Below are 57,059 nucleotides of genomic sequence, written 5' to 3'. Positions count from 1 at the left end.
ACCACCTGTCGCCAATATGTCCTCGACGAGCGTAGAGAAGTAGTGCGCCTTCCAGGTAGCTTGCTTGTCTTCCGTGCCGACTATCCAGATTCGCGGGTCATCGAGCTCTCTGAGCTTCGTCACCGTCTCATTGGCGAAAGGGTCGACGAATGCGACAAGTCGGAAGGTGGGGATCGTAAGAGCTTGGAAGATGATGTTGTTCACATGTTCATCTCCGAAGCTGTATCCCACGGTGACGAGGACGCTTTGGTCTCGGACGACTCGGGTTTGGAACTCACGGAACAGATCCGAGTACGGTGCGGCAAAGCTGGCGTTCTGTTTCGCTGGACTGGGATAGATGAGTAGTTGCTCACTCGATATCAGAGAGGGTGCCGTCTCGACGACCGGAAATAATCCGTCGCCACGAGACTCCCAGCTCACCGAACCGTGGAGCTTGGCAAAGTACATCAGGCTGTCGACGGAACTCCACTTCCGATTGCTGATGTCGAGTTGCTCGGAAAGGGCGTATCTGAACACCGACGGGTTGAAACGACGCTCGATTGATCCCAGGAAGCCGTTGATGTACGGGATGCCGAGCCGATCCATTGCGGTCTCGTTGAAGAGGTCGTAGTTCGTTGTGAAGACCCAAGGGCGCGGGAGTGCCCGGTCTCTCTGTGCCAGGCGACGATAAAACTGCATGTAGGTTCTGAGGACGGTTTCATCACCGCGAGAAAACTCACCGTCCGTGCAGGCGGAACGAACATACGCAGTCACTGAGCGAATGACTCGCTGAACGACGGCATGCACCTTTTGCATCGCCGGCCGCGTGCTCGCCCGAAGGGCAATTTCTTGCGCGAACAAGACTTCCAAGAGGCGCTCAAGATTGTTCCCGTAGTCCTTGTCATCGAGATTCAGTCCCAGGCTCGATTTCAGCCGCTGCCGATCCGTTGCTGTGATTCGATGCTTGCCTGTGGTGGCGTTCATGAACTTCTTTGCCATTGGTCCCATTGTGGGAATGCCAAGCTCTCGGCCGTCCTGCTGGAACGACGAACACCCTGACCCAAGCAGGAAAGCAAGATTCTTTGAGTTGAGCGCGTCCGCAATATCGCGACGTACAGTTGCGATGGTCTCGGATGACTCCGAGTCAACCGTGTTGGTCTTCCCCTTGTAGAACGCAACTGAGCGCTGGGGATCGTTCGTCGTCATCCTGTTTAGTCCCTCAGCCCTTGGACGAGCGTGGGTCGTTCCCACGAGGGATCGTGTCCTGCTCGCGGATAGTGCCCTTGAGTGAGCGCACCTGCAGTTCGCCCCCGCCGTCGTTGCGGAGGATGTCACGAGCTCGATTGATGCCCTCAGCCTGTGTGGGGGTGACGGCGCTCGCTCGGTCGGAGCCGGGTTTGCGTACTTCCCAGTTCCCGTCGTCTCGGCGCTGGACGACGCGCTTGTTCGGTTCAGTCATGGGTCTCTCCTTGTGTGAGTTGGGAGTCTTGTGCATCGTTCTCGTTCTCGTTCTCGGCGCGCGCGCTCAGTCGCGGCAGCAGAGATACAACTTTCTTGCTCTCGGGTAGCGAGTGGTCAGCATCAGCCTGATCCGGTTCTGGGGCATGAGGGGTGCGTGCTGTGACGAGGCGGAAGAGTTCTGCCGGTACACGGCATTGCTCGATGAGGCTGAGTTCTTCGATGCCTTCGTTTTCAAGTAGCTCGATCGCTCGTGGCAGCAGGGATGGCTGTTCGATAGCCGTGATGAGGCCGGGTTCGTTGCGTCGCCAGCCTCGCGTGGACAGGGTGACCATCGCATTGCGATAGGAGACGTCGCCGAGTCGTCCGAGGCGCCGTGCCCGGTAGAGGAGCGCCTGGATGCTCACTCCCCACTGTTCTTTGAGTTTGGCGAGGGTGACCCAAGCGCTCCGGTTCATTGCCGTTGGTAACAGGTCGGCTATCTCGGCTTCTGGCATCAGCAGCTCTGAGGCGAACCTGTGAGCCTGTTCCTCAACGATTCGTCCGCCGGGTTCTGCGTCGCTGTGCATAATGAGGTGGCCCAGCTCGTGGGCGACGTCGAAACGCTGTCGGTAGTAGTCGCGCTTCACGGGGTTGAGGATCACTACCGGACGCAGGTGGCTGTCGAAGGAGTAGGCGTCTACTGAGGCAGTCTGGTTCGGGCTGAAGACAACGAGGACTCCGTGGTTCTCCAAGGCGCGCACCAGGTGCCCGGCTGGTCCTGTACCGAGCGCCCATGCATCGCGTAGCTCCTGCGCGGCCCGCTCGGGACCGTCGCCTTCAAGGTCATCCAGTTCGACAGGCATGGATGGCAGGTCGACGTCTGGTAGCTCGACGTGACGCTCTAGGGATTCGGCGATGTCGAGGGCGATCTGTCCGTAGGCGAAGGCTTGGTCGCGTGCGAGCTGGCTCGTTGATCGCAGCGACCGGAAGTGTGGGAGGGCGCTGGCCTTGGCGACATCATTCGGGCGTGCGGCGAAGAACCCTGGATCGACTGAGAGTCCAAGAGCGAGCTGGGCGACGGTGGAGGGAGTCGGCGTTTTTGCGCCTGTCTCCCATGCCGATACTGCGGTTGGGCTTTTCTTGATCAGTGCCGCAAGATCGCTCTTGCGAAGCCCTGCCAGGTGACGCGCCATGGTCAGGCGCGCACCGTCGAAGAAGGCTGCTGCGGTCGCTGTCCGGTCGGTTCTGTTCACTGACCAACCTGTCCGTGGTTTGGCTGCTCAGCCGCCGGACGGCGGAGCTTGACCGGGGCGTCAGGCGTCGTGTCGGGACTGACAGGCATGGGCGCGCTCGGACGCAGGCGTCCACCATCCGCCGGAGGTGTCTGCAGAAGGTCGTGCTTCCAGTACCAGGCGGAGCCACCCCCGGAGTTCAGGCGAGGCTGGCCGATAACAAGTTCGCGACCGCCGCGCTCGGCATCCAGGGAGTGCCCTACGACCAGGGTGTGCAGGTCGAGCTTCGAGCCAGCCATCAGGGTTGCCAGGCCAGCCTGTTCGTCGCTTGTGAAGTGGTCGAACAACGTCGGCGGGTCAGGTTCGTCCGTCGGCTGCTGCGCGACGCGCTGCTTCGTGGTGCTCTTTTGCGGCCACGGCACCTCATCAAGTTTGCCGAACGCAGACGAGGCGAGGAGCCAACGAGTTCCCTCGTGCGACCAACCAGGACTTCCGCTGAGATCAGCGCGCCCAACGAGCTCAGGATCAAGTGCGGGAAGGGTCGTGATGTCGCGCTCGGTCAGTTCCGCGTGGAGAAGGTCGAGGCTCGTCTGCCCGTCCGTTCCTTCCGCGACGGCGTAGCGGCGGCATGAAAACACGCGATCGAGGCGATCGCGGAAGAGAGTGAACCGAGTCACGCCGACCCACGTCGCGTCGTGGCCCGCGGCCTCCGAATAGTCTTCCAGCACACGGTCCGCAGCCGACAGGAAGGCCCAGCGGATGCCCGCCAGCACACCAGCACGATCCAGCGCGCCTACCAGGTCATCTCGTTCACTCATATGACGAGAGTACACCCGGAGGTAGTAAATTACGCATCAAAGCAAACCGCGTGTCGTGCCGAGTGCCCAAAACTGTTCACCTTTGCCTTCTCCCCACACCATCCTGGGGCGACGAGCCGCTCGTCTTCCCTGTGGGCGGGCCGAACGCCACCTCTTCCAGGCCGCCTCGGGTACACTTATTGCGACTGCTTCGATTGTTTCGATTAGGAGGATGGGCTGATGAGCGACATCGCGACGCTGGTTCCTGAGCCGGCCGACACTGAGCTGGCGGTATCTGCTCTGCGCGGGCTCGACGCAGTGCTCGGCGCTGAGGGTCCGGTGCGATTGCATCTGGCTGGGCAGGTCGGCGATGTGGAGGTGCCCCGGTCTGCGCTGGCCGCACTGGCGCAGGTACTCGACAGCTTTGCGCACGGCGAGGGCGTGACCGTTCTTCCCTCGCAGGCAGAGCTGACGACCCAGCAAGCTGCCGATGCGCTGCGTGTATCGCGACCGTTCCTGATTGGGCTGCTCGACGACGGACAGATCGAGTACCGCACGGTAGGTACGCACCGTCGTGTCAAGGCGGCGTCGCTGATCCGCTACCTGCGTGAAGACGACGAGCGCCGCCAGTCTGCTGCTGACGCGCTGACCGCGGAGACCCGCGAGCTCGGATTCGCCTGATGCAGGTCGTCGTCTACGACGCCAACGTGCTCTACCCCTCCACCCTGCGGGATGTACTGATCCGGGCAGGGCTCGCAGGCCTGGTGCGGCCGAAGTGGACGGAGCAGATTCTCGATGAGGTGTTCCGAAACCTGCGCGTGAACCGCTCTGACCTCGACCCCACGCGACTGGATCGCACTCGCCGCCTGATGAATGAGGCGATCCGTGACGTAACGGTCACCGGCTACGAGCACCTGATCGACCAGCTCGATCTTCCCGATGCCGACGACCGGCATGTCCTGGCCGCTGCAATCCACGCTGGCGCTCAAGTGATCGTCACCCACAACCTCCGCGACTTCCCCGCCGACCGGTTGAGCTCGTGGGATGTGGAAGCGCAGCATCCCGACGGCTTCCTCACCGGTCTGTTTCAGGACCACCCGGACGCCCTCGGCAGGATCGTCGCCGCTATCACAGCGGTGTGGGGCGGCGAGACCAACTACGGGGATGTCCTTGACAGTCTCTCCATCGATGCGCCGGGCACCGCTGATCTCTTGCGCGAAACGTTTGGTGATCGCGGGTAGATCCCGGCCCGCCAGCGTCAATACCTTCACGCGACGCGAAGGTATTGACCGCTCCCAAAGAAGACAATCCTCGGTTCCGAGCAGGGGGCTGACGGCTGCGAGCGCACGGTCACGAGTGGAACTCGACGGATTCATGCGTCTCCACACGATCGATCTGAGACCCGCTCCGTCGGGCGGCAGCCTCTTGGATGCGGGCACGGATCAGGAGGATCAGGCTGACCGGCCCAATGATGGTCAGCTTCATCGCGTTCCAGATGAACAGGATGACCAGGAGGTGGAGCCATCCGGGGCCACCGTCTTCGATGAGTTCGCGGCACACGGCTGCGGCGAGGAGGTATGGGATGGCGAGGAGCATCGCAGGGATGCCCCACTTGAGGCCGCGCCGGGTGCGGATCGCGTCGAGGAGCCGGCTGGTTGGCATGTAGCGGCGCAAGTAGGTGCGGGTATGGACGCTGAGGGTCCAGAGGAGTCGGAGCATGGCGGAGTCCTGTCGTGGTCTCGGCGACAAGAACCTTGAAGGACTCACCCGCGAAGGTGGAGCCATACTGTCGCGACGAGCGACAGCGCATATTTAGAGGCCGCCTCGCCTTCCACTCTACGACGGACCCCGGACAGCCGGAAGGCCCCGCCGATCAGAGCGTGCGGCCTGTGCTCTCGCGCTCGGTCGTCCGACGCCCACGTTCCGGCTTCGGCTTTGTGATGCATTGTGCCTGCGCGAGTGCAGCTTGTGCACGCGCCTGGTCGATCCTCTGCGCCACCGACTCAGCAGAGACTGTGCCGAGTGGTGTCGCAGTGGTGATGGCGTATCGGTCGCGGTAGGCGGCAACCACTCTGGCCTGCTGCCTCCACACTCTCTCAGCGCGTGGATCTTTCGGGATCGGCCCGAGCGCTCGCACCCACGGCTGTCTGCCGTGGAAGGCAGCGTCGAGAATCGCATCTGCTCTGGTCTCGATGAGATCGCGTCGCTCGTCGAGGGCCTGCCGCATCTCCGGAGCCATCTGACCGTTTGCTTCGGGGATGAGGCCGGCGATCAACCGTGGAGCCTTACGGACTCGGCCAGACCCAGCAGGCCGCGCGCTGGCTCGTTCGATCCGGTGGTGGAGGACGGATGCGAGGTCATCGGCGTCGCCGAGCGGCCTGGCGTTGACGAGGCGCGGAAGCAGAGCGTCAACGTCGTGGTGGTTGGCTTCGGCGCGGCGAAGTTCAGCGGAGAGCGCACCGTAAGCGTCGGAGTTCACGATGTCGTCGACCTGCTCGTCGCTGAGGCCGGATGTGCGCATGAGCCTCGCCCAGCGGTCGTGTTGTGCTGCTTGGGCGATGGTTTCGTACTCGGCTGCGAGCTGCGCGATCGACCCCCACCGCTCCTGCTCGGCGGTGATGGCTTCGTGGGCGGAGGGTTCGGCTCCGACGTGTTGCAGGACTCCGTAGAGCACGGACCTCGCGGTGGCGTCGGTGTTGTCGCTGGGGTGCGGGTGGTGATGGTCGTGGTCGGGCTGGTCGGTGACGACGTAGGCGTGGTTGGCGTGGCGTCCGCGGGTCATGGCGACGTAGAAGTTCTCCCGCGTCGTCGTCACCGTCACCACGGTGTGGGCGGTGTCGGTGGTGACGCCTTGCGCCCTATGAGCGGTGACAGCGTAACCAAGATCAACGAATTCTGAGACGTAGGCGGCGGGCAGGATGATCGCTCCGCCGAACCGCTTACCGTGGGGTCGGATGGTGATGGAGCCGTCGTCACGGACGTTGGTGATCTGCCACCGGTCGCCGTTGCGAACCCAAGTGTGCCGGTTCCGCAGGCGCCGGTCATTGCGGCGGGTGATGATCGTGTCTCCGGCTGAGGCAGTGCTGCCGTCGTGCAGCTCGATCTCCTTTATCGGGGTGATGGTGCCGTCGATGATGAGGTCGGCGCGAGCCCGGTTGTTCAGGGCAGTGACATTCTCGTTCGTCTCTGCGATCAGGATCGACGCACGGCCTGCCTGGGTGTCGGCACGCCACGCGGCATAGGCGGCATCGGTCGAGGTGTCGGTGTCTCCGTCGTGGATGCGCTGGTGGGTGAGGTAGGTGTCGATGATCTCGGTGCGGCCGTGACGCAAGGACAGCGAGGCGGTCTTCTCCCACTCGTTCGTGAACCGGTGAATATCGACCAACTCGGGCGCATCGTCACGATCAGAGACCAGGAGGCTGAACGCGCCACCGGCATCAACGGATTGGAGCTGCGCGTAATCGCCGACCAGCAGCACCTTCGCCCCCGCCTGATCCGCGGCGTGCGTGATGCGATCGAGGGAGATCGTTCCGGCGAGTGAGGCTTCGTCCACGATGACGAGCTGCCCGGCGGTGAAGGTGGTGCCGTGGAGGGTGTGGTTGCTCCACCACTTCGCCGTGTTCTCCGTTGTGATCCCGAGGTCTTCGGCCAGCACCGCAGCAGCGACAGCGGAGGGTGCGAGGCCGACGACAGAACCCCTGCCGTGTTCGGCCTCCCATGCTTGCCGTAGCGCGGACATGGCGGTGGTCTTCCCCGCCCCAGCAGCGCCGACGAGAACGTCAATCTGGCGGCCGGAGACGGCGACAGCGGTGAGCGCCGCGGCCTGGTCATCGCTGAGCATCCTCCCCTGCCGATCAGGCCGGTTGGTGATCTTCTCCACCGTCTCCAACGCCACAGTCGGTGCAGTGGTGGCGCGGGAGCGTTCCAAGAGGCGGTCTTCTGCTTCGAGGATAGTTTTTGATGAGTAAACGTTGGCGTGCGCTGGCCTAAACCTGCTCGACCCATCCGCCCGCCGAAACAGCACCGGACTCGACGCCAGATCCAGCGGCGACAACCGCAGAGAAGCTTGTTCAGCGGCGTCGGCGACCATGCCGGTGATCGCCTCCCGATCCTGCATCGAGGCGAACCGCCACCCCATCAACTGCCGAGACGCCTCCGCGTGCAGATTCCACCGCTGCCACGTCGAACGCTTCTCACCGACCGTCTCCATCACCGCCTGCCCGATCTCGCCGATCAGATCGAGCGGTACATCGTCGGCACGCAGCACCAGCACGGGCGGATTCGCGGTGAGAGCACGAGCCCAGGCGGTTGCATCCTGTCCGAGGACCCGCCCCGCGCGGTCACGCCAATCGGCGGTGAGCTCGGCCAGAGAGTGGATCTCTTTCTCGGGGCGAGTGGCAAGAGTTGCTTGGGCTCGGAGCTTCAGGACGGTCCTGGCGGTGGGTTGCTTGCCGTGCTGGGCGACGTACTCGGCGATGAGGCGTTCCTTCTCCGCCTCAATGTGTCGGGTTCGGGTGGAGAACTCGTCCATCAGCTCTTGCGGAACTCCTGTGATCTCCCACCCGGGGCTCCGGTCGCGTCCGCGGTCTCGGGCTTCCCAGGTCAGGCCGAGGACGCGGGTGAGCTGGTCGGCGAGGACCGCGTTGTACATCTCCGAGATCGCCACCACCGCCTGATGCATCGGCCGCCCTGCCAGCGTCCGCCACTTCCCGTCCTGCACAGTGAAGACCTTGTTGCTCACCACGACATGGGTATGCAACTGCGGATCACCAGCCCGCGAGTCGTAGTGATCAAACGCTGCGGCGGCGACGCCTGCGACATCGACGTGTGCAACCGCTCCGTCGGGTCCGGTTGCGCCCACCCTGGTCGATGCAACCTCACGCTCCATAAACGCAACCAACTCCGCAACCGCCGCGTGATGAGCGTCTGCGATCAGCGCCTGCGTGCCCGCATCGGCGACAGCCCAGAGCGTTGAGACGGACTTCGGCACGCTGAACGTGTAATCAAACCCCGCCACCGCACGCCGCGTGCCACGCTCGGCCTCTTCGGCTTCGATCTGGACGATCTGCTCCGCCCGTGTGGACGGCCCCAGATCAGTAGGCAAGGCGTTGGTTCGGGCTTCGATGCGCTCGGTGACCGACGCGAACTGCTGATACGCCCGCCCCAACGGAGCCTTCGTGATGGGGTCGTGGCCCATCCCGATCAGAAGCTGAAGCTGCGCCTCACTCACCTGGGCACCGTCGGTGAGCTCCCCGTTCCCAAGCGTCGAGAGTCCGGCGCCGAGCCAGTGACCGGGCGGGTTCCCGGCCTCAGCGTAATACCGCGTCAACGGCGTCGAGAGGGAACGATCGCCATCACCGGCAGCGACGGATCGCAGGAGGTATTTGTAACCGTCGCCGGCGGACATGACACGCATCGAGACCGTCACCCGGCACCTCCTTCTGGACAAGAGGTGAGCGTCCGATGACCGCCAGCGATCGCGGCGCTCGCGGGGCGGCGCGCCTCTTCTGAAAGACGTGTGGCAGCTCAAAACGAGGGTCGGAAGCAGGAGTCCGAATCGTGGCTCTCGGGAGGTGATCCGCGCCAGCGGAGGCGGCGGCGTGAGCGCACCTGGCAGGTGACCTGAACGGCGACAGAACTCCGACGTGGAGCCCGGCCAAGGTCATCGACCAGGCGGAGCCACGCTGCACGAGGAGCAGGCGACCAACCCGGACCGGCTGATGCGTGTCGGTTCGCTGTTCTCCGGGTACGGGGGTCTCGATCTCGCGGTCGAACACGTCTTTGGTGCTGAGACGGTCTGGTTTTCCGAGATCAATGAACCCGTCGCCCGCGTCTTCGCCCACCACTGGACAGACGCCCCCAACCTCGGCGACATCACATCGATCAACTGGCATGACGTGCCATCGGTGGACATTCTCTGCGGAGGTTTTCCTTGTCAGGACGTGAGCACGGTAGGCAAGCGTGCTGGCCTCGCACCTGGCACTCGCTCCGGCTTGTGGGCGCAGATGGCGACAGCGATCGAGATCCTGCAACCACAGTTCGTCGTGATCGAGAATGTCCGCGGCCTGCTCTCTACCAAAGCGATCCGCCCCACCCAGCAAGGAGCATCCCCCGATGCACGCAACCCCAACGACGCAACCGGCACCGATGCCACCGCAGCCCTTCGCGACCTCGAACCCGACCCGTGGGGTCTGGGAGACCAGCCAGCCCGACCTCTACGGGCGCTTGGTGCCGTACTCGGAGACCTGGCCGACCTCCGGTATGACGCGCGGTGGCTCGGCATACCCGCTTCCCTCGTCGGCGCGCCGCATCCACGGTTTCGCATCTTCGTCCTCGCGCGACGCGCTGTTCCGAACCCCTCTGGCCTCGGACTCGGCCAGGGGTGGGGAGACGCTAGATCAGGTGAAAGCGCGCCGCGGGACGATCGCTCTCAGCCATCAGGTGATCGACCTGATGACCCGGCGTGGTCGGCACCCGATATCGGACACAACGTTCGCGCTGATCGAGGAGTTCTTCGACGCTGGGGACGTTACGCCCCCGCCATTTCCCGATGGGAACGCATCATCGGACGGCCAGCGCCATCCCCGGCGATTCTGAACCAAGCTGGCGTCTGGCGTCCTGCACCCGATTTCGTGGAATGGCTTATGGGGCTACCCGATGGATGGGTCACCGCTCCGCACCTCGGCCTGACCAGTGCACAGCAGCTTGCTGCGCTTGGCAACGGCGTAGCACCGCGACAGGCGTCGATAGCTCTTCAAACCCTGCTTCGCTGTGAGGGGCAGCCGAGCGTGCACTGCCATTCGGGGACGTCGGCGAACTGAGCGATTGGACGGCGCGATACAGGCGGGATCCGACCGCGTGCGACCCGCGAGATACCAGCCATTACAGGAGAGAGATCTGCCTGAACTGAGCACTGTCGGTTCCCAAGGCCCGCGCTCCTACTCAGCGGTGAGGGATGCGAGCAGGTCAAGTTTCTCGGCGTCTGCGCTGTGCTCAGCCGGGTAGTAGACGACAAGGACAAGGTCGTCGATCGGCATCTTCTCGCGGTGGAGGCGCAGCGCGCCGAGACTCGGATGATTGACAACCGCGGTGCCACCCGCGAGCTGCCGGATATCATGCCGAGCCCACAGTGTGCGGAAACGTGCGCTGGCGAGCGAGAGCTCGCCGACGAGTTCGATGGCGCGCGGGTCATCGGTCTCGTCGCCGAGAGAACGACGGAAAGCAGCGATGAAATCGTCGACGGCCGTCTCCCAGTCCTCGTGGAAGTCGCGCTCGGCGGGGTCCAGCATCAACGAGCGCAGTCGGTTGTTCCCTGGCTCCAGGCGGGGGTTGAAGGCGATCGCGAACGGATTGGCAGCGAGGACGTCGAAGTAGCGGTTCTCGATGAACGCGGGCATGTTCAGCGCTGCGAGCATGTCGCGCAGCCGGGCAGGCACCCGCTCAGCGCGCCCGGAGGCTTTCGCGCGGCGGACACGGGGGCGCGGGCCGCCGAGGCTCATCAGGTGGTCGGCTTCGATCTCGTCGAGGCGCAGCACCCGGGCGAGCGATTCCAGTACCTGGCGCGAGGGGTTCTTGTCGCGGCCACGTTCGAGCCTGAAGTAGTAGTCAGCGCTAATACCGGCGAGGAGCGCAACCTCCTCACGCCGAAGACCGGGGACTCTGCGCCCCGATCCAGCAGGGATGCCCGCCTGCTCGGGAGTGACCAGCGCACGGCGTGCGCTCAGGTACTCCCCGAGCCGGTTGTCGTTGTTGCCGTCCATGCGATCAACGGTAGCCATTCCCCACCGATCGAAAGGTGCCCTGTCAGGACGCGGATCAGCGGGGTCCTTCCTCGGCTTCGACCATCGGCCGAGCATGGATGCATGCCGGCGATCGAGCCGGGGAGACCATCCGGCCCATAGTCGGAGACGGACAAGTGAGGAAGCACATGGATATCAGCGGACGTACCGTCCTGATCGTCGGAGGTACCACGGGAATCGGACGTGCCCTCGCCCAGCGATTCGTTGACGCGGGCAGCACGGTCGTTGTCGGCGGGCGCAACATCGAGCAGGTCGACGGCGTCGAGACGGTGCGCATCGACGTCACCGATGCGGCGTCGGTCGCTCAGGCGCGCGATGAGGTGCTGGCGAAGCACCCCGAGCTCGACGTCGTCGTGACGATGTCGGGGGTCATGCTCACTGAGGACCTGCGCGACCCGGACCACATCGCCCAGGCCGAGACCACGATCTCGGTGAACCTGCTCGGCACGATCCGCGTGATCGATGCGTTCACCCCGCACCTGCTCGGCCGTGGCGCCGGTGACATCATCACCGTTTCCTCGGGCATCGGCTTCCTGCCGTTCCCGCTCATGGCGACGTACGGCGCCTCGAAGGCGGCCGTGCACTCGTACACCGAATCGCTACGCGCGCACCTCGCTGGAACTGGTATCGCTGTGACCGAGCTGATCCCGCCGGCCGTCGCTAACGCCGGCCAGGAGAAGCTCAACCCGAATGCTCTGCCTATGGGCGACTTCCTCGACGAGATCATCGGGCTGCTCACCCAGAACCCGACTCCGAAGGAGATCGTCGTCGAGCGCGCCAAGCCCCTCCGCTGGGCTGAGCACGACGACACCTACGAGGAGCTCCTCGCCGCTCGGTCCCAGTCGCTCAGTAATCTCTCCGGACGCTGAGCCGGAGCAGCAGCGTCCCGGGTCATCCGGGGCCGTCGCTTGTGGCGGCGAGGAGCGCAGTGATGGCGTCGCTGATCGGCGTGTGGATGTCGTGTCTGCGCGCGAGACGCGAGATGACGCCGTTGCGGATACCCCATTCGAGCGGCCGGCCGGCTTCTCGGTCGGTGAGGATCGACGTGCTCATATCAGCCGGGAAGGCCTGGAAGCGGGCCAGGATGGCAGCGGGCACGTCATCGCTCAGGGTTACTCCTTCCGCATGCGAAACGGCCAGGCACTCTTTCAGATAGTCGAGAGTGAGATCCGCGAAGTCAGGGCGGGTGAACACGCCGGCACGCCGACCGGTGAGCGCCATCAGCCCGGCAGCGGCATTCTGGAGAAGCTTGCGCCAGGCGAGAGCGGTGAAGTCGCCCGCGAGTTCGACCTGGCAGCGCGTGTCGCGCAGGACATCCGCGATGCGCTCCGCCTCCGGTGATGCGGGAAGCGTCAGCCAGGGCTCGCCCCGCAGGAGGATGGTGCCGTCTTCCTGCGACTGCGCCGGGAACCAGACGACCGCGGGGACGACCTCTACTCCCTCAGGAACATGGGGTCGAACGGCAGCGATCTGCTCGACGCCGTTCTGCAACACGCAGACCACGGTCCCGGGGGCGCACAAAGCACGCAGCCAGGGGGCTGCCGCCGCGGTCTGGGTGGCCTTGACCGCCAAGAAGAGCACATCCGCCTTCTCAGGCTGCGCAGCAGGATCGGTGCGCACGGGGCCGGGAACGACGATCCGGCGGTCGCCGTCGATCAGGGTGAGCTCTGTTCGCGGCGTGCGACCGTAGAGCGTCGGTGTGTTGCCTGCCTCATGGAGCAGTGCGGACACCGTCGTCCCTATGGCTCCCGGGCCCACGACTCCAACGCGCTTGCGCTCCCTGAAAGAACTCGGTTGCTGCTCTGTCACCATGCCCCAATGTTACGCTATTACCTATGGCAAGATCATCAAGTAACTCCGTTTCTGCCGCCGAGGATCCGCTGCGCCGCTGGCTCGGAACGGTTCAGGCGCGGAGTGCGGGGCTGGTGGCAAGCGAGGCAAAGGTTGTCGACCTCGTGCTGGAGGACCCGTTGTTCGTGGGAAGGAGCACGACGGCGCAAGTCGCCGAGCGAGCAGGGGTCTCGGCGCCGAGCGTGGTCCGTGCCGCCCGCGCAATCGGTTTCTCAGGCTTCGCCGAACTGAAGCTGGAGATCGCCCGCGCTCGCGGAACAGCGGAGTTCTTCGCCCCGCCACACACGCTCACGAGCACCGATTCGACACGCACGATCATCGACACGACAGCGCGCACAGGGATCGACGCGCTCACCGCCCTCAGCGGCGCGATCGACCCGGACGCTCTCGACCAAGCGGTCTCCGCGATTTGTGGCGCGGGGCAGCTCCTCGCCTATGGTGCGGGCCCATCGGCGACGGTCGCGGCCGATGTCGTGTTCCGGCTGCGGTCGCTGGGCGTGCGGACATCGGGCGTCGTCGATCACGAGTCCGCGATGATCGCGGCACGCCTGCTCGACCCCGGCGACGTCGTCGTCGCCGTCAGCTCGACCGGTCGCACCGACATGACCGTCGCGATCGCCGACGCCGCCGCGACCGCCGACGCGACCGTCATCGCCATCACCAACCAGTACGGCACACCACTCACCGATGTCTCCGCCGTCGCACTCGTCGTGGGCGGCGCGCCGCTGACGACGCAGATGGCTGCTGCCGGGAGCCGTCTGGCGCAGCTTGTCGTCGTCGACGCTCTCGCGGCAGCACTGGCACTGCGCGATCCCGACCGTGTCTCGCGCGCCGAGCGGGCCGGGATCGACCTGCCCGACATCACCTGATGCCACCAGTCACCGTTGCGATCGTCCTCATCGCCGCAGTCGCCCACGCTGGCTGGAACCTCGTATCGAAGTACAAGAAGGGCGACACGCTGCTGTTCGTGGGCGCCTACACGACCGCTTCCGCGATCCTGTGTCTCCCTCTCGCGATCGGTGCCGCCGCCACCGGTTCGCAACCGATCACCTGGACCCTGGTCGCCGCTGCGGCCGTGTCCGCCGCCCTGCACCTGACGTACTCGCTCACCCTGCAGGCGGGCTACGACCGAGCCGACCTCGGAGTCGTCTACCCGATCGCTCGCGGCGTCGGACCGCTGCTCACCATCGTGATCGCTATCTTCCTGCTCGGAGAACGCCCCACGGCACTGGCGATCATCGGAGCGCTCGTCATCCTCGCAGGCATCCTCGTCGTCACGGGCAACCCCTTCCAGAGAACGGGCAACCGCCCCCTCCGCGGCATCGCATGGGGTACTACCACCGGAGCCACGATCGCCGCCTACACGCTGTGGGACGCGTTCGCGATCGGCTCCATCGGGCTCGCACCCGTCAGCTACTACGCCGGCACGCTCGTCGTCCAGGTCGCATTCCTGGCCCCAGCCATCATCAGACGCCGCACAGCGTTCGCGAACACCCTCCGCGTCAATCGCGCGCCTATCGCCGCGGTCGCCGTGCTGTCCCCGCTCGCGTACATCCTTGTGCTGACCGCAATGCAAACCTCACCCGTGGCACTCGTCGCGCCACTGCGGGAGGCATCCATCGTGATCGGCGCGCTCCTCGCCTGGCGTCTCTTCGGCGAAGGACACCTCGCCCGGCGTCTGATCGGCGCCGTGATCGTACTTGCCGGCATTGCCGGCATCAGCCTGTAGTCGCAATGCCAGACCAGGTACGACTCAGCGACTTTCTCCGCGTTTGATCGCCTTTTCGCCGCTCTCAGCACCCGGTGCTGCGGCCTGAGCTCCAACGTCGCGTCTCCAGCCTATGAGCGTGATTCGCGCGCGCTGCCGGATGTCGCCGTTCTGGTTCAGAGTTTGGTAGCCCACGGTGATCGATCCGCGACCGGGCCGGCTCTTCGACGGCGTGATCGTGTCGATTCGGGCAACAACCCCGAGTTCGTCATTCGGTCGTGTCGGGCTTGGCCACTCGATCTCCACGCCTTTGCCGATGATTCCTGTAGCCAAGGGCAAAGCCTGCGCGAGCAGTTTCATCGACAACGCAGCAGTATGCCATCCGCTCGCAGCGAGTCCTGCGAAGAAGCTGTCTCGGGCCGCCGTGACAGAGAGATGGAATGTCTGCGGGTCAAACTGTTCGGCGAAGGCAATGATGTCTTCCTCGCGCAGGAGCACAACTGGCGAATGGAACCGCATTCCGACTGCGAGGTCGTCAAGCCAGAAGCCGTCCGGATTCGCAACATGCAAGCCGGGTGAAGTCATCTTCCCAATTCCTTGATCGAGCGATCGTCCGTCACGTCAACGTCGGCGGTGTGCTCTCTCGGTTGGCGCGAACGTGCGCGGTGCGCGGCGGCTTTCGCTCGGTTACCGCACTGGCTCATTGAGCACCAGCGACGCTCTCTCGAACCGGACGGGAGCACGTAGATCATGCGGCATTCCTCGCTCGCGCACTCCCGGAGTCGATGACGCACGTCAGGGCTTGCGAGGATGTCCAGCAGGTCCCGAGCCGCGCGGGCGCACATCGCGCTTTGGCTGAGTGCCACCATCCGAGCTTGCGGTCCATGCAATGTGTTCGCCAAGCGGGGCGGGGGAACATCGGCGCTGGCCCACCGCTCTATCCGCTGCACGGCGAACGATGACACGGGTCGCTCGTGTACGACCCCAGACAGCACTTCCCAGGCATCCTCGCGAAGCTCACGCAACTCCGTCAGCAGCGCTCCCCGATCCACGCTCGCATCGACCTCGATACCTACACCGACGAGCCACTGTTCCAGGGCCCCCTCGCCGTCGAGGCGCTCGACGCGATGCTCTTCGCCAGCGCCCCGCCGCCCGACGGTTGCGGTGAGATTGAGAACGAGGGAACCACCGTCGAAACGAAGCTTCCGCAGTGCCGTGCTGGTTCGAAGGTCGGTAGCCATGCAACTATAGTAACCGATAGAACGGTTACTTAGGAGAGTACATGGGAACTCGATTGCCTGGTTGGGCACGCGTCGCGACCGGTATCACCGTCGTGGGGTGGGGAGCGAACCAGTTCGCTGCTCTGCTACCGGTGTACCGGGAGACCGCCGGCCTGCCGGACTCGTTCATCGCCCTCGCGTTCGCTACCTACATCGTGGGTCTCATCCCGGTGCTCTTCGTCGCCGCCGAGATCGCGGACCGAGTTGACCGACGGTGGCCGGTCCGGGTTGCGGTCATCCTGTCCGCTGTCGCCTCTATCGTGCTGTGCCTCGGCTCGCAGGAGGCCTGGCTTCTCCTTCTGGGCAGGTTCTTCTCCGGTGCGGCCGCTGGCGCGGTTCTCGGTCCAGGCACGGCATGGGTAACCGACCTGTCTGCGGATGACCGCTCCGCTGCTCCGAAGCGGGTGGCGGTCGCGCTCTCCGTCGGATTTGGTGGCGGCCCGCTCGCAGCAGGACTCGTCGCGCAATGGGCACCCCTGCCGGAAGTCCTGCCCTACGCCCTCCATCTGCTCATCTCGGCCATCGCGGCTGCGCTGCTGTGGCGGGCCCCAGATACTTCCCTCGACAACGAAGAACTCGTCGAGCAGGCTGAGGTCTCCGCCACAGAACTCGTATCGAGACGCCGAGCGAGTTTCTGGAGCGCGATCACGACACGGCCCTTCCTCTGGACCATTCCGCTCACGGCACCGTGGGTCTTTAGCGCTGCGACGATGAGCTTCGCCGTGATCCCGTCGGTCATCCATGTCCAAGGATTCGAGGCCGCCACAGCGGGGATCATCACGGGACTCACCATGGGCACCGGAGCACTCATCCAGCCTTTGGCGCAACGCATCGAGCGTGGGAGGGCCGGACGAGCCTTCCCTCTAGGAATGGGAATCGCCGCTCTAGGGATGCTCCTGGCCGCAGGAACCTTCGCGGCTCGGCTCACCGTCCTGATGCTCCCCAGCGCTATCGCCCTCGGCGCCGCATACGGCTTAGTGCTCGTCGCAGGTCTTCGTCGCATGGAGGAGATCGGTCACCCGAAAGATCGCGCACGGCTCAACGCCGCGTTCTACTCGCTCTCCTATATCGGCTTCGCCCAGCCACTCGTCTTTGCACTCGTCGCAGTGACGCCGAACGCCCAAACTCTCTCCGCGGTCCTCGGTGCCATCGTGGCCACGGTAACCACGATCGGCATCGCGATCAGATCCAGAGAGTCCCATGCATAGTGGCGACCACACCATATGTGTTCGACGTCGAGCAGGCCGATATCACCTTTGCTCGCGCATCGACCTGCTCTGTGAACCGGCAGCCTCTCGGTCGTCGGATCATGGACATACGCGCAATCTCCTTCTCGCTGTTACAACGAGTCCGGCCAGCCCACGCCACCAATTGGGCTGAGGAAGCGGATGGGACGTGTCCGCCGAACCGGCCGGCGAGAGCAGACTTCGTGAGGCGAGCGACCCTGCGATAGACGCGTCGCCCGGAGAACAGTTCGGGCTCATGTCAGCGATCGAGATACTGCGCTGCGTCCCGACGCAGGAGTTGACGTTTCCGGTCGTCACGCTCATCCACGTACTGTCCGGAAAGATCGATCTTTGTACGGATGTGGCGATACAGCGCTTGGCGCCCGGGTCAGCGGTGGCGCTCGGCTCGCACAAGCGGCATCAACTGTTGCCACTGTCGCCATCACGGTTGTGGGTGATCTATGCGGACGAACCCTTCATTAGGGCGCAGATGCGCTGGCTCTTGCGGTCACGGCAGCGCGTTCGTCGAGGCGTGCATCCTGATGACTGGGACGGCAACTCCCTTGTACTTACCCCAGGAATCGAGTCCTTTCGGCGGCTGGAACCGATCTGGCGACAGCTGAGCATGCTTCCAGATACGTGTTCATCGCCCGAAGAGACATCGATTCGCACAATCGAGCTTCTAGCGAGGTGGGTTGGCACAGTCGCACCGGTCTTCCTTACCGAAGACAGCCGCTCTCTCCACGTGCCCACCCGGAATCAAGTGCCGGCTTCGAGGCGGCAGGCAGATCCGGCAATGATTGGGCACGTCGGGCGGGCTGCGCGGCTGCTTCGGGAGCGCATGGGCGAGCCGTGGACTGTTACTTCACTGGCCCAAGAACTCGCGCTGTCTCGTACGCACTTAACACGGCTGTTCTCGACGCACATGGGGGCCAGCCCAATGCGATTTCTTACCGAAGTTCGCTTGACCGAGTTCAGCCGCCTGATTGATGAGACTGATCTCTCAGTTCATCAAGCGTCACAAGCCGTCGGCTGGGCCGATCCGCGTGTCGCCTCCGCATGGTTCTCACGACGATTCGGAGTAACGCCGACACGCTACCGACATCGTCTGCCCGCGACCCGCAGCGAAACTGCGTAGCGGCGAGTTCCCTCGCGCTCGACGGGCGTGAGGCCCACTCGAACTCGTCGTATGAACCGCGTTACTCATCACGTGACCCGGACAGGCCCCAAAGGCTCGACATCGCTGCGAGCCAGGAGATAGACCAGATCGAACTCGTCGGGTCTGGTCAGATCCCTGGCGGTCACGCACCTCGTTTCGTTCCTGCCAGTGCTCGCGCACGTCCCGGCGCACCTCATGGTCGCAAGGGCTCTCGGCTGTCATGTCATGGGCCTCGCCGAAAGGAGGTCCGATGATGGCGACGAAAGAGGAAATCCGAGCGGCACGGGATGCGAAGCTCGACGAACTCCACGAGCGCCTGACCGGTGCCGTCGAGACGCTGGTCTCCGGTAAGGACTGGGGGCGCGCTCTAGCGTTCGCGGCCAGGTTCAGGTCACGGAGCTTCAACAACACGCTGCTGATCTGGTTCCAACACGAAGCGAACTACTCGGCGGGGCGGGTGCCTGAGCCGTTTCCGTCGTTGGTGGCTGGGTATCGGCAGTGGCAGCAGCTCGGCCGCCAAGTTCAGAAGGGCCAGCCGGGGTTGCAGATTTTCGCCCCTGTCACGGGCCGGTTCGCTTCGGCGACGCCGGCAGTTGCGGATTCGTGGCGGCGGTTGGAGCGGGGTGAGAAGCCTCGTCCGGGTGAGGTGGTGCGATCCCGGATGATCGCCGCCCGCCCTGCGTACGTCTGGGATGCCTCCCAAACCGATGGCGATCCGATACCGGAACCTCCGGCACCGAAACTCCTCGAAGGTGAAGCACCAACCGGGCTCTGGGAGGGCCTGTCGGCGCAGGTCGTCGCTGCGGGGTTCCGTGTGCTGCGGGTGCCGCATGAGGGTATGATCCACGGCGCCAACGGCATGACCGACTGGGATGCCAAGTCGGTGGCGGTGCGGGAGAACATGGACCCCGCTGCCCAAGTAAAAACCCTCGCGCACGAACTCGGGCACGTGCTGCTGCACAACCCCGATGACGAGGACGCTCGGCACCATCGCGGGATCGGTGAGGTCGAGGCGGAATCCGTCGCCCTCATGGTGGGTGCGGCGCACGGGATGGACACCAGCGGGTACACGATCCCGTACGTCTCGACCTGGGCCGCCCGTGTCGATGGGAAGGAGCCTGTTGAGGTGGTGAAGGCCACCGGCGAACGCGTCCGCAAGGCCGCGCTCGGGATTCTCGATCAGCTCGACACAGTGGTGGTCGCCGACGGCACCCCACCAGGTCTGGAACGCGACGCTGCGCAGCAGGAGAAGCCGCAACGTGCGGCGGCCCGGCCGGTGAAGCCAGTGTCGGAGCGTAGTGAGCCCGTGCGGGCTGCGGCAACGGTGGGGCGGGGGCTGTGATGGCTACTCACGATGCGTTCTCGGAGGTGTTGTTGCGGCTGAATGGGCGCTGGCCGGTCTCGGCTGCTGCTCGCGAGTTCGCCACGGCCGGGGTGCCGGTGTTTCCGTGTGTGTCGGGGGCGAAGCGTCCGCTGACCGAGCACGGCTTCTACGACGCCAGCACCGACCCGGCCTTGGTGGATGCGTGGTGGCGGCAGCATCCAGGAGCGAACGTCGGCCTCCCCACCGGCGCCTCTTCCGGGGTCGTGGTCGTCGATGTCGATGTTCACGGCTCGGTCAACGGATTCGAAGCGATGAACCGCGCACACCGTGCCGGGCTCATCGATGGGTGGATGTTCACCGTCACGAGCCCGTCGGGTGGCCTGCACGCCTACTACCCAGCCACACCGGACACGGCGCAACCTTCGTGGCAGGCGGCTCGGGCGGGGATCGACTTCCGCGGTGACGGCGGGTACATCATCATCCCGCCCTCCTCCGTCGTCATCCACGGAGCCTCTGTGCCGTATGCGCTGCGACAGATCAACACCGGCCCCGCATCCACCATCGACTCGGGCGGGCTGCGTGACTTCCTCGACCCCAGACCAACATCGCGGCCGGTGTCGCGTGGGATCTCCCCATCGGGTGCGGTACGTGATCGGGATGTGTCGCGCATCGCAGCGTGGGTCGCCACCCGCGGCGAAGGCGAACGCAACCGCGGCCTGTTCTGGGCCGCCTGCCGCCTCGCTGAAAACGGGGTCGCACCGTCTGATGCGCTCGACGTGCTCACCGCGGCCGCCGGACACGCCGGGCTGAGCGAGCGGGAAGTCACCACGACCGTGCGGTCGGCCTACCGCGCCGTCCACCCACCGCCGAGAACATCCAGCACGTCACGGTCTGATGGTTTCGCCCGCCCGAGGCATGCAGCCTCACGTCCAGCGGGTCGGGGGTTGTCGTGAATACGCGGCGGTGGGCGGTGCGCACCGCGGTGGCAGGAACGGTGTTCATCGCGTCCGGCGCGTTCTGGCTGTCTTACACCGCCCTCGCTGACCTCGCCCGTCGCTCCGGGATCGGGGTCGGGCAGGCGTGGGCATGGCCTCTGATCGTGGACGGCATCATCGTCGTCGCGACCGTCGCCGTCGTCGCCCTCGCGGGGCTCCGGGCTGCGTGGTATCCGTGGGCGCTGCTGATTGGTGGTGCGGCGGTGTCGGTGACGGCGAATGCGATCCACGCGATCCTAACCGCGGACACCGACGTGCCCCCAATACTTGCTGCGTCTGTGGCTGCGGTGCCGCCGGTGGTGCTGCTGGCGATCACGCATCTGACCGTGATCCTCACCCGCTCCCCGCAATCCGAACCGGCAATCGAAGCCGATCAGGCCGAGCCGGAACCGTCGAACAGTCCCGACGCTGTTCCTCTCTCCTTCTCCGTGATCGAGCCCGCCCCGGAGATGCCTGATCGTCGTGAGTATGCGGCGGAGCTGCGGTTGTCGGGGTGGTCGAACAAGCGCATCGCTCGGCAGCTCGGGGTGCATCCCTCAACCGTGGGCCGCTGGTTCACCCACCCAGAACGTAAAGACGAGCAAGAACCCCCAGAAGAAGAAACCGAAAACGATTCGCCCGTGTGGGTGGAGGAAGAGAGAACACGATGAACAACGAGAACCCCTGGAACGACGACCGCTCGATGACCACCGAGCACACGTCGGCCATCAAGCGAAACGAGCCGACCAAGAACCCCGCCGAGGATCTGACCCCGGATGCGATCGAGGCCGAAGCAACCCGTCAGCAGGCCATGCAGCTCGCGCAGGAGCAGCATCGGGCACGAGGAGTCGATTGGGTACGCCCCACCGATCTCATGGCCCGCCACTCAGCCACCGTGGCCCGGCGCGGCATCGACTTCCACGCCAACCTCGCCCGCCAAACCCGCACAGGGATCGCAAACGCCTCAACCAAGATCGGAAAGCGAATCGGTCAACTGCCGCCGCTGTCCGCGTTCGGCCGCCGCAGCTCGTCGCGTGAGCCGGTCACTCGTGGTTCGGTCGGGAAGAGCTAGGCCGGTGAGAAGCGATGGACACGAAGGCACTGACACCAGCTCCACTAGGTACAGGTTGTGCACCTGACTGCGGAAGAGGAGGTGTCCGACCATGACCACCAGAACAGCGACCGCGATGCCGGATCGGCCCGAGGACTTCCGCACCGGCGAAGGCCTCCGCACCCTCCTCGTCCGACTCCATGAAGCAGGCCCTGGTGCGTGGGAGCACGATCCGGTCGTTGCGGAACTCATGGCGTATGCCGCCGAGAAGTATGCACCCCTCGCCAGTAAGCACGGCCTGGACCCGTGGGAAGCGGCATCGGCGGCGTTCGATGTCATGCGCACCAGGGCGGCACGCACGGCGGAGAATCCGTGGGGTGTGATCACGCATGCGGTGCGGATCACCTGCATCTTCGAAGAACGCGCCCAAGGACTCCTCTGCTCCGTCCACCAAGCCCGCCGCCCCCACATCTCTTCCTTCCACGATCCCGAGCGGTTCAGCGATCGGGAGAACCCGCTGACGGACTACCATCCGGCGTTTCGGATCATCGACAGCATCGAACTCGGCAAGTACGCCCCAACCGGCGAAGAGGAATCGGACAGTGCGACGCAGTTGGCGATGTCGGCTGCGGAAGACGCAATCGCGTTCCTCGCCATGCTCGGCTGGACACCAGAGACCGCGCGCTCTGGGGTCGAGCACGTGTGCGGGGCTCTCATCAAAGCCGGCTCACGTGCGACAGCGTTCGAAGCATTGCGCCGTGACAAGCAAGTTCGCGTGCTGCTGGATATCCCGTCCGGGTCGTGGCATGCGTTGCTGCGGGCGATGCTCGGCAACCCCGACACCGATCACGCCACGACGGGCGCTGGCCGCGGTGTGCTGCTGCGGCTGCTGATCGGCGAGACGATCCCGCTGCTGCTGCGCGATGACGACCTCGTCCTCGCACTCTCTCTGGCGGCTCCCGGAGCCAGGGAGTGATGGGTGATGAGCGAGCAACCAGTGGGGAGTGTGCAGGTCGAGCGGACCGTCGCCTCGATCCGTGTCGGCAACCGGCACCGTGCTGAACTCGGCGACATCGACGTCCTTGCCGCGTCGATCAAGCGTGACGGGCTGCTGCAACCCATCACCGTGACCCCGGACGGGTTTCTCGTTTGCGGGGCTCGACGTTTGGCGGCGTTGAAGATGCTCGGCATCAAGACCGTGAACGTGTGGGTGCGATCCGGGCTGTCGGATCGGCTCGGGCAGCTGCTCGCGGAGCAGGACGACAACGTGCTCCACAAGCCCCTCACCGCGCTGGAAGCGGCAGCGTTGTATCGGGAGCTCAAGGCGATCATGAGCGAGGAAGCCGCGCTGCGGGAGCAATCCACGCAGTTCCAGAAAGGCCATGCGCCCGGTGAGCATGGGGGTGGACATCTTCCACCCCCACCCGGTCAAGCCGGGAAGACGCGCGAGCAGGCTGCGGCAATGATTCCGGGTGGGGCGTCGTATCGGACCTACGACAAGATCGGCTACGTCGAACAGGTCGCCACCGACCGCAAATACCCCGAGCATGTCCGAGTCGCTGCACAGGCGGCGTTGGATCAGATCCAGGACGGCGGCCCCGTCGACCCGGAATACACGCGCGTCCGCGCCCTCGCCACCAGCATGACCGAGCAAGCCCGCGCGGCCCGGGATGCGGAACTACATCAGATGGCCGAAGAAGCCGTGGCCCGCGTCCAAGCCGAAGCAAAAGCCAAGAAGAAAGAACAGGCGCGGAAGACCCGCCCGGTGTCGCCGGTCGAAGAGGGGATCACGCTGCTGGGGGTGCGGGCATTTGTGCTCACGTGGACCGATCTCGATTCCTGGTGGATCAAGTACGACCTCACCCGGCTCGCCACCGACCTCACCGACGAACAAGCCGACGCCTTTTATACCGTCGTCGAAGGCACGGTGACGTTCGCTGAAGACCTCCGCACCGCCCGCACCGCCACTCGGTCAGCGGCTGAGGACGTAGCACTGGCACCTCTCCGCTAACTGCCCCGCGCGTTGGTGAAGCTGGGGCGCACCTGGGGGTTATGAGAACTCTCGATGTGTCCGACCCTCGCATCCGTCGCCGCCTGATCGCCGCCGCTGCGAGCGGGGTGGTGTTCCTGATCCTCGCCGGGATCGGCATCTACGGCCTCATCACCGGCCCCCGCAACGCCACCGGCACGGATTACCCGACCGGTTCGGAACCGTCATCGATCGCACCCGAAACTCCGGGGCCGACCACTTCGCCGCGGTTGCCGGTGGTGTCGAGGTCGGATGATCCGGAGACCTTCGCCCGGAACGTCGCCGAAGCCCTCTTCACCTGGGATACCGCGTCGGGCTTCTTCCCGTTGGACTACACATCAGTGATCCTCGATGTCGGCGATCCCTACGGTGCTGAGCAGGCGGGCCTCGCGGCCGATGTTGCCGCCTATCTACCAGCGAGAGAGGCGTGGCTCGAGTTGCGGAAGTACCTCACCACCCAGCACCTCACCATCGACAACGCTTATGTGCCGGAGGCGTGGGATACGGCCGTCGAGCAGGCACAGCCGGGCCAGCTCGCAGAGGGAACAACGGCGTACACGATCGACGGCACCCGGCACCGCTCCGGTGTCTGGAACGAGGACCCTGTCGCCAGTGAGCATGCGGTGTCGTTCACGGTGTTCATCGTCTGCCCGCCTGACGGCGACGACTGCCACCTGTTGCGGCTCTCCCAACTCGACACCCCCCTGAAGTAGCAGGGGGTGGATCGTGTTCAAGAAACTCGCCATCGCAGGGATCGCCCTGCTGTTCCTCGCACCCTCGATCATGCTCGTCTCGATCGGGGCGCTCATCAACCCCGCACAGGCCGCGAACGCCACCTGCCTGTCCACCGGCCTGACCGTCGGCACGATCCCGGACGAACTCGACGTGACGGATGCTTCCGGGTACTCGTTCACGCTGAACCATCAGCAGCTCACCCACGCCGCGACGATCATCACCACCGGCTCCGCGATCGAGGGTGTGAATCGTGACGGTGTGCAGATCGCGCTCATGGCCGCGCTGACGGAGTCGACGTTGCGGATGCTGTCGAACACCAGCCACTACCCGGACTCGGCGGACTACCCGAACGACGGCAACGGGTCCGACAACGACAGCCTGGGCTTGTTCCAGATGCGCCCACAATCCGGGTGGGGCACGGTCGCTGATCTCATGGACCCGAACTACCAAGTCCGCGCCTTCTTCGGCGGACCCGCTGGGCCGAACTATCCGTCGCCGCGGGGATTGCTGGATATTGCGGGGCGGGAGTCGATGGACAAGGGCGAGGCCGCCCAATCCGTCGAAGTCTCCGCCTACCCCGACCGGTATCGGAACTATGAGTCGGTCGCAGAGCAGATCCTCCAAGCCCTCACCACCAACACCACAGCACAGCCCGCTGGTGGTGGTGCGGTGTTGGGGCCGGTGCCGGAGACCTCCCGTGTGGTATTCCCGATGCCGGAGGGCACCTGGGTGATGACCAGCCCTTACGGGATGCGCGAACATCCCATCACCGGGGAATACAAGCTCCACTCCGGCACTGACTTCGCCGGCCCCGACGGCACCCCGATCCTCGCCGCCGCTGATGGTGTTGTCACCGTTGCCGAATACTCCGGCGGCTACGGCGGCCTGGTCGTCATTGAGCACACCGTGGACGGGAAGACGGTCGCGACGGCGTATGCGCACTCTTGGGAGACCGGCATCCGCGTCACGGCGGGTGATCGTGTGACCGCGGGGCAGCACATCGCTGATGTCGGCTCCTCGGGCAACAGCACTGGCCCGCACCTGCATTTCGAGGTCAGGATCGGCGGCACCAACGGCGAATACACCGACCCCGCCGTCTGGCTGGAACAGCACGGTGCCGCAGACCTCGACGCTGGCGAGATCACCGATCCGGGCGGCTGCACCACCAGTGAAGGGAACGAGTCATGAATGTGTTCCCGGATTTCGATGGTCTCGGTGGTATCGGTGACCTCAAAGAAGTCATCGGCGCCCTGCTCACCTTTGTCCTCGTCATCGCGGTGCTCATGTTGATCGTGTCCGCGATCGTCTGGGCCGTCGCCTCCGCGCACGGCAACCACGCCACCGCATCGAAATCCCGCACCGGCCTCCTCGTCGCCCTCGGCACCGCCGCGCTTGCTGGCGGTGGGGTGGCGTGGATGAACTGGCTCATCGCGGTCGGTGACCAGCTCTGAGGTTCACGTCAGCTCGTGGACGGCTGCGGTAGCGCTATCTGGCGGGCACGATGCCTGCGAGGGCGAGGTAGTCCAGCAGGCTCGTCGTCAGTGGTACCTGAGTGAGCTCGTCCGGGGTGAACCAGCGTGCGTCGTCGGCATCGTCGCCCGGCGTGAGGTTTCCTGCGGTGACGGTGGCTGCAAAGTCATGGATCTCGAACACGCGCCCGTCGCCGGTCGGCACATCTACCGTCCACAGCTCCTGACCGATCTCGACATGTAGGCCGGTCTCTTCCCATGCCTCCCGGCGGGCGGTCTGCGCGGGGGTTTCACCGGGTTCAGCAGACCCTCCGGGCACCGACCAGCATCCCTTCTCGGGCTCCTCGCCCCGTAGCACGAGCAGCACGCGGCCCGCGTCGTCGGTGATGACCGCGCTGGCGGCGAGAACACGCTCCACGCCTCCCACGCTAGTCGCCTTCTCCGCGGTGGTTGTCCTGGCGCACCTGAGGTCAGAACCCTTCCGCTGCCCACGCTTGTGGGCCTTGTTCGTGTCAGGAGACCCCACCGTGTTCGACCTCATCACCACCGCTGTATCCGTGATCCCGGCGCTCGTGCCGATGGACATCGACATCAACCCCAACGACTCCGGCCTGCCCGGTATCGCGCAGCTGCGCACGATCGTGGGCGCGGTCATGACCGTCGGCCTCATCCTCTCCGTTCTCGCCTTGATCATCTCGGCGATCGTGTGGGGCTTCGGTGCGAACAGCAGCAACCCGCACCTGGCGGGCAGGGGAAAGATCGGCGTCCTGGTCTCCTGCGGCGCCGCGGTCATCTGTGGTGCTGCGGTCACGTTGATCAATTTCTTCTGGAACGTCGGCCAGCAGGTCTAACCCCATCCCCCGCTCGATCTGAGGAGGTTTGTGATGGGGGTTTGCGATGTTCCTGTCATCTCCACCGTCTGCGATGTCGCAGGCGACGCCGCCGGAGCCTTGATCTCCGCCCCGTTCGATTGGCTCGCCCAGGCAATGGGTGCGGCCGCGGGCTGGTTGTTCGAGGCCGTCTGGAACGTGTTCGACACCACCACGCTCGTCGACGTCACATCCGACGGGTACGTCAGCGTCTACAACCTGGTGTTCGGGATCGCCGTGTTCATCATGCTGATCTTCTTCTGTCTCCAACTCATCACCGGCCTGATCAAACGAGACCCCGGCGCCCTTTCCAGGGCCGCGCTCGGCCTCGCGAAGAGCGTGCTTGGCAGTTTCGTGGTGATCACGTTGACCGGGCTGGCGTTGGAGATCGTGGATCAGCTCTGCACCGGCATCATCCAAGCCGGCGGGGAGACCACGGAGACGATGGGTGACAAGATCACCCTCCTCGTCGCAGGCCTCACCGGCATCAGCATCGCCGCGCCCGGCGTCGGGGCGATCATCACCATTTTCCTCGCCGGGCTCGCGATCACCTCCGCCGCAATCGTGTGGCTGTCGCTCCTGGTGCGGAAGGCGTTGCTGTTGGTGGCGATCGTGATGGCGCCCCTCGCGTTCTCCGGTTCGTCGTGGGATGCGTCACGGAGTTGGGTGTCGAAGTGGGCCATGTTCGTCATCGCGCTGATCGCGTCGAAGTTGGTGCTGGTGGTGATGTTCCTCGTCGCCGTCACCCAGGTCAGCGCACCCATCGAGGCCGACCTCGCCTCCGTGTCTGACCCGATCGCGGGTGTGGTGCTGATGGCGATGGCCGGATTCGCCCCATACCTGACCTACAAGTTCATCTCGTTCGTGGGATTCGATATGTATCACGCGATCGGCTCCGAACAGGACGCCAAGCAGTCGTTGAACCGGCCGATGCCGGTGCCGTCCAAGCCGCAGGGTGGTGACCCACAGAAGGTCCTCGACGGCACCGGCAGCGGCGGAGGCAAATCGGGCGGTGGGTCGGCTGCGGCCGCACCGAAACCGACCCCCGCCGCATCCAGTGGTGGCGCAGGCGCCGGAGCCGGCGCAGGTGCCGGTGCGGGTGCGGGGGCTGGCGGATCCGGTGCGGCTGCCGGTGGTGCGGCCGTTGCGGCACCGATCGCAGCGGGCCTGATTGCGGCGAAGATCGCCAAGGACTCCTTCGAGGCCGGACCGAAGGCCGCAGGTCACCTCGCCAACGAGGCAGACGCCGCTGCGGACGGTGCGGGCCAGCCCGGAAACGCGGGCGCTCCGGCAGCGCCGTCTACGCCGGTGCCGAAGAACCCGATCCCGCCGTCTGACCTGCCGCCGTCGAATCCGAAGCCACCTGCCCCGAAGCCCGGCAAGGAGTAACCGATGAACAACACGAACACAACCAGCGGCGGCGAGTTGGTGCCGGTGAAGTTCTCCCGCCTCGCACGCCGCGGCATCCTCCTCGGCCTCTCCCTCTCACAGCTCGTCACCCTGGCCATCGGCATCCTCGCCTTCGTCGGAGCCCTCTACGCAGGCGGCGGCATACTCATGGCGTACACCGCACCCATCTGGGCCATGTCGATTGCGTTGACGTGGATACCGGTCGCGGGGCGGCCGATGGTCGAATGGCTCCCCGTCGCCTGCTGGTGGCTCTACCGCACCACCATCGGACAACTGCTCTACCGCCGCCGGGTGGTGGTTCCGCGCCCGGTCGGCACCCTCGCCCTGCCCGGTGACATGGCGCGGCTGCGGGAGTACACCGACCCGGAGACTGAGGCGGGGATGATCCACGACCCCCACGCCTCGACACTGACGGTCGTGGTGGAGGTGACGCATCCCGCGTTCGTGCTCCTCGATCCGGGAGAGCAGGAACGCCGCGTTACCTCCTGGGGCCGTGTGCTCGCCACTGTCTGCCGATCCGGACGGGTCGCGACCCTCCAAGTCCTTGAACGCACCCTTCCAGATTCGGGTACGGGGTTGGCAGAGTGGTGGGCCTCGCATGGCACCCACGACGACTCCTGGGCATCCACCACTTACGCGGAGCTGATCGACCGGGCGGGGCCTGCCGGGGAACGGCACGCGACCACGCTCTCGCTCGCACTGGACATGCGAGCAGCAGCCCGGCAGATCCGCACCGCCGGCGGCGGCATCCGCGGAGCCGCCGCCGTGTTGCGACAGGAGATGGCAACCCTGGTAGCGGCGCTGCGTTCCGCCGACCTCAATCCCGGCGGGTGGCTGACCGCGGGGCAGATCGCTGTCATCCTCCGTAGCGCTTACGACCCGGCGATCGCCGCGACCTTGGAGCGTCAAGGCCAGATCGGACAATCGCTTGCTACGGCGGGGCCGTTGGCGGTGAACGAGTCGTGGTCGCGGATTCGTACCGACTCCGCCCACCACGCCACCCTGTGGATCAGTGAGTGGCCGCGGTCGATGGTGTTCCCCGGATTCCTCTCACCCGTCCTGCTCTCCACCGGGATACAGCGCTCGTTCTCCCTGATCTGCACCCCGATGCGATCGGACCAGGCGGCACGGGATATCAGGAAGAAGAAGGTCGAGCACATCAGTGATGCGGCGCAACGGCAACGGATCGGGCAGATCGAAGACGCCTCCCAGACGGCGGAGTACCAGGACGTGTTGCAGCAGGAGGCAGACCTGACTGCCGGGCACGGCATCCTCCGCTACACCGGCCTCATCACCATCACCGCACCCACCGTGAACGAGCTCGATGCCGCGGTCGCCGCGATCGAACAGGCCGCGATCCAAGCCTCGTGCGAGACCCGGTTGCTGGTCGGGCAGCAGGCGGCGGCGTTCACGGCGGCGGCATTGCCGCTGTGCCGGAAGGTGTAGTCGTCAGCCGACGTGGAACTCGCGTTCCTTCTGTTCGTCGTCCTCGCTCCAGCGGATGCGAATGATGTCGGGATCGCCGCCACCCATGTGATGAAGCACATGCAGGCGGCGAGTCTGGCCGGCATGGATGACGGTGGGTTCATCGCCGCTAGTCAGGATCATGCTGGAGTTTTCTCCGACGACCTCGAATCGCACATCAGTGGCGTCTTGGTCACCCGTGTTGGTGATGTCGATCCAGTGCCGAGTGGAGTAGCGAGGCTTTCCCTTGCTGTCGTATGACGTCAGTTCTCGTTCTTGCTGAGGCTGAGCCGCGAACCGCACACCAGATTTAGTTGCAGGGAGTTGCGGGGCTGACAGTTCTAACGAAGCGATGTCGTACTCGATGGCCTTCCAGACCTCGTGGCCGAGCTGGCCAGTGTTGGCGAACTCGCCAAGCAAACCTCGCTCGCTGATTGCAGCACGAAATTCCCGGAGACCGTCGAGCTGCTGGGTGTCCACGTCGTGAGGAAGCGGTGCAGTTGAGAAATAGAGGTGAACAGGCTTTCCGCTATCCACGGCGCGTTCGATCTCTTCAACGGTGCCGGATACCGCGTCGGGCGTTGGGGAGCCAAGCCGGCTGCCAAACAGAGCGAAGACGATGTCGCATTGGTCAACGCCTTGCGAGTTGATCAGTGACTGCGGATGACCTCCGAGGACAGGAACGGACGAGGTCTCCCATCTCCACGGCAGTAGCGCTACCTGCTTGGTTGCAGCGTTGGCGTTGTTCCAGTCATTGATCGCGGCTTCTACTGCATCGCGAGCATCGGGAATGTCTGACGGGGAAGCGATCATCACCCGAAGCACGGAAGCGGAAAAACTCATGCTTCAAGGGTATCCGGAGCGTCTGACACGCATGGAATAGCTGACGCACCTGGCTGGCGACATCCATCGTCAGGGAGGACTCTCATGCCCACTTTCACCGATCCGAGAACCGATGCTGCCGAAGCATCCGAAGCGCTGCGGGGTCTTGCGCACGCGACAATCCGTATTGACCAGCCGGCGCAGATGTATCCGGTGCTCGGGGATCTCCTCGCAGGTGTCCGGTCGCTGCGGCAGGTACTCGACCAGCTCGCCGCCGCTCATGTCACCGGCCAACCCCGCGCGTTCGACGACCAAGGTGACGCCGCGATTGGTGCGAAGGATGCGCTGGCTGCGGCGGATGAGCTGCATCAGGCCGCGACCCTGATCGATGCCGCACATGACCGGCTCGATGCGGCCATGAACGCAGCGGGCCGGATCGCCTGGCGCCCCGACCCCGAAACCGCGCGGCGGTGGGTCAGCGTTGTGTTCTTCGATGGTGAGGAAGCTGACCGGGTACTCGATCTCATTCAGCGTGACGGCACGACCGCCGGGATCGAGCACCTGAGTCAGTGGGATTACGGGGAAGAGACCACCGATGCTGCCCTTACCAACGGGTACGTCTACGACACCCCACCGGTCGGGAACCTCGACCGCACCACCACCGAGGGCAACTACACGTTGACCTACAATCCATTCCTCAGCCACGTCTCCCTACTCCGCGCTTACGATGCTCCGGCCGATTTCGCTCTCGCCGAGCCCGCGCCCGCACCGGCGGTTGCTGCGGTCGGCCTGGGTGAAGGAGCCGGCAGAGCCGCCCCCAGCACGGATACCGTCGCCTCCGCCACTACCCGGAAGACACCCGCGGTTGCGGGTAAGGACTGGTTCGCGGCTACGCCTCGCCCGGCGCAGCATGCGGGGCGGGGGCTCGGACGATGAACTCTGAGCCCGAGCGCCTGCACACCTCCGTCCTCGTCGCACCCGCATCCGAACGCCGCAAGCTCCGCAAACAGCGCAGGCAGGCCGCCGCGCGGATCACCGCCGAACAACGCAAGACGGAGAAGGCGGTCGCGGTCGCGAAAGCAGAAGCCGAGCGCGCGGAACGTCGCGCGACCACCTACCTGCCCGCTGCCGGAGAACCAGGGGCCGCAACCTTGCGGACGCCGGGCAGGTTCAAGTTGCCCCGCCACCAAGACACGTCCGCGACCCTCGCCGGGGCGTATCCGTTTGTCGCCGAAGGCGGGCTCGGCTCTGACGGTGTCTTCGTCGGCCAGGACCTCTACTCCGGCGGGAGCTTCGTTTACGACCCCTGGGTGCTCTACGCACGCGGGGTCATCACCGCCCCGAACGTCGTCCTCGCCGGCATAGTCGGTAGCGGGAAATCGAGCCTGGCGAAGTCGCTCTACACGCGATCGCTTCCGTTCGGGCGGCGAGTCTACGTTCCCGGTGATCCGAAGGGCGAGCACACGGCCGTCGCTGAGGCGGTCGGTGGGCGGGCGATTGTCCTTGGCCACGGCCTCAACACCCGCCTCAATCCCCTCGATGAAGGGCACCGACCATCAGGGCTGTCGGATGAGCAATGGGCCGCGACCGTCGCATCGCGCCGCCGGGATCTCATCGGCGCTCTCGCGGAGACGGTGCTCGCGCGTGGGCTGACGCCGTTGGAGCACACTGCGATCGATCTGGCGTTGACGGCTGCGGTGCGGGAGAACGATGTGCCGATCCTGCCGATGGTCGTCGACCACGTCCTGAACCCCACCGACGACACCGACAGACGCCTCGCCGAAGACGGCCGACTGGTCGGGCACGCACTGCGGCGCCTCGTGGCCGGCGACCTCGCCGGACTCTTCGACGGACCATCCACCGTCAGGTTTGATCCGTCACTGCCGATGATCTCCCTTGACCTCTCCCGCGTCACCGAAAACAGCACCCTGATCTCGGTGCTGATGACGTGCTCCAGCGCGTGGATGGAATCCGCCTTGCTCGACCCGAACGGTGGGCAGCGGTGGGTGATCTACGACGAAGCATGGCGCCTCATGAGCCACCCCGCACTCTTGAAGCGGATGGATGCGCATTGGCGTCTCGCGAGGCATTACGGGATCGCGAACATGCTGATCTTTCACAAGTTGACCGACCTGGACAACGTCGGCGACCAAGGCTCCGCCATGCGATCCCTCGCCAACTCCCTGCTCGCGAACGCGGAAACCCGGATCGTCTACCGGCAAGAATCCGACCAGCTCGGAGCCACCGCATCCGCACTCGGGCTCACTGGCACCGAGCAGAAACTCCTACCCGGATTAGGTGTCGGGCAGGGGCTGTGGCGGATCAAAGACCGGTCTTTCGTCACTCAACACCAACTGCACCCTGCTGAATATTCGCTCTTCGACACAAGCTTGCGGCTCAAGCAGAACGTCTAGAAGTTCGCGTGAATATTGACGGTTCTCGCGGGAACTTCCCGGTCCATGACGCCTACGGTTCGACGCCGGTTTCGGTGTTGGTGTTCATCTCGGCGATGAGCGAGGCGACCTGAGGGGCCGCGTAGCCGGGTGCCAAGCCCGCGGTGACGTGCCTGCGGATGCGTGAGCGCGCCAAGCGAGCCTCGCTCAGATCCGTCACGTCACGGATCGCGGTGGCGAAAGCTGCGAACGATCTCAGATCCCCGGCCAGCTCCTCCACCCTGGACTCCGGATCGGCGCTCCGCCGGAACCGGTAGGCGCCATCACGGGTGAAGGTTGATCCCCAAGCCCGCAGCGGAGCCATCAGCGTCGCCGCGTCCGGGTGCCGTTGCCCGTCCTCATGCAGCCGCTGCTCCACCTGATCGAGATAGATCGCCCCGTAAGCCTGAACATCCACGCCATCACGGACGTTCCTCGGCGTCATCTCCGACAACAGAACCGCCGCCCGCACGGTCGGTGATGTCGGCTTCACCCATTCCCACCTGCGCTCACCAGAAGACGCCTGCTGGCTGAATCCCTCGTCCTCGGCAGTAGCGGCGATACGCGGCATGGACTCCTCGGCGAAGCGCCGCCGGTCATCCGCCCGTGAACCCATGTCACCAGTTTCCCATCGGCGTCGCGGCGCACCTAGCGCGCATGAGAGCCCGCCCCGCAGCAAAGACGATCGCCGAAGACATACAGGCTGTCCTCCCGCACGTCCGCGTCGCAGTCACCGAAACCGGTGTGCTCGACGTGACCGTCGACGGCGCCGAGTACCCGCCACCAGCCAGGGGTGAGTGGACGCGCGGCACCTTCGCCGACCTGCTCGATGCGGTCACCGAGAACCGCAGCATCGGGGTTCGGATCGAAGTCCGAGAAGTCGACGGATCGGTATTCACCGACCTCATCCAACCCCGCACCCGCACCCGTCCTGCCGAGCCCGAACCAGCCCAAGAACCCGCACGGCCTGCCCGAAAGAAGAAGGGGCCGGCGCTGGTCGAGGTCACCGCTGACGGGTTCCTTGCCGGTGAGGACGTGGCCGTGGCGATCATCGTCTCCCACACCGACGCCACCAACGGGCGAGCCCGTGCGTTGCTGGATCTCAACCAGCTCCCACCCGCACACGGTGGGCGGCGCGATGTGCTGCTGCTGGGTCGGATCTCGGGCACCACCCATATCGAGGCGTTGTCGTGAACGAGCGGCAGTCCGGCTCGATGGGTGACGAACTCACCAACGCCGCCCTCATCGCCCTCATCAGTGTCTTCGCCCTCGGCCTCGTCCTCCGCGGTGCCGGGTCGGTCGCCGCGTTCCTCACCGGCACGGCTCAACCCACCTCGGGGCCGGCCGGTGGGCTGGGTGTGCTGTTCAGCCCCGGCGACCCCGGTACAGCGCTCGGAGCCGAGGGGCTGAACCCGGTCGTCTATTGGATCGTCACAACCTTGCTCCTCGCGTTGGTGACGGTCGGGTTGGGGTGGTGCTGGATGAAATGGCGCCGCCACAGCCACAAGGTCGAGACCGACCCGCGCCACCTGGCCGGGGTCGCCACCACGCACGAAGTCACCCAGGCAGCCTCACCGAAGGCGCTGCTGCGGCGGGCAGCCTCGTTGCGCCCGTCACTGGATGCCCCGTCACCGGAGGATGTGGGTTATCTACTCGGAACCTCACGCGGCAAACAGGTGTGGGCGTCAGTTGAAGACTCCATCCTGCTCATTGGGCCGCCCCGCTCCGGCAAAGGCCTGCACGTCGTGATCAACGCCGTCTTGGACGCGCCCGGCGCGGTGGTCACCACGAGCACGCGGCCGGACAACCTCACTGCGACGTTGCGTGCCCGCCGACGTGACGGTCGTCCGGTTGCGGTGTTCGATCCGCAGCATCTCGCCGAAGGACTCCCTGCGGGGTTGCGGTGGTCGCCGGTTCGGGGGTGTGAAGACCCGCTGACGGCGATGATCCGCGCGACCGGTCTCGCCTCCGCCACCGGGCTCTCCGCTGGTGGGGTCGAATCCGGTGGGTTCTGGGAAGGCAAAACCAGAACAGCACTCCAAGCTCTGCTCCACGCGGCAGCGTTGGATCATCGGCAGCCTGCCGAGCTGTTCCGTTGGACGCTTGATCCGTCGGCGGCTGCGGATGCGGCCGCGATCCTGACGAATCATCCGAATGCGGCTGCGGGGTGGGCGGATTCGTTGGGGGCGATGATCGACTCCGACCCTCGTACCCGTGACTCCATCTGGCAGGGCGTCGCCCTCGCGCTGGGGGCGCTTGCCGATCCGAGGGTGCTTGATGCCGTCTCACCCGCCGAGGGTGAGTCGTTCGATCCGGAGGCGTTCATCCGGAACCGTGGAACGCTCTACCTCCTTGCCACCGGCGCGGGCGCAGGGGCGTCGGCTGCGTTGGTGGCGGCGTTCGTGGAAGACCTCGTCGAAACCGCCCGTCGCATCGCCGCGCGCTCACCCGGCGCACGCCTCGACCCACCCCTGCTGCTCGCACTGGACGAGATCGGCAACCTGGCCCCCTTGCCGTCTCTGCCGACGCTCATGGCGGAGGGAGGCGGTACGGGGATCACGACGATGCCGGTGTTGCAGTCGCTTGCGCAGGCGCGGGATAAGTGGTCGGAGAATCAGGCTGGGGCGATCTGGGATGCCTCGATCGTGAAGATCATTCTCGGCGGGGCGTCGAACTCGAAAGACCTCCAAGACCTCTCCACCCTGATCGGCGAACGCGACGAGTACACCGATTCGGTGACTCTCGGCGACCACGGCACCAGGTCAAACCAGCGCTCGGTGCGGCGGGTGCCGATCCTGCCACCCGACCGGATCAGAACCCTGCCGTTCGGCACCGGCGTCACTCTACTGCGCGCCGCACCACCGATCGTCACCGACCTGCGCGCCTGGCCAAACCGTAGCGATGCCGGGCAGTTGAAGACCGACCGCACCGAACTCGAAGCCCTCTTGCAACGCCCCGCCGACTCGTGAGGGTTGCTGTGTCGTTGTAGTGCACCTGACTTTCACGGATGACCCCGCAGCGGGGTCTGGTGATCGTGAAGGAGCAGTGCAATGGATATTCATACCCAGCAGTCGATTTCGGGGTTCATCGCCTCGACCCCGCAGCTCGGTTTCAACGACAAGGGGCAGGCGAGGTTCTATGCCCGGTTCGGGCAGGAACACTTCGACCGGAACCTCGATGGCAGCTTCACGCAGTTGGAGTCCACGTTCCACGACCTGGTGATGTTCCGGGCCACCGCGGCGCGGGCGCACGAGCGGTTCAGGAAGGGCGACAACTTCATCGCCGAGGGGTACGTGCGTGAGTACGAGGCCACTCGTGACGGTGAGCAGGTACAGACCGAGCAGTTCGTCGCGAAGAAGATCGGCCACGATCTCGCCCGCACCCGCTACGACGTCGACCGCACGCCTCGCAACACGCCTTCCCTCGACCAGGACGGCCCTGCACGGGAGGCACCGACAAGGCCGGCCCCAGAGTTCCAGGCACCGGACCGGCCCAGCACGCAGGCACCTCCCGTACCTGGACTGTGAGGAGGGAAAGCCATGAGCACCATCGTTGCTGAGGACGCCCCGGAGTTCGACGAACCCGAGCCCGAACCCGCACTCCACGACGCGGAGGAGACGGGGAAGCGGCCGGCGTTGTCTGATCCGGACTCACTGCCGGGGCCACCGCATCCGGTGAACTGGAACCTACTCACCGCAGATGAGGCCGGGGCCGAGTGGCTCGAACTCGACCGGTGGGTGAACTGGCTCCGACGCACATACGGCCTGCCCGCGAGTGTGGTGCCGCCGTTCTGGTACCGACACCCCGAGCTGTTGTGGGAACTGTCCGCGCTGCACCTGCACTGGCTGTGCGCCTACGACCCCGATCAGAACGGATCCGCACCCAACGGGTGGCATCGCGACTTCGCCGACACCCGGCAGCGACTCCGCGACTGGGTCGCCGCGAGCAGCACCCGACTGGATCGCGACCGCCCCACCCGGCAGACCACCTGGCCCGGCGAAGCCCCTGCACCGACGGTAGATGACATCGTGATCGCCGATCGGGCCGAAGACTTCGATGCCTTCGTTGAAGCCGATCTTGCCCAACGGCAGGCGGCCGAAGACGCCTTCTACGCGAGTCTCGACGATGAACGCCCCGACCGTCGTTGACCACGGTGCGGGTCCGGTCGAGACGTTGTGGTGTGCGCGGGATGTCGCGGAGTTCTTGAACGTCTCCCAAGCCACCCTCTCGCGCTGGCGACGGGAAAAGATCGGGCCGCCGTTCCTGCGCGTCGGCGGCGTCTCTCGCTACACCCCAGCCACAGTGCGCGCCTGGGTCACCGAGCAGGAGAACGATCATGGCTGACCCTCGCAACAGGCGGATGCCGCCAGTCGGGGTGAAGCTCACCACCGATGTCGAACGCCGCACCGACGGATTCCGTGCCCGCGTGCGATGGACCGACCCTTCCACGCATAAGCGCGTCGGCCGCGTCGCCCACGTCCGCAGCCACGAGGAGGTCGAGGAGTTCTACGATCAGATGCGGGCAGCGACCGAAACCGGTGCGGACACCACCATCACCCTCACCGACTACGCCACTTCCATCGGGGATCGGTGGCAGCGAGGCCTGGACCCGACCTCCACCGCCGAGCTCTACGACACCGGACTGCGACTGCGGGTGTTGCCAGCGCTCGGGCACGTTCGGGTTGCGAAGATCACCGCGGGGATGATCGACCGCACCATCGACACGTGGGAGGCCGAGCACTCGGCCTCGACGATCAAGAACTCCATCGCCCCACTCGTCCGGGTGCTTGATGAAGCGGTGCGCGACGACATCATCTCCATCAACCCCGCCAAGCACCGCGCACGCCGTAACCTCGGCAAACACGTCACCCAGACCACCGGCGCGCTACGACAGTACGCGCTTCCGGATTTGGCGACGCTGCGGAAGCTCGCGACTGAGTGCGGGGAGGTGCATCAGTCGTATTCCGATCACGTCATGCTCGCCGCGCTCCTGGCCGCCAGGGGTTCAGAGGTCGCAGGGCTGCGGGTCGGGGATGTGGACTGGGAGAACCACATCGTGTGGATCAGACGCCAGCACTATCCCGGCAAAGGCGGCCTCGTCATCAAACAGACCAAAGGCCGGCGCGATCGCCCGGTGCCGATGCTCGACGCACTCGAACCCGTCCTCGAACGCCTCACCACCGACAAGAAAGACGACGACCCGCTCTTACGCGGGCCACGCGGAGGCGTCCTCACCACCGCCACCGTCAGAGACGCCACCCGCTGGGATGACCTCGTCGCGGGCCTCAACCTCACCGGCCTCACCCGGCATGGGCTCCGGCACACCGGAGCGACCTGGATGGCCGACGCCGGCATCGCCCTGCATGTCCTCCAAGAGATCCTCGGGCATCAGTCGATCGAGACGACCAAGGGGTATCTGCACCCCGACCACCGCCACCTCGCCGAAGCTGCCAGGCAGGCCAACCAGTTCCTCTCCAAGACCCCCACGAGGAAGGATGCGAGCCGCCGCGACGGACCCCGTCTGTGACCACGAATGGAACCACGCTCCGACCCTCCCAGAAGGGGGCCGGAGCACCGTCGCGCCCGCGATTTGGTGCACCTCTCGGGCACCTTTTGGTGCACTCCACAGCCGAAGTCACTGAATGGAAGTGGACCAATGCGCGAACGAGCAGCACAGGCAAATGAGGGAAGTGGACCAGCCAGTGACCACCCTCAGAAACGACGAAGCCCTGGTGAAAATTGCTTCTCACCAGGGCTTTTTGTCGGGATGACAGGATTTGAACCTGCGACCCCTTGACCCCCAGTCAAGTGCGCTACCAAGCTGCGCCACATCCCGTTGTTTAGCTTTCGGACAGTCCCGCCGCTCTAACTCACCTGACCCCCAGTCAAGTGCGCTACCAAGCTGCGCCACAGCCCGTCCCACGCCCTTGTTTCGGGCGCTTGGAAAGATTACATCAGGGACGGGCCGAAGTACCAATCGGCTGGTCAGAGCCGTTTCAGTACCGAATTGGACGCAGAATCAGCGGCCCTTACGGTCACGCTTCTCGCGCACTCGGACGGATACGCGGATCGGGCTGCCGTCGAAGTTGAACTCTTCACGCAGACGCCGCTCGATGAAGCGGCGGTAGCCGGCCTCGAGGAAGCCCGTGGTGAAGAGAACGAATGTCGGCGGGCGTGTGCTTGCCTGCGTCGCGAACATGATGCGAGGAAGGCGACCACCACGCATCGGAGGCGGCGTTGCTGCCACAACTTCCTTGAGCCAGGTGTTCAGGCGACCCGTGGGGATGCGCTTGTCCCAGGACTCCAGAGCCGTGTCGAGAGCCGGCACGAGCTTCGCCACGGCGCGACCGGTGTGGGCGGAGATGTTGACTCGCTGAGCCCACGGAACGCGGACCAGATCGCGGTCCACTTCCTTGTCCAGCATGAGTCGACGGTCCTCGTCCACGAGGTCCCACTTGTTGAATGCGATCACCAATGCACGTCCCGTGTCGGCCACCATGCTCAGAACACGCAGGTCCTGCTCGGTGATCGGCTCGTGTGCGTCGATGAGCAGGATCGCGACCTCAGCGGCCTCGATCGCGCTCTTCGTACGCAGCGACGCATAGAACTCGGCACCGCTGGCATGGCTGACACGCTTGCGCAGACCAGCCGTGTCGACGAAACGCCAAGGGCGCCCGCCGAGTTCGACGATGGAGTCGACGGGGTCGACGGTGGTGCCGGCAACATTGTGCACGACGGACCGCTCGTCACCGGACAGCTTGTTGAGCAAGCTGGACTTTCCGACATTCGGCTTTCCGACGAGAGCAACACGACGCGGACCGCCGCCGGGGATACCTTCACGCGGGGTTTCCGGCAGCTTCTCGAGAACCTCGTCGAGCAGGTCGCCGGTGCCGCGGCCGTGGGTCGCACTCACGGAGTACGGCTGACCGAGGCCCAACGACCACAGCGCTGCAACCTCGGACTCGGTGCGTCCGTCGTCTACCTTGTTGGCAACGAGGATGACCGGAGTCTTCGAGCGGCGAAGCACGCGAGCCACAGCTTCGTCCGTCGCCGTAGCGCCGACAACAGCGTCGACGACCAGGAGAATGGCATCAGCCGTTCCCATGGCCAACTCGGCCTGCCGGGCAACGGCCTGCTGAAGACCCTTTGCGTCGGGCTCCCATCCGCCGGTGTCCTGGACGAGGAAGCGTCGTCCGGCCCAGTTCGCCTCGTACGAGACACGGTCACGGGTAACGCCGGGGATGTCCTCGACTACCGCTTCACGACGGCCGATGATGCGGTTGACGAGCGTCGACTTGCCGACGTTCGGTCGACCGACAACAGCCAAGGTCGGGACGGCAATGTGCGCTTCGCCTTCGCCGTCCGCTTCGAGATCGGCGTAATCCCACTCCGATTCCTCGGACCAAGTTCCGTCACCGGCATATTCGGTTACCAGATCGTCGCTCACTGCACTGCTCCAGTTCTGTCGCTGACCACCAACAGCAACTTGGCGATCACATCTTCAATTCCCAATTCGCTCGTATCCACCAGAATGGAGTCGTCGGCAGGGCGCAACGGCGACACTGCCCGAGTCGAATCGAGATGGTCACGGCGCTGCACATCAGCCAGCACCGCTTCGTAATTGTCTTCACGGCCTTGGCCGATGTTCTGCGTATTGCGCCGTGCCGCACGGGTTTCCGCCGATGCGGTCAAGAAGATCTTGACGTCTGCATCGGGGAGTACGACGGTTCCGATGTCGCGACCTTCCACGACGATCCGCTCCGCACCCGCCGCCAGCTCACGCTGAGTGGCGACCAGCAGGTCGCGAACCTCGGGCACAGCCGAGACCGCGGAGACAGCCTTGGTGACCGCGTCGCCGCGGATCTCCTCACTGACGTCCGCGCCGTCGAGATGCACCTGCTCGCTGCTCGGATCGGTACCGATGGACCACGGCAACGCCGCAACGGCGGCCGTGATCGCGGCGGAATCCGCCAGATCGATTCCCTGACGCAGCACGTGCAGGGTCGCGATCCGGTAGATGGCTCCGGTGTCGAGGTAGCGAGCGCCCAAACGCTGCGCCAACGCGCGAGAGACGCTGGACTTGCCGGTTCCGGACGGTCCGTCCATAGCGACTACCAGCGGCATGGACGAATCGGTCACAGGCCGACCGCCTCGTACAGTCCACCGACCTCGCTACGTCCGAGGACGCGCTGCGTTCCCGGACGCTGATCGCCGAGGGCGACAACTCCGACGTTGGTGCGAACCAGACGGACAACGGGGTGACCGACGGCATCGAGGAGGCGACGCACGATGTGCTTGCGGCCCTCGTGCAGAACGAGCTTGACGAGCGTCTTGCCCTCGTTGATCTCGAGCACGGTGAACGCGTCCACCTTGGCCGGACCGTCGTCGAGGGTGACGCCGTCGCGCAACTGCTTGCCGGTGCTGCGCTCGACAACGCCGTGAACCGTGGCGAGGTACGTCTTCGGAACCTCGAACGACGGGTGCATCAGGCGGTGAGCCAGATCGCCGTCGTTGGTGAAGAGAAGCAAGCCTTCGGTGTCGGCGTCGAGACGGCCGACGTGGAAGAGCCGCTGGCCCGACTGAACGCGCTCGGAGACGATGTCGCCGACGCACGGACGACCGAGATCGTCGGACATGGTGCACTGCCAGCCACGCGGCTTGTTCATCGCGAGGTAGACGAGGTCCTTCTGCACGACGACGCGGACGCCGTCGACACGAACCACTGCGTTCTCGGGGTCGACACGCAGACCCTGTTCGACCACGATGCGGCCGTCGACCTCGACGCGACCCTGGTCGATCAGCTCTTCAGCTGCACGGCGTGATGCGACGCCGGCCTGAGCCAGCACCTTCTGCAAGCGGACGCCGTCGCCCTTCGGCGGGCCGTCGTGCTTGGTGATCTCGGCATGCTGGTGACGCGCCGGCTTGGCGTTGGAGACCAACGGGTTCTGAGAGACGACACGCTGCGGCTTCTCGGTCTTCGGCTTGCCACGCTTGTTGGTCGCCGGCGGTGTGGGAGCTGCCGGGCGCTTGCGCGGAGGTCCGTCGAACTTGGATCCACGAGGTGCGTTCGACCATGCGCCGCCACGAGGAGCGTCGGGGCGTGCGCCGCGCTGATCGTCACTACGACGGTCAGCGCCGCCACGCGGTGCGCGACGGGCGTCGACGTGGGGGGTACGGCGGTCATCGCTGCGGGGTCCGCGGCGATCGTCCGTGCGCGGGCCGCGCCGATCGTCGTTGTAGCCACTACGACGGTCGTCCGTACGTGCGGGGCGACGGTCGTCGCTGCGCGGCGGGCGACGGTCATCGTTGAATCCACCGCGACGGTCGTCCGTGCGGGGACGGTCGGATCCGGCGTTGCGGTCGTATCCAGAGGTACTGCGGGAAGTGTTGCTGCGTCCACCACGGGGCGCTTCGCTACGTGCGCCGCGGGGGGCGTCGCTGCGACCACCACGGGGGGCATCGCTGCGTGCGCCGCGGTTGTCGCGGGAGTTGTTACGGTCCGGTGTGCCATCTCGGCGAGCGGGATTGTTCACTTTTTTCCTGTCAGTTTTCTACTGTTTCCCGAGCGTGGTCGGGTCTTTCTCGGTGCTGACGAGCGCCGGAATTCCGGTCAGTCGTCGACTTCGGTGTCCACTACGTCAGCGGGCACGTCTGCCTTGTTCATTCTCGCAAATCGCGGATCGGATTCCAGGCTTTCGCTGATGTCGTCGATGAGATCGACATCAGGCAAGAGCGGGGCCAACTCCGGGAGCTCGCTGAGCGAGGCCAGGCCGAGCCGTTCGAGGAACAGTTCGGTCGTGGAGTACCGTGTCGCGTTGGTGTCCGGGTCAGGCCCGGCTTCCGCGATCAGTCCGCGGGCAAGGAGGGTGCGTACCACCCCGTCCACGTTGACGCCTCGTACCGCACTGATCCGCGCACGAGTCAACGGTTGACGGTATGCGACTACGGCCAAAGTTTCCAATGCCGCCCTGGTCAATTTGGTGCGTGCGCCGTCCAATAGCAGCTTTTCCACGTACGGGGCAAACTCTTGTCGCGTGTACAGACGCCATCCGTCGCCCGCGTAGCGAAGGTCCATTCCGCTGCCGCGAGCGGTCAATGCGGCTGACATCGACGTCAGGCGTTCTTCGACTCGTTCCGGCGCGGTTCCGGTGACAGATGCGAGTTGGTTCACTTCGGCCGGCGAATCCACGACAAGCAGAAGCGACTCCAGCACTGCGTCGAGTTGATCGTCGTCGAGTTCGAAATCGGGGGCGGAATCTTCGGACTCCGAGGCGTGTTCGGTAGGCTCGATCATCTCGTCTAGCTGCGAAGACTCTGGTTCCGTCAGCTCGGCGTTCATCCGTAGTCCTCCTCTGTGACCGGCGCGGCCGGGTCGTCTCCGGTCCAACTCACCATCAGCGGTCCGAGTGCTTCGGGTTGCTCGAACACAATGACCTGCCGGCGATACAACTCGAGCAACGCGAGAAATCTTGCGACTATCTCGACGGTGATCTCACACTCGGCAACGAGGTCCCCGAAGGGTGTCCACTCCCCTATGCCTCGCTCGCGCAGCAACTCGAGAATTCGCTCGGCCTGCTCGGGTATCGAGATATTGGACACATGGAGGTGATCGAGGCCCACCGTCGGCACCGGACGTGGTGTGAACACAGTCGCCGCGATCTCCGCAAAACGCTGAGGGTCGACGCCCAACAACACCTCGGGCAGGAGTTCGGTGAACTGATCCTCGACGGCAACCGAGCGCGGATAGCGCCGCAGCGCTGCTTCCTCCAACTCACCGAACAGCGCCGCAACTTGTTTGTACGCCCGGTACTGCAGCAGTCGCGCGAAGAGAAGGTCGCGGGCTTCGAGTAGCGCCAGATCCTCCGCGTCCTCGACCTGCCCGGCGGGCAACAGCCTGGCCGCTTTCAGGTCCAGAAGCGTAGCTGCGACGACCAGAAACTCTGTTGTCTGATCGAGGCCCATCGCACTGCCAAGTTCCTTGGTGTATGCGATGAAATCGTCAGTGACGGTGTGCAGGGCGACTTCGGTGACATCGAGCTGTCGTTGATTGATCAGGTTCAACAGCAGATCGAACGGGCCTTCGAAGTTCCGGAGAGTGACTCGGAAACCGGCAGCCTTGGCTGCGGTCTGAGCGTCGGTCGGCACGTTCGGGTCGATCGAATCCGGCTCGACTTCGACCGAATCTTCTTGCGATGCAATCAGTTCCACTAACGACCAGACCGGTGAATGACCTCGCGGGCCAATGCTCGATATGCCTCGGCCCCAGCCGATTTCGGCGCCCACGTCGTGATCGGCTCACCGGCGACGCTGGTTTCGGGGAATCGGACGGTGCGGTTGATCACCGTGTCGTAGACGACGTCGCCGAACACCTCGACGACTCGCGCCATCACCTCACGAGCGTGCAGAGTCCGGGCGTCGAACATCGTGACGACGATACCGGCCAACTCGAGCTTGGGATTGAGACGATCGTGCACCTTTTCGACGGTGTCGTTGAGGAGTGCCAAGCCGCGCAGGCTGAAGTACTCGCATTCCATCGGAATGATGACCGAATCGGCGCAGGCCAGTGCATTCACCGTGAGCAGGCCAAGCGACGGCTGGCAGTCGATGAGCACGTAGTCGTACCGATCGAGAACAGGGTGCAACACGCGTCCCAAGGTCTGCTCACGTCCGACCTCGGTGACCAATTGGATCTCGGCGGCCGAAAGGTCGATGTTGCTGGGCAGCAGGTCGAGGCCGTCGACCCGAGTTCGCATCAACACATCGTCGATGGACACACGCGGTTCGACCAGAAGGTTATGGACGGTCAGTTCCAGGTCGTGATGCTGGACGCCCAGTCCAGCAGACAACGCGCCTTGGGGATCGAGATCCACCAGGAGCACTCGGCGACCGTATTCGGCCAACGACGCACCCAGGTTGATGGTCGACGTCGTCTTGCCGACGCCGCCCTTCTGGTTGCACATCGCGATGATCATCGCGGGTCCGTGGTGCGCCAACGGTGTCGGTTGGGGTACCTCGCGGACCGGTCGACCTGTCGGGCCGAGTTCTTCCGCGGAAACGGTGAGGGTTTCCGCAGGTGGAGAGGCTACTGGCGTCGTATCTATTTCGAACATCGCCTCTGGTTCGGAGGGTACAGCTGGTGCTGATTCGTTCACGCGCTCGAAGAGTTGGGCATTGACATGCGGCGGCGCGGACTCCGCCGCTGGTGGCTGCGATGTCGACACGGTCCGATGCTCCCCTACTCTTTCGGCGGTTGCTCTCGGCGCCGGCAAACCCCCGAAACTGCGGTGGAGGCCGCTCGCGCTCCTTGAACGCTACCGCTTACATCACCGAATGGTCTCGCAGACACGCATGAGCCAACCAACCCCTAACGGGCACGCGGGTGTGCCTGAGCCCACACTTCGCGCAACGCGGTGACGGTGACCAGTGTGTAGATCTGCGTCGTGGTTACCGAAGCGTGACCGAGAAGTTCCTGCACGACGCGTACGTCCGCGCCGCCGTCGAGCAGGTGTGTGGCAAACGAGTGCCTGAGCGTATGGGGTGAGACGTCCGCCTTGATCCCGGCGGACGCCGCCGCGTCCTGAAGAATCTGCCATGCACTCTGACGAGAGAGGCGTCCACCGCGAGCGTTGAGAAAGAGGGCAGGAACACCGCGCGTCGCCAGGCTGGGGCGCCCGCGGACGAGATACGCGTCGACGGCGGCGATCGCCGGCCTGCCGACGGGGACGATCCGCTGCTTGCCGCCCTTGCCCTTGAGCAGCACGGAACGAGTTTCGGTATCGATGTCGTCGACGTCCAGATCGATCGCCTCGGTGATTCGCGCTCCGGTCGAGTACAGGAGCTCGAGCAGAGCGCGATCCCGCAGGTCGCGGGGCCCGTCACCGGCCGCACCGCCACCCGAAGCGTCGAGCAGGGCGATCACGTCGTCGAGAGGCAGGGCCTTGGGCAGCTTGCGTCCGGGCGTCGGCGGCTTGACCGTTCGGGCCACGTCGACGCTGACCAGACCTTCGGCGGCGGAAAACTTGTGGAATCCGCGAACCGCGATCAGGGTGCGTGCTGCCGAACTGGCCGCCAATGGTACGACGCCGGAATCTTTGTCACCCAGGCGCAGATGTGTCACGAATTCGGTGACGTCGTTCTCCGTCACGCCCGCGACGTCGTCGATGCCGCGTCCGTGCAGGTACTCCGCGTACCGATTCAGGTCGCGGCGATAGGAAAGTAGAGTATTGCGCGCAGATCCTCGCTCGACCGCTAGATGGTCGAGATACGAGTCCACCTGTCGGGCAAGCACTTCAGGCTCGCGACTTGCGTTCTCCGAATGCGCGAGGACGATCGGGCCACGGTGCGTCGGCGGGGCGTAGCGGCTTTCCCGTCGCGCGTGCGGTGGCGATCGCGAGAATGCCTGATACCGCTGTGGCATTGACGATGTCGCCGCGTAGCGCCATGTCGACGGCGTCGGCGAGCGGAACCCGCGAAATCTCGAGATCGGCTTCTTCGTGTTCGGGATCGTCGCGCTCCACCTCGTGCAGCCCCTCGGCGAGGAAGACGCGAACCGCCTCGTCCGTGAACCCGGGTGAGAGAGCGACATCGACCAGCACCGACCATCGGTCGGCGCCGAGTCCGGTTTCTTCGCCCAGCTCGCGCGCTGCAGCCTCGACCGGGCTCTCCCCCGGAGCGTCGAGCAGACCGGCAGGAATTTCCCACAACCGGTGCCCGAGCGGGTGACGGTACTGGTGAATCAGCACCAGGTTGTCGTGCTCGTCCAGTGCCACGACGGCAACGGCGCCGTGATGCTCGACGACTTCCCGATCGGCACGCTGACCACCAGGCATCGCAACGGTGTCGACGCGCAACGCGATGATCGCGCCGGTGTAGACCGTCTTGGAGCCGAGGGTGTCGAATTCGTGCCGACCGGGATCGCTCATGTGTGGCTAGACCTTTTCAATGTTCTCGACTGCAGCGTCGAGCGCCGTCTCGGTGGCGGCGGTGTCGATCTTCTCGTCACCGTGGACGTCGACGGGCAGGCGCTCTTCGAGCTTGTACGTCAACGCTGCTTCGACGAAGGCGGCGAACAGCGGATGCGGGCGAGTCGGGCGGCTCTTGAGCTCCGGGTGTGCCTGGGTGGCAACGAAGAACGGATGCTGCTCACGCGGGTACTCGACGAACTCGACCAGATGACCGTCCGGTGAGGTTCCGCTGAACTGCAAGCCGGACTTGGCAATCCGATCGCGGTAGGTGTTGTTGACCTCGTAGCGGTGACGGTGACGCTCGGAGACGTCCTCGGTTCCGTAGGCCTGAGCGACGACGGAACCCTTGGTCAGCACGGCCGGGTAAGCACCCAGACGCATGGTGCCACCGAGGTCGGCGTCACCGGCGATGACGTCTTCCTGATCAGCCATCGTCGAGATGACCGGATGCTTGGTGTCCGGCTCGAACTCGGCCGAGTTGGCATCGTCGAGGCCGACGCTACGAGCAGCTTCGATGACGACGCACTGCAGACCCAGGCACAGACCCAGCAGCGGCAGCTTGCGCGAACGTGCGAAACGGATCGCGCCGAGCTTGCCTTCGATGCCGCGGATGCCGAAGCCACCGGGGATCAGAACACCGTCGACGTCACCGAGAGCGGCCTGCGCTCCGGCTTCGGTCTCACAGGCGTCCGACGGTACCCAGGAGATCTCGACCTTGGACCGGTTCGCGAATCCACCGGCGCGGAGTGCCTCGGTGACGGAGAGGTATGCGTCGGGCAGGTCGACGTACTTGCCGACCAATGCGACGCGCACCGTCTCACGCGGCTGGTGAACACGATCGAGGAGGTTGCCCCACACGGTCCAGTCGACGTCGCGGAACGGGAGACCGAGCTGGCGAACGACGTAGGCGTCGAGGCCCTCACGGTGCAGAACCTTCGGGATGTCGTAGATCGAGGGAGCGTCGGGCGTCGAGATGCAGGCGTCGACGTCCACGTCGCACATCAGGGCGATCTTGTTCTTGAGGCCCTGCGGAACGTCACGATCGCAACGAAGGATCAGCGCGTCGGGCTGAATGCCGATGCTGCGCAACGACGCAACCGAGTGCTGCGTGGGCTTGGTCTTGAGCTCTCCGGAGGGGCCGAGGTACGGCACGAGGGAGACGTGCAGGAAGAAGACGTTGTCGCGGCCGACGTCGTGGCGGACCTGGCGAGCGGCTTCGAGGAAGGGCTGCGATTCGATGTCGCCGACGGTGCCACCGATTTCGGTGATCACGACGTCCGGGCGGTGTCCCTGCAGATCCGGACCGCTCATCTCGAGGATGCGACGCTTGATCTCGTCGGTGATGTGCGGGATGACCTGAACGGTGTCGCCGAGGTACTCGCCGCGGCGTTCCTTGGCGATGACCGTCGAGTACACCTGGCCGGTGGTGACGTTCGCCTGGCCGGAGAGGTCACGGTCGAGGAACCGCTCGTAGTGTCCGACGTCGAGGTCGGTCTCGGCACCGTCTTCGGTGACGAAGACCTCGCCATGCTGGAAGGGGTTCATGGTGCCCGGATCCACATTGAGATAGGGATCGAGCTTCTGCATGGTCACGCGCATTCCCCGCGCGGTCAACAACTGTCCCAGGCTCGAGGCGGTCAAACCTTTGCCGAGCGAGGAAGCTACACCTCCGCTGACGAAGATGTGCTTGGTGGCGGTACGCGTGTTAGTGCGTGACTGTGGCAAAGGGGCTCCCGTGACGACTGTGCAGGGCTTGGTCTGATGAAGCATGCTGGGGCCTGCCGACCCACGGGATTTCACGGTAACACCTATCGGGGGTCGGTGCCTACAACGCGCCGACTTTCCGCCCCCGATGTGACCGGCGTATCAATACCGGGGTGTTCAGTTGGTGGGTGCGCCGACGGTGACCGCCGCCGCTCCCGGTCCCGTGCCGTAGCGGCCGGCGCCGCCGTTCAACTGTTCCTGCAGCGCCAACGGCGTGGTGATCTTGCCCGATTCCCGGTCGATGTTGTCGATGGTCGTCAAGCCCGCTGAGAGCGCCGCGTCCGCACGTGCGACGGCAACCGGACCACTGCCCTCGGCCGAGCCAGGCCGGCCCGCGAGAATCGTTCCTGCGCCGCGTCCGTCGAGAGCACCGGCGAACCGGGCGATGACGGCGCCGCGGTTACCCGTGGCTGCGTCGGATTCACTCTTGTTGTCGCCGGTGAGAACCACGGCGAGTTGAGCCGGCTTGACCGCTCCGTCGTCGTAGCTGATGAAACCGGCGCTACGCAGCGAGTCGAGCGCGAGATTCATCTCGTCCGGAGTGCTCTGCGGCTCGCTGTTCTGCCCGTTGAGAAGCAGAACCGAACCGAGCAGATCACCCGCGAGACTGCCCTGATCGACCGCACCGGTCTTGAGGGTGATCCCCGCAGGGATGACATTGGTGACGACGGTCCGCAAGCGGTCACCACCGGTGGCGTCGACAAACGAATCGGTGAGCGAGACGCGTCCGGTCACGGCACCGCCGGCGGCAGTGACGAGTCGGTTGACACCGTCGAGATCACTGGGATCCGCGTCCGGTGCCGTGATGACGACGACGGTGCGACCAGCGAGACTGTCACGCACGACGCGACCGCCGACAGCGGCATCGAAGCCGTCCGCGGAATTGAGTTGCTGCTGAAGCTGATTGGACTGTTGATTGAGGTCTTCGATCTCGTTCTGCAGGTCCGCCTTGTCGTCGCGCAGACCCGAAAGCAATCCACTGGACAGCATTCCGGAACCGAGCACCACGCCGATCGCGAGTGCCAGGAAGATTGCCGCTATGGAAATTGCATGTTGACGCATCGAAATCACTTGAAGAGCCCCTGAACCCACAGCGCGAAGCTGTTCCACGTTGCGATTGCCCAGTCGAGAACTTCACTACCGGCATTGGACACGACCAGGGCGACGATCACTGCCACCAGGGCGGCGAGCACCAGGAGCGCGATCGCGCCGCCGGACACTCGACTTCGATACAGCGTTGCCACAGCCTTGGCGTCGACCAGTTTCGGTCCCACCTTGAGCCGTGTCATGAACGCCGACGGATTGCTTTCACGACGCCCACGGTCGAAGAACTCGTCCAAGGACACCACGTTGCCGACCGTCACGATCAGTGAAGCTCCGTGGTGATCGGCGAGCAGCAACGCAAGGTCGGTCGGTGAGCAGGTCGCCGGGAACGTCATCGCCCCGATACCGAGATCCTGGATTCGGGAAAGCCCCGCCGCATGACCGTCCTGGTCTGCGGGCAGTACAACTTCCGCGCCGGACTTGAGGGTGGAACTGGTGATCTCTTCCGGGTCGCCCACGATCAGATCGGGGCGGTATCCGGCCTTGCTCAACACGTCCGCACCTGCGCCGACACCGATCAGGATCGGCGAATACTCCTTGATGAAGGGCTTGAGGTTCTTCAGATCGGCCTCGTGTTCGGGTCCGTCGGAGACGACCACGACGTGGCGATCCTTCAAGTCGATGTCGATGTCCGGAACACCGATTCCGTCGATCAGCAAAGGACTTTCGGTGCGGATGAACTCGATGGTGTTACCCGAGAACGCTTCCAGGTGATCGACCAGGCCGGTCTTGGCCTCGATCATCCGATCGGAGATCTCGGCCTCGGTCTGCTCTTCGCCCTTGACGAGGCTCTTCTCGCCGTTGAAGATCTCGCCCTCGTGCAGGCGGATCTTGCTGCCGTCCTTGACGTTCTTGAAGACGTCACCGTCTACGGCATCGATCAGAACGATGTCGTTGGCGACGATCACTTCCGGTCCGAGGTTGGGGTACCGCCCCGAAATCGACGGCGACGCGTTGACCACGGCCATGACTCCGGCTTTCACCAGAGCATCGGCGGTCCGGCGATCGATGTCGACTTCGTCGAGGATCACGATGTCTCCAGGACCGACGCGGCGTAGAAGCTTCGCCGTGTTCCGATCGGCCCTGGCGATGCCACTGATCCCAGGCAAGGATTCGGTGTTACGTGAGAGCAATCCGGGCATCTTCATGGCTTCGATGATGAACCTGAAACCGCGTTGACCGGTGGAGGCGCGCCGACAACTACCACATCAGTCACACCAACACCACAGAACCTTCAATCTGTGACGCGGGCCGCATTCGCGATCTCGAGCAGTTCTTCGGCGTGCGCACGACCGGTCTCGGTGTCGTCCAGCCCTGCCAACATACGGGCCAATTCGACCACCCGATCCGAATCCGACAAGGTCCGCACGCCACTGCTCACCACGCCGCCTTTGTCGTCGACCTTGTCCACCACGAGGTGGGTGTCGGCAAACGCAGCAACCTGCGGAAGGTGGGTGACGACGATAACCTGATGCGTACGAGCAAGTTTCGCCAATCGGCGGCCGATCTCGACAGCAGCGCGACCACCGACCCCCGCGTCCACTTCGTCGAAAACCATCGTCGCGCCGGTGTCGCTACCAGCGAGAACAACCTCGAGCGCCAGCATGACGCGTGACAGCTCGCCACCGGAAGCGCTCTTACTGATCGGAAGTGACGGTGCCCCGCTGTGCGCGGACAGACGGAATTCCACCTCGTCGACGCCGGCAGACCCGGCATGAAGGTCTACTCCCCCGACGCTGAGCGGCGCCGAGTCCTGCGGGCCGGCAGGCTGCGAGCGCACAGTCACCTCGAGACCCGCACGTCCCATCGCCAGACCGGCGAGTTCCGCGCTGACGGCTTTGGCGAGCTTTGCCGCTGCCTTGACTCTGGCGGCGCTCAGCTTTGTGGCGGCTTCCGCAGTGAGGCCAGCCGTCTCCTCGACCTGCTTGGCCAACAGCGACAACGCATCCGAGGACACGTCGAGTTTGGACAGACGAGCGCGAGCGGTATCTGCCCATTCGAGAACACCGTCGACATCGGCGGCGTACTTGCGAGTCAGAGTCTTCAGTTCCGATTGCCGCGACAGCAGCGAGTCCAGAGCACCCGGGTCTGCGGGCAGCCCGGACAGATAGGTGTTCAGGTCACCGGCAACATCGGTGACGACGGCAATAGCGTCGGCCAACCGGGAACCGAGGCCGTCCAGATCTGCGTCGGTGACCGACTCGATACGCGCCCGCGCTTCGGACATCAGGTCTAGCGCCGGCATGACCCCGACGTCGCCGCTGGCCATGTCGTCACTACCGGCGAGCGCAGCGTGCGCCTCTTCCGCAGCCGAGCGGAGCGAATCGAGTTCACTGAGTCGACGAACTTCGGCAACGATCGCCGTGTCCTCGCCTGGCTCGGGTGCCACGCCGTCGATTTCGTTGAGCGCGAAGGTCAACTGATCTGCTTCTTGCGCCAATTCACGAGCCTTCGACGTGCGTTCGATCAACTCCGAACGAGCATCGAGCCATTCACGACGGTGTTTGCGGTACCTCGTCAGCAGCGTTCCGATTGCCTTGTCCCCGAAGCGGTCCAGCGCATTGCGTTGCTGGTCGGGACGAAGCAATCGCAGCTGATCGTTCTGCCCGTGGACAGTCAGAAGTGGGTCCGTGAATTCTGAGAGAACTCCCGCCGGCACGCTTCGTCCGCCGAGATGAGCCCGTGAGCGGCCGTCGCTGCCGACTGTCCGGACGGCGATGATGGTCCCGTCCTCGTCGCGCTCGGCGCCGGACGATTCCAGGATTCGGACGATCTCACGCTCGGTGGCCGGTGGGACGTCGTCGGCGATGAATCGTCCTTCGACGACGGCTCGCGACGCGCCCAACCGCACCCGCCCGGCATCGGCTCGCGCTCCGCTGAGGAGGTGCAAGCTGGTGACGACCATCGTTTTACCTGCGCCGGTTTCACCGGTCAGGACGGTCAGGCCCTCGTGGAACTGGGCGCTGGCCTCGGAGATCACACCAAGACTGTCGATACGGATCTCTGCGAGCACGATTAAGGCTTCCTTCCTCGCCATCCGGTAACCGGAAGCTCGAACTTGCGAACCATCCGATCAGCGAAGGGCGCAGAGTCCAACCGGACCCACTTGACGGGAGTGGCGCCGCGAACGATCTCGACGCGAGCGCCGGCAGGCAGTTCCAACGTACGACGACCGTCGCAGAAGACCAGGCCGTCGTGGCTACCGGCGACGGTCTCCACCGCGATGATCGAATTCGGGCTGGTGACCAACGGCCGCGCGAACAGCGCGTGCGCGTTGCTGGGTACGACGAGCAATGCTTCGAGTTCTGGCCACACGACGGGGCCGCCTGCGGAAAAGGCATAAGCGGTCGAGCCGGTGGGAGTGGACACGAGAACACCGTCGCAACCGAAGGCAGATACCGGTCTGCCGTCGACCTCGAGGACAACTTCGAGAACTCCCAAACGCGAACGGTTCTCGATGCTGGCCTCGTTGAGCGCCCACCCGCGGTCGATGATCTCGTCGTCCACCCGAATCACGACGTCGAGTGTCATACGGGACTCGACGCGATATTCCTTGCGAACTACCTGTGCGAGAGCCTCGTCGAGATGCTCGGCCTCGGTCTCTGCCAGAAATCCGATCCGTCCGAGGTTGATGCCCAGTACCGGAATGGACGCTTCTTGAGCGAGTTCGGCGGCGCGCAGAAATGTGCCGTCACCACCGAGAACCAGAACCAACTCGCATCCGACGGCAGCATCAGGGCCGGGATGAACAACCGTGACGTCGAGACCCGGCGCAGAGAAGCCCGCGGGTTCCGTCATTGCTTCGATGCGCGAGCTGTCTGCTTCGTCGACGAGGACTCGCAGCCCGATTCCCGCCCGTTCGAAAATCTTCCCGACTCGTTTGGCGGTTTCCGTGATGTCACGTCGACCAGGGTGTGCGACAAGAAGGATCTCGCGCGACTCGCCGTTCGTGACCGCGTTCACTGGGGCCCTTCCTCTACAGCCTTGCGAATCATGTCCTCCACCGAAGGAATTCCCTCGGTGTCCGGCTCGTGATCACCGGGCGAACCTGTCTTTCGAAGCCACAGGAAATACTCGACATTTCCCGACGGACCGGGCAATGGGCTGGCCACGACACCTAACGTCCGCAGACCTACCTTTGCAGCAGCCTCCGACACGTCGAGCACAGCCGAGATTCGCAATTCCGGATCTCGTACGACGCCACCGGCACCGACGCGGTCCTTGCCCACCTCGAACTGAGGCTTGACCATCGGAACCAGGTCCGCGCCGTCAGCAGTACAGGCGACAAACGCCCCGAGTACAAGTTTGAGAGAAATGAACGACAAGTCCGCGACAACGAGATCGACAGTTCCGCCGATGGTCTCCGCATCAATTGCACGAACATTGGTTCGGTCGATGACGTGCACCCGGTCATCGGACTGCAGGCGCCACACCAGTTGTCCGTAGCCGACGTCGACTGCGACAACTTCCTTCGCACCACGCGTCAGCAGAACATCGGTGAACCCACCGGTGGATGCGCCGGCGTCGAGGCAACGGCGACCTTCGACCGTCAATCCTTCGGCACCGAAGGCGTCGAGTGCGCCGATCAGTTTGTGAGCACCTCGCGACGCCCACGAAACTTCCTGCTCCACCTCGACGACCCGAAGCGGAGTACCGGCTTCGATCGCCGTCGCAGGCTTGGTCGCAACGGCTCCCGAGATGAGAACTCGCCCGGCGGAAATCAGTTCTTGCGCATGATCTCGTGACCGTGCGAGTCCGCGACGGACAAGTTCGGCGTCCACCCGTGCTCTACGTGCCACGTCAAGCCCTGTCCACAGAGGCGAGTGCCTGGACGAGCACCTCGTGTGCCTGTTCCAAAATATGTGCCTTCTGCGGAATCACACCTGCTCCGTGCTGATCGTTCGGATCCTGTTCGATGCCGCCCAGGCGCGCCAGCAAACCGTCGACGTCAGAACGTATGCGTTCCGGATCGACGGAAGGGCGTGGCCCGGGCAACGGAGATCCGTTACTCGTGTTTCCGGGGTGCGGTGTCGGCGTGCTCATCGGGCACAACGTTAGTGCATGACTCTCGGTTACGCATACACCCGCACCCCCGCGAGTCGAACACATTTGCGAGAGATCAGACGAGCCAGGATGCAAACAGATCCGCCACGCCGGCATCCGACGCTTCCAGGGTCCGGAACGACGGATTAGCCCATGCGACAGGCGCAACCGCGCGTAGAAGCGACATCTCGTCCCCGACAACCGGGCCGTCGACAACCAGCGCCGACCCGTTCACGGAGACAGACCACTTGGAGTCCGCACCGACCAGCGATTCGACGGCCGGCTGATTGAGCGAATCCAGAGTTGCTGCAATGTAGGTGGGGCGCTGCTCAACCGGAGCCCGCAGTACGTCACCCGGCGTGCTCACACCGGTGAGAACCAACAACGAGTCGATCGAAACAGCGTGTGCGCCTTCGATATCGGTGTCCAAACGATCACCGACCACCAGTGGACGCGAGCACCCACTGCGAGCGAGCGCGTCCTCCATCAGCGGTGCAGCAGGCTTACCTGCCACCAACGGTTCCTGCTTGGTCGCAGCGCGTAGAGCTGCCACCATCGAGCCGTTGCCCAGCACCAAACCCCGCTCCGACGGCAGTGTTGTGTCCAGGTTTGCCGCTACCCACAGCCCACCGGCCCGAATCGCCAAGCACGCCTCGGCAAGGATCGACCAGTTGGTCTCCGTCGAATGTCCTTGAACGACAGCAACCGGAGAATCCGCGAATTCTCGCACCGGAAGCAACCCGACGCGCGTCACCTCGTCGGCCAATGCGTCGGTACCGACGACGAGCACAGCGGCACCGGGTTCGAGACGCTCCGACAGCAGACGCACTGCCGTCTGGGAACTGGTGACGACACGATCGTCTTCGGAATCGAAACCAAGTTCGGTCAGATGCGCCGACACTGCCGAAGGCGAGCGACTCGCATTGTTGGTCACGTAGTACAAAGCCTGCGTGCCCTGACCAAGAGCAGCCTGGGTGCCGGGAATCGCATGAGCTCCGGCGTACAGAGTGCCATCGAGATCGAGCAAAAGTACGTCGTACTGAGTACGAAGCACGGTCACTGATCTTCTCCGGTCAACTCGGCCACCCGTTCTTCAGCATCCGTGTCACCCTCGAGGTCAGCAGCTGCAGCGTTGAGGAACCACTTCAGTCCGTCTTCGACACGACCAGCTGCAACGAGAGCATCGGCGTAGGCGTAGAACAGCCGAGCCGCAGCTTCACCGGTACGCGCTGCGTCCAGATCCTTGGTCTGCAGTGTGACAACTGCCTGGTCGAACTGACCGAGATCCATGCGGGCGCCCGCGACGACGATCCTCAACTCAGACGCCTCGTCGCCCGAAAGCAGGGCAGCCTCGTCGCTACGGCCGAGCTCGATCGCGCGTTCGGGTCGACCCAAACCGCGTTCGCAGTCGGCCATGACAGCGATCAGACCCGGTCCGCCAGCCATTCGACGGGCAGCACGAAGCTCGGAGAGAGCTTCAGCCCATTCACCGGCGTGGTACGCGGTGATTCCGGCAGCTTCACGAACGACCGCAATTCGGCCGGCGCGCTGACGGGCAGCGCGAGCGTGGAGCAGTGCGAGTTCCGGATCTTCGTCGACGAGCTTGCCCGCCATGACGAGGTGACGCGCAACCGTGTTGGCGTTGTCCTTGTCGAGGCTGAGCAGATCCCGACGAACGGCCGGGTCCAACTCCGTGGGCTCTACGTTGTCGGGCAAATCCGGTTCGTCAGGTCGTGCTTGCTGACGGTTGCGGTCGCCGTCGCGTCCACGAGGGGCGAACCCACCCTCGCCACCGCGACGCTGTCCGCCGTTGAATCCGCCGCCGCGGTTACTGTTTCCAGCACCGCCACGGTTGTTGTCTCCGGCACCACCGCGGCGGTCTCCGCCTGCAGCGCCGCGTGATCCACGCCCGTCGTTGTCACGACGGGGGCCACCTGATCGAGGCGCTCCTCCCCCACGGAAGGACCGACGCTCGTCGCCATTCTCCGACACAGTCATTCCTCTCATACAACGCACGAAAGGGGACCCAATATGTTGGGTCCCCTTTCGGTTAACGGGTGTTCGGCGGTGTCCTACTCTCCCACACCCTGTCGAGTGCAGTACCATCGGCGCTGAAGGGCTTAGCTTCCGGGTT

At 64.8% G+C, this 57,059-nt stretch carries 58 protein-coding genes, 1 tRNA gene and 1 rRNA gene (1 of these 60 running past the window's edge); 28 read left to right on the top strand and 32 right to left on the bottom strand.

What is annotated here, in order from left to right:
* The 4 genes in view from V3587_RS29100 to V3587_RS29085 are tightly spaced (at most 13 nt apart) and all read right to left on the bottom strand, a layout consistent with a single transcriptional unit that may run on beyond the window.
* Positions 1 to 1,185, bottom strand: partial view of an SIR2 family protein gene (locus V3587_RS29100; RefSeq protein ID WP_045247704.1) — the 5' portion only. The gene continues 90 nt to the left of window position 1, outside the view; only the first 1,185 of its 1,275 coding nucleotides appear in the window; its start codon is at positions 1,183 to 1,185; its stop codon lies beyond the left edge, outside the window.
* Between the two features lie 13 nt (positions 1,186 to 1,198).
* A complete protein-coding gene (locus tag V3587_RS29095; protein ID WP_045247703.1) occupies positions 1,199 to 1,438 on the bottom strand; it encodes a DUF2188 domain-containing protein in 240 nt (79 codons plus the stop codon).
* A complete protein-coding gene (locus tag V3587_RS29090; protein ID WP_048809061.1) occupies positions 1,431 to 2,672 on the bottom strand; it encodes a helix-turn-helix domain-containing protein in 1,242 nt (413 codons plus the stop codon). Before V3587_RS29090 ends, V3587_RS29095 begins: the two co-directional genes overlap by 8 nt.
* Positions 2,669 to 3,469: a hypothetical protein gene (locus V3587_RS29085; protein WP_045247702.1), complete on the bottom strand. Its 801-nt coding sequence runs from the start codon at positions 3,467 to 3,469 to the stop codon at positions 2,669 to 2,671. The genes V3587_RS29090 and V3587_RS29085 overlap by 4 nt, the downstream gene beginning before the upstream one ends.
* A gap of 219 nt (positions 3,470 to 3,688) precedes the next feature.
* On the opposite strand from V3587_RS29085, the gene V3587_RS29080 reads away from it, so the two are divergent.
* Positions 3,689 to 4,129, top strand: coding sequence for a helix-turn-helix domain-containing protein (locus tag V3587_RS29080; RefSeq protein WP_045247701.1), 441 nt, complete (start codon positions 3,689 to 3,691; stop codon positions 4,127 to 4,129).
* Entirely contained in the window at positions 4,129 to 4,689 is a 561-nt protein-coding gene (locus V3587_RS29075) for a PIN domain-containing protein (RefSeq protein ID WP_045247700.1), read from the top strand. The genes V3587_RS29080 and V3587_RS29075 overlap by 1 nt, the downstream gene beginning before the upstream one ends.
* Positions 4,690 to 4,798: 109 nt before the next feature.
* Here V3587_RS29075 and V3587_RS29070 read toward each other — a convergent pair whose 3' ends face one another.
* Positions 4,799 to 5,167 (bottom strand): hypothetical protein, encoded by a 369-nt coding sequence (locus V3587_RS29070; RefSeq protein WP_045247699.1) that lies wholly within the window; start codon positions 5,165 to 5,167, stop codon positions 4,799 to 4,801.
* A gap of 154 nt (positions 5,168 to 5,321) precedes the next feature.
* Positions 5,322 to 8,876, bottom strand: coding sequence for a MobF family relaxase (gene mobF / locus V3587_RS29065; RefSeq protein WP_048809059.1), 3,555 nt, complete (start codon positions 8,874 to 8,876; stop codon positions 5,322 to 5,324).
* A gap of 217 nt (positions 8,877 to 9,093) precedes the next feature.
* Between mobF and V3587_RS29060 the strand changes: the two genes are divergently transcribed.
* Entirely contained in the window at positions 9,094 to 10,269 is a 1,176-nt protein-coding gene (locus V3587_RS29060; protein ID WP_245610973.1) for a DNA cytosine methyltransferase, read from the top strand.
* A gap of 117 nt (positions 10,270 to 10,386) precedes the next feature.
* Here the strand turns inward: V3587_RS29060 and V3587_RS29055 are convergent, their stop codons facing one another.
* Positions 10,387 to 11,208, bottom strand: a complete 822-nt coding sequence (locus tag V3587_RS29055) for a helix-turn-helix transcriptional regulator (RefSeq protein WP_045247697.1) — start codon at positions 11,206 to 11,208, stop codon at positions 10,387 to 10,389.
* A gap of 167 nt (positions 11,209 to 11,375) precedes the next feature.
* Between V3587_RS29055 and V3587_RS29050 the strand changes: the two genes are divergently transcribed.
* A complete protein-coding gene (locus V3587_RS29050; RefSeq protein ID WP_045247696.1) occupies positions 11,376 to 12,116 on the top strand; it encodes an SDR family oxidoreductase in 741 nt (246 codons plus the stop codon).
* Positions 12,117 to 12,138: 22 nt separating this feature from the next.
* Here V3587_RS29050 and V3587_RS29045 read toward each other — a convergent pair whose 3' ends face one another.
* Entirely contained in the window at positions 12,139 to 13,059 is a 921-nt protein-coding gene (locus V3587_RS29045; RefSeq protein WP_045247695.1) for an oxidoreductase, read from the bottom strand.
* A gap of 23 nt (positions 13,060 to 13,082) precedes the next feature.
* On the opposite strand from V3587_RS29045, the gene V3587_RS29040 reads away from it, so the two are divergent.
* Complete coding sequence (locus V3587_RS29040) at positions 13,083 to 13,967, top strand: MurR/RpiR family transcriptional regulator (protein ID WP_045247694.1); 885 nt, start codon at positions 13,083 to 13,085, stop codon at positions 13,965 to 13,967.
* The gene (locus V3587_RS29035) at positions 13,967 to 14,827 is read left to right on the top strand and encodes an EamA family transporter (protein WP_045247693.1); all 861 of its coding nucleotides are present in this window, start codon (positions 13,967 to 13,969) and stop codon (positions 14,825 to 14,827) included. Before V3587_RS29040 ends, V3587_RS29035 begins: the two co-directional genes overlap by 1 nt.
* Positions 14,828 to 14,851: 24 nt before the next feature.
* Here V3587_RS29035 and V3587_RS29030 read toward each other — a convergent pair whose 3' ends face one another.
* Both V3587_RS29030 and V3587_RS29025 read right to left on the bottom strand, forming a co-directional pair.
* Positions 14,852 to 15,304, bottom strand: a complete 453-nt coding sequence (locus tag V3587_RS29030; protein ID WP_283377584.1) for a MaoC/PaaZ C-terminal domain-containing protein — start codon at positions 15,302 to 15,304, stop codon at positions 14,852 to 14,854.
* Between the two features lie 83 nt (positions 15,305 to 15,387).
* Positions 15,388 to 16,047 (bottom strand): CGNR zinc finger domain-containing protein, encoded by a 660-nt coding sequence (locus V3587_RS29025; protein WP_084603852.1) that lies wholly within the window; start codon positions 16,045 to 16,047, stop codon positions 15,388 to 15,390.
* Between the two features lie 41 nt (positions 16,048 to 16,088).
* Between V3587_RS29025 and V3587_RS29020 the strand changes: the two genes are divergently transcribed.
* The 11 genes from V3587_RS29020 to V3587_RS28975 all read left to right on the top strand — a co-directional run bounded on the left by V3587_RS29020 (position 16,089) and on the right by V3587_RS28975 (position 26,035).
* Positions 16,089 to 17,294, top strand: a complete 1,206-nt coding sequence (locus V3587_RS29020; protein WP_045247691.1) for an MFS transporter — start codon at positions 16,089 to 16,091, stop codon at positions 17,292 to 17,294.
* A gap of 274 nt (positions 17,295 to 17,568) precedes the next feature.
* Complete coding sequence (locus V3587_RS30750) at positions 17,569 to 18,450, top strand: helix-turn-helix domain-containing protein (RefSeq protein WP_048809055.1); 882 nt, start codon at positions 17,569 to 17,571, stop codon at positions 18,448 to 18,450.
* A 271-nt stretch (positions 18,451 to 18,721) separates the two neighbouring features.
* A complete protein-coding gene (locus V3587_RS29015; protein WP_045247690.1) occupies positions 18,722 to 19,813 on the top strand; it encodes an ArdC-like ssDNA-binding domain-containing protein in 1,092 nt (363 codons plus the stop codon).
* Positions 19,813 to 20,748, top strand: a complete 936-nt coding sequence (locus tag V3587_RS29010; RefSeq protein WP_048809054.1) for a bifunctional DNA primase/polymerase — start codon at positions 19,813 to 19,815, stop codon at positions 20,746 to 20,748. The genes V3587_RS29015 and V3587_RS29010 overlap by 1 nt, the downstream gene beginning before the upstream one ends.
* A 17-nt stretch (positions 20,749 to 20,765) precedes the next feature.
* Entirely contained in the window at positions 20,766 to 21,440 is a 675-nt protein-coding gene (locus V3587_RS29005) for a DUF2637 domain-containing protein (protein ID WP_045247688.1), read from the top strand.
* Positions 21,437 to 21,841: a hypothetical protein gene (locus V3587_RS29000; RefSeq protein WP_048809052.1), complete on the top strand. Its 405-nt coding sequence runs from the start codon at positions 21,437 to 21,439 to the stop codon at positions 21,839 to 21,841. Before V3587_RS29005 ends, V3587_RS29000 begins: the two co-directional genes overlap by 4 nt.
* A gap of 91 nt (positions 21,842 to 21,932) precedes the next feature.
* Positions 21,933 to 22,796 (top strand): hypothetical protein, encoded by an 864-nt coding sequence (locus tag V3587_RS28995; protein ID WP_045247687.1) that lies wholly within the window; start codon positions 21,933 to 21,935, stop codon positions 22,794 to 22,796.
* A gap of 6 nt (positions 22,797 to 22,802) precedes the next feature.
* On the top strand, positions 22,803 to 23,831 hold the full coding sequence (locus V3587_RS28990; RefSeq protein ID WP_045247686.1) for a ParB N-terminal domain-containing protein: 1,029 nt from the start codon (positions 22,803 to 22,805) through the stop codon (positions 23,829 to 23,831).
* Between the two features lie 41 nt (positions 23,832 to 23,872).
* On the top strand, positions 23,873 to 24,562 hold the full coding sequence (locus V3587_RS28985) for a hypothetical protein (RefSeq protein ID WP_045247685.1): 690 nt from the start codon (positions 23,873 to 23,875) through the stop codon (positions 24,560 to 24,562).
* A gap of 13 nt (positions 24,563 to 24,575) precedes the next feature.
* Positions 24,576 to 25,772, top strand: a complete 1,197-nt coding sequence (locus V3587_RS28980) for a M23 family metallopeptidase (protein WP_048809051.1) — start codon at positions 24,576 to 24,578, stop codon at positions 25,770 to 25,772.
* On the top strand, positions 25,769 to 26,035 hold the full coding sequence (locus V3587_RS28975) for a DUF6112 family protein (protein ID WP_045247684.1): 267 nt from the start codon (positions 25,769 to 25,771) through the stop codon (positions 26,033 to 26,035). Before V3587_RS28980 ends, V3587_RS28975 begins: the two co-directional genes overlap by 4 nt.
* A gap of 34 nt (positions 26,036 to 26,069) precedes the next feature.
* Here the strand turns inward: V3587_RS28975 and V3587_RS28970 are convergent, their stop codons facing one another.
* Positions 26,070 to 26,480 (bottom strand): NUDIX hydrolase, encoded by a 411-nt coding sequence (locus V3587_RS28970; RefSeq protein ID WP_048809050.1) that lies wholly within the window; start codon positions 26,478 to 26,480, stop codon positions 26,070 to 26,072.
* A gap of 100 nt (positions 26,481 to 26,580) precedes the next feature.
* Between V3587_RS28970 and V3587_RS28965 the strand changes: the two genes are divergently transcribed.
* Genes V3587_RS28965 through V3587_RS28955 form a run of 3 tightly spaced genes read left to right on the top strand, consistent with a single transcriptional unit; the run spans position 26,581 to position 29,778 of the window.
* Positions 26,581 to 26,904 (top strand): DUF6112 family protein, encoded by a 324-nt coding sequence (locus V3587_RS28965; protein WP_045247682.1) that lies wholly within the window; start codon positions 26,581 to 26,583, stop codon positions 26,902 to 26,904.
* A gap of 33 nt (positions 26,905 to 26,937) precedes the next feature.
* Positions 26,938 to 28,311, top strand: a complete 1,374-nt coding sequence (locus V3587_RS28960; RefSeq protein ID WP_045247681.1) for a hypothetical protein — start codon at positions 26,938 to 26,940, stop codon at positions 28,309 to 28,311.
* A gap of 3 nt (positions 28,312 to 28,314) precedes the next feature.
* Positions 28,315 to 29,778: an SCO6880 family protein gene (locus V3587_RS28955; RefSeq protein ID WP_045247680.1), complete on the top strand. Its 1,464-nt coding sequence runs from the start codon at positions 28,315 to 28,317 to the stop codon at positions 29,776 to 29,778.
* Between the two features lie 3 nt (positions 29,779 to 29,781).
* Here V3587_RS28955 and V3587_RS28950 read toward each other — a convergent pair whose 3' ends face one another.
* On the bottom strand, positions 29,782 to 30,639 hold the full coding sequence (locus tag V3587_RS28950) for a DUF4062 domain-containing protein (RefSeq protein WP_045247679.1): 858 nt from the start codon (positions 30,637 to 30,639) through the stop codon (positions 29,782 to 29,784).
* An 84-nt stretch (positions 30,640 to 30,723) separates the two neighbouring features.
* Here V3587_RS28950 and V3587_RS28945 point away from each other — a divergent pair, with 84 nt between their 5' ends.
* Together V3587_RS28945 and V3587_RS28940 are read left to right on the top strand one after the other, a co-directional pair.
* Positions 30,724 to 31,554, top strand: coding sequence for a hypothetical protein (locus V3587_RS28945; RefSeq protein ID WP_045247678.1), 831 nt, complete (start codon positions 30,724 to 30,726; stop codon positions 31,552 to 31,554).
* Entirely contained in the window at positions 31,551 to 33,032 is a 1,482-nt protein-coding gene (locus V3587_RS28940) for an ATP-binding protein (protein WP_045247677.1), read from the top strand. Before V3587_RS28945 ends, V3587_RS28940 begins: the two co-directional genes overlap by 4 nt.
* Before the next feature lie 52 nt (positions 33,033 to 33,084).
* On the opposite strand, the gene V3587_RS28935 is transcribed toward V3587_RS28940, so the two are convergent.
* Positions 33,085 to 33,666 carry a hypothetical protein gene (locus V3587_RS28935; RefSeq protein ID WP_045247676.1) on the bottom strand — a complete coding sequence of 194 codons (582 nt, stop codon included), beginning with the start codon at positions 33,664 to 33,666 and terminating at the stop codon, positions 33,085 to 33,087.
* A 41-nt stretch (positions 33,667 to 33,707) separates the two neighbouring features.
* Here V3587_RS28935 and V3587_RS28930 point away from each other — a divergent pair, with 41 nt between their 5' ends.
* The 6 genes from V3587_RS28930 to V3587_RS28905 all read left to right on the top strand — a co-directional run bounded on the left by V3587_RS28930 (position 33,708) and on the right by V3587_RS28905 (position 38,577).
* Complete coding sequence (locus tag V3587_RS28930) at positions 33,708 to 34,244, top strand: hypothetical protein (protein WP_045247675.1); 537 nt, start codon at positions 33,708 to 33,710, stop codon at positions 34,242 to 34,244.
* Complete coding sequence (locus V3587_RS28925; protein WP_045247674.1) at positions 34,241 to 36,019, top strand: type IV secretory system conjugative DNA transfer family protein; 1,779 nt, start codon at positions 34,241 to 34,243, stop codon at positions 36,017 to 36,019. Before V3587_RS28930 ends, V3587_RS28925 begins: the two co-directional genes overlap by 4 nt.
* A gap of 81 nt (positions 36,020 to 36,100) precedes the next feature.
* Positions 36,101 to 36,577 carry a single-stranded DNA-binding protein gene (locus V3587_RS28920; RefSeq protein WP_045247673.1) on the top strand — a complete coding sequence of 159 codons (477 nt, stop codon included), beginning with the start codon at positions 36,101 to 36,103 and terminating at the stop codon, positions 36,575 to 36,577.
* 12 nt (positions 36,578 to 36,589) lie between these two features.
* Entirely contained in the window at positions 36,590 to 37,198 is a 609-nt protein-coding gene (locus tag V3587_RS28915) for a hypothetical protein (RefSeq protein WP_045247672.1), read from the top strand.
* Positions 37,176 to 37,394: a helix-turn-helix domain-containing protein gene (locus tag V3587_RS28910; protein WP_045247671.1), complete on the top strand. Its 219-nt coding sequence runs from the start codon at positions 37,176 to 37,178 to the stop codon at positions 37,392 to 37,394. The genes V3587_RS28915 and V3587_RS28910 overlap by 23 nt, the downstream gene beginning before the upstream one ends.
* Positions 37,387 to 38,577, top strand: a complete 1,191-nt coding sequence (locus V3587_RS28905) for a tyrosine-type recombinase/integrase (protein ID WP_045247670.1) — start codon at positions 37,387 to 37,389, stop codon at positions 38,575 to 38,577. Before V3587_RS28910 ends, V3587_RS28905 begins: the two co-directional genes overlap by 8 nt.
* A 235-nt stretch (positions 38,578 to 38,812) precedes the next feature.
* Here the strand turns inward: V3587_RS28905 and V3587_RS28900 are convergent.
* The 19 genes from V3587_RS28900 to rrf form a co-directional block, all read right to left on the bottom strand.
* A tRNA-Pro gene (locus tag V3587_RS28900) sits at positions 38,813 to 38,886 on the bottom strand.
* Between the two features lie 183 nt (positions 38,887 to 39,069).
* Entirely contained in the window at positions 39,070 to 40,497 is a 1,428-nt protein-coding gene (gene der / locus V3587_RS28895; RefSeq protein ID WP_003946199.1) for a ribosome biogenesis GTPase Der, read from the bottom strand.
* Positions 40,494 to 41,174, bottom strand: coding sequence for a (d)CMP kinase (gene cmk, locus V3587_RS28890; RefSeq protein WP_170320421.1), 681 nt, complete (start codon positions 41,172 to 41,174; stop codon positions 40,494 to 40,496). The genes der and cmk overlap by 4 nt, the downstream gene beginning before the upstream one ends.
* 11 nt (positions 41,175 to 41,185) lie before the next feature.
* A complete protein-coding gene (locus tag V3587_RS28885; protein WP_209908736.1) occupies positions 41,186 to 42,583 on the bottom strand; it encodes a pseudouridine synthase in 1,398 nt (465 codons plus the stop codon).
* 77 nt (positions 42,584 to 42,660) lie between these two features.
* Positions 42,661 to 43,344: an SMC-Scp complex subunit ScpB gene (gene scpB / locus V3587_RS28880; protein WP_037127047.1), complete on the bottom strand. Its 684-nt coding sequence runs from the start codon at positions 43,342 to 43,344 to the stop codon at positions 42,661 to 42,663.
* Between the two features lie 41 nt (positions 43,345 to 43,385).
* Positions 43,386 to 44,207, bottom strand: a complete 822-nt coding sequence (locus V3587_RS28875) for a segregation and condensation protein A (protein WP_046379919.1) — start codon at positions 44,205 to 44,207, stop codon at positions 43,386 to 43,388.
* A 50-nt stretch (positions 44,208 to 44,257) separates the two neighbouring features.
* Positions 44,258 to 45,271 carry a ParA family protein gene (locus V3587_RS28870; RefSeq protein ID WP_003946138.1) on the bottom strand — a complete coding sequence of 338 codons (1,014 nt, stop codon included), beginning with the start codon at positions 45,269 to 45,271 and terminating at the stop codon, positions 44,258 to 44,260.
* Positions 45,272 to 45,414: 143 nt separating this feature from the next.
* Positions 45,415 to 46,338 carry a site-specific tyrosine recombinase XerD gene (xerD, locus tag V3587_RS28865; protein WP_007731892.1) on the bottom strand — a complete coding sequence of 308 codons (924 nt, stop codon included), beginning with the start codon at positions 46,336 to 46,338 and terminating at the stop codon, positions 45,415 to 45,417.
* A 1-nt stretch (position 46,339) separates the two neighbouring features.
* Positions 46,340 to 46,972, bottom strand: a complete 633-nt coding sequence (locus V3587_RS28860; RefSeq protein WP_047270484.1) for an NUDIX domain-containing protein — start codon at positions 46,970 to 46,972, stop codon at positions 46,340 to 46,342.
* 6 nt (positions 46,973 to 46,978) lie between these two features.
* On the bottom strand, positions 46,979 to 48,739 hold the full coding sequence (locus V3587_RS28855; protein ID WP_193604740.1) for a CTP synthase: 1,761 nt from the start codon (positions 48,737 to 48,739) through the stop codon (positions 46,979 to 46,981).
* Between the two features lie 156 nt (positions 48,740 to 48,895).
* A complete protein-coding gene (locus V3587_RS28850) occupies positions 48,896 to 49,849 on the bottom strand; it encodes a copper transporter (RefSeq protein ID WP_019748590.1) in 954 nt (317 codons plus the stop codon).
* Positions 49,846 to 51,030, bottom strand: a complete 1,185-nt coding sequence (gene steA, locus V3587_RS28845; protein ID WP_007731902.1) for a putative cytokinetic ring protein SteA — start codon at positions 51,028 to 51,030, stop codon at positions 49,846 to 49,848. The genes V3587_RS28850 and steA overlap by 4 nt, the downstream gene beginning before the upstream one ends.
* A gap of 86 nt (positions 51,031 to 51,116) precedes the next feature.
* On the bottom strand, positions 51,117 to 52,895 hold the full coding sequence (recN, locus tag V3587_RS28840) for a DNA repair protein RecN (protein WP_283377585.1): 1,779 nt from the start codon (positions 52,893 to 52,895) through the stop codon (positions 51,117 to 51,119).
* Positions 52,896 to 52,897: 2 nt separating this feature from the next.
* On the bottom strand, positions 52,898 to 53,845 hold the full coding sequence (locus V3587_RS28835) for an NAD kinase (RefSeq protein WP_003946132.1): 948 nt from the start codon (positions 53,843 to 53,845) through the stop codon (positions 52,898 to 52,900).
* A complete protein-coding gene (locus tag V3587_RS28830; protein ID WP_003946142.1) occupies positions 53,842 to 54,681 on the bottom strand; it encodes a TlyA family RNA methyltransferase in 840 nt (279 codons plus the stop codon). The genes V3587_RS28835 and V3587_RS28830 overlap by 4 nt, the downstream gene beginning before the upstream one ends.
* A 1-nt stretch (position 54,682) precedes the next feature.
* Entirely contained in the window at positions 54,683 to 54,925 is a 243-nt protein-coding gene (locus V3587_RS28825; RefSeq protein ID WP_003946140.1) for a hypothetical protein, read from the bottom strand.
* Positions 54,926 to 55,001: 76 nt separating this feature from the next.
* Positions 55,002 to 55,985, bottom strand: coding sequence for an HAD-IIA family hydrolase (locus V3587_RS28820; RefSeq protein ID WP_162114860.1), 984 nt, complete (start codon positions 55,983 to 55,985; stop codon positions 55,002 to 55,004).
* Positions 55,982 to 56,923: a hypothetical protein gene (locus tag V3587_RS28815; protein ID WP_162114861.1), complete on the bottom strand. Its 942-nt coding sequence runs from the start codon at positions 56,921 to 56,923 to the stop codon at positions 55,982 to 55,984. Before V3587_RS28815 ends, V3587_RS28820 begins: the two co-directional genes overlap by 4 nt.
* Before the next feature lie 61 nt (positions 56,924 to 56,984).
* A 5S ribosomal RNA gene (gene rrf / locus V3587_RS30745) occupies positions 56,985 to 57,059 on the bottom strand; the annotation flags it as partial.

Origin of the sequence: Rhodococcus sp. IEGM 1306 (assembly GCF_036541985.1) — a bacterium.
Taxonomy (GTDB): Bacteria; Actinomycetota; Actinomycetes; order Mycobacteriales; family Mycobacteriaceae; genus Rhodococcus_F; species Rhodococcus_F qingshengii.
The sequence above is the reverse complement of the archived record's forward strand: the minus strand, read 5'-3'. Positions and strand labels throughout refer to the sequence as shown.

Coding starts and splice junctions, on each gene's coding strand:
- V3587_RS29045 (WP_045247695.1), bottom strand. CDS start 13,059: ATGGTGACAGAGCAGCAACCGAGTTCTTTCAGGGAGCGCAAGCGCGTT.
- V3587_RS28860 (WP_047270484.1), bottom strand. CDS start 46,972: ATGAGCGATCCCGGTCGGCACGAATTCGACACCCTCGGCTCCAAGACG.
- V3587_RS28935 (WP_045247676.1), bottom strand. CDS start 33,666: ATGGGTTCACGGGCGGATGACCGGCGGCGCTTCGCCGAGGAGTCCATG.
- V3587_RS28955 (WP_045247680.1), top strand. CDS start 28,315: ATGAACAACACGAACACAACCAGCGGCGGCGAGTTGGTGCCGGTGAAG.
- V3587_RS28975 (WP_045247684.1), top strand. CDS start 25,769: ATGAATGTGTTCCCGGATTTCGATGGTCTCGGTGGTATCGGTGACCTC.
- V3587_RS29070 (WP_045247699.1), bottom strand. CDS start 5,167: ATGCTCCGACTCCTCTGGACCCTCAGCGTCCATACCCGCACCTACTTG.
- V3587_RS28995 (WP_045247687.1), top strand. CDS start 21,933: ATGACCACCAGAACAGCGACCGCGATGCCGGATCGGCCCGAGGACTTC.
- V3587_RS29085 (WP_045247702.1), bottom strand. CDS start 3,469: ATGAGTGAACGAGATGACCTGGTAGGCGCGCTGGATCGTGCTGGTGTG.
- V3587_RS30750 (WP_048809055.1), top strand. CDS start 17,569: ATGTCAGCGATCGAGATACTGCGCTGCGTCCCGACGCAGGAGTTGACG.
- V3587_RS28915 (WP_045247672.1), top strand. CDS start 36,590: ATGAGCACCATCGTTGCTGAGGACGCCCCGGAGTTCGACGAACCCGAG.
- V3587_RS29025 (WP_084603852.1), bottom strand. CDS start 16,047: ATGGCTACCGACCTTCGAACCAGCACGGCACTGCGGAAGCTTCGTTTC.
- V3587_RS29020 (WP_045247691.1), top strand. CDS start 16,089: ATGGGAACTCGATTGCCTGGTTGGGCACGCGTCGCGACCGGTATCACC.
- V3587_RS29075 (WP_045247700.1), top strand. CDS start 4,129: ATGCAGGTCGTCGTCTACGACGCCAACGTGCTCTACCCCTCCACCCTG.
- V3587_RS28920 (WP_045247673.1), top strand. CDS start 36,101: ATGGATATTCATACCCAGCAGTCGATTTCGGGGTTCATCGCCTCGACC.
- V3587_RS28815 (WP_162114861.1), bottom strand. CDS start 56,923: ATGACTGTGTCGGAGAATGGCGACGAGCGTCGGTCCTTCCGTGGGGGA.
- steA (WP_007731902.1), bottom strand. CDS start 51,030: ATGAAGATGCCCGGATTGCTCTCACGTAACACCGAATCCTTGCCTGGG.
- V3587_RS29040 (WP_045247694.1), top strand. CDS start 13,083: ATGGCAAGATCATCAAGTAACTCCGTTTCTGCCGCCGAGGATCCGCTG.
- V3587_RS29050 (WP_045247696.1), top strand. CDS start 11,376: ATGGATATCAGCGGACGTACCGTCCTGATCGTCGGAGGTACCACGGGA.
- V3587_RS28950 (WP_045247679.1), bottom strand. CDS start 30,639: ATGAGTTTTTCCGCTTCCGTGCTTCGGGTGATGATCGCTTCCCCGTCA.
- V3587_RS28930 (WP_045247675.1), top strand. CDS start 33,708: ATGAGAGCCCGCCCCGCAGCAAAGACGATCGCCGAAGACATACAGGCT.
- V3587_RS29015 (WP_045247690.1), top strand. CDS start 18,722: ATGATGGCGACGAAAGAGGAAATCCGAGCGGCACGGGATGCGAAGCTC.
- scpB (WP_037127047.1), bottom strand. CDS start 43,344: ATGATCGAGCCTACCGAACACGCCTCGGAGTCCGAAGATTCCGCCCCC.
- V3587_RS29095 (WP_045247703.1), bottom strand. CDS start 1,438: ATGACTGAACCGAACAAGCGCGTCGTCCAGCGCCGAGACGACGGGAAC.
- V3587_RS28960 (WP_045247681.1), top strand. CDS start 26,938: ATGGGGGTTTGCGATGTTCCTGTCATCTCCACCGTCTGCGATGTCGCA.
- V3587_RS28905 (WP_045247670.1), top strand. CDS start 37,387: ATGGCTGACCCTCGCAACAGGCGGATGCCGCCAGTCGGGGTGAAGCTC.
- V3587_RS28910 (WP_045247671.1), top strand. CDS start 37,176: ATGAACGCCCCGACCGTCGTTGACCACGGTGCGGGTCCGGTCGAGACG.
- V3587_RS29000 (WP_048809052.1), top strand. CDS start 21,437: ATGAACAACGAGAACCCCTGGAACGACGACCGCTCGATGACCACCGAG.
- V3587_RS28945 (WP_045247678.1), top strand. CDS start 30,724: ATGCCCACTTTCACCGATCCGAGAACCGATGCTGCCGAAGCATCCGAA.
- V3587_RS29080 (WP_045247701.1), top strand. CDS start 3,689: ATGAGCGACATCGCGACGCTGGTTCCTGAGCCGGCCGACACTGAGCTG.
- V3587_RS28990 (WP_045247686.1), top strand. CDS start 22,803: ATGAGCGAGCAACCAGTGGGGAGTGTGCAGGTCGAGCGGACCGTCGCC.
- V3587_RS29010 (WP_048809054.1), top strand. CDS start 19,813: ATGGCTACTCACGATGCGTTCTCGGAGGTGTTGTTGCGGCTGAATGGG.
- V3587_RS28985 (WP_045247685.1), top strand. CDS start 23,873: ATGAGAACTCTCGATGTGTCCGACCCTCGCATCCGTCGCCGCCTGATC.
- V3587_RS28940 (WP_045247677.1), top strand. CDS start 31,551: ATGAACTCTGAGCCCGAGCGCCTGCACACCTCCGTCCTCGTCGCACCC.
- V3587_RS28825 (WP_003946140.1), bottom strand. CDS start 54,925: ATGAGCACGCCGACACCGCACCCCGGAAACACGAGTAACGGATCTCCG.
- cmk (WP_170320421.1), bottom strand. CDS start 41,174: ATGCCGCTGGTAGTCGCTATGGACGGACCGTCCGGAACCGGCAAGTCC.
- V3587_RS29055 (WP_045247697.1), bottom strand. CDS start 11,208: ATGGACGGCAACAACGACAACCGGCTCGGGGAGTACCTGAGCGCACGC.
- V3587_RS29035 (WP_045247693.1), top strand. CDS start 13,967: ATGCCACCAGTCACCGTTGCGATCGTCCTCATCGCCGCAGTCGCCCAC.